Source organism: Legionella nautarum, from assembly GCF_001467895.1.
GTDB lineage: Bacteria > Pseudomonadota > Gammaproteobacteria > Legionellales > Legionellaceae > Tatlockia > Tatlockia nautarum.
The window spans coordinates 651,787-708,601 of record NZ_LNYO01000024.1 but is presented as its reverse complement, the minus strand read 5'-3'; the positions used below and the strand labels follow the sequence as shown (position 1 = coordinate 708,601).

Below are 56,815 nucleotides of genomic sequence, written 5' to 3'. Positions count from 1 at the left end.
ACAAAGAACGAGTTATAACAGCGCGCAACACCCTTTACCTCCACCGGAAGCACTGGCATCTCCTTCAGCAAAGTTGCCACAATTAACTAAGCGTCAATCAGCGCCTGCTACTAAGAGCTCAGCAGGATCAATCAAGGTTGCTACCGCTAAAACCCCAACTATGGCTCCCTCAAAAGAGGCCAAACCGCAGGTTAGTACTGCAACAAAAGCAACTGAAGTTAAACTCCAGCCTGCACCTATTGCTGTAACTACTCACGCTACAGTACAGGAAAATGAACTAAAAACGATTAAAACTCGACCAGGAGATTCACTTGCTGCCGTATTTAGCCGTTTAGGCATATCCTCTCAAACCTTACATACCATTATGCGTGAAAATCCTAGCACTGAAGGGTTAACAAGATTAAAACCTAATCAACAATTGCAATTCTTGATTAAAAATCATACTCTGGAAAAAATGATTGCTCCTTTGTCGAGCACTCAATTTATTGTCGTCAATCGAGAAGGTCGACATTATCACAGTAAAATTAATTCCTACAAAGTAACCCATCATAATCACTACGTTACAGCGACGGTACAGGGTTCTTTGTATGGCACAGCAAAAAACCACAATATCCCTTATAAATTGATACAGCAAATGACGGAAATATTTGCTTGGGATATCAATTTTGCGAAGGATGTCCGTGCCGGCGACCAGTTCACTATTATCTACAAAGCCCTTTTTGTTGAAGACAAGTTTGTAGGGACTGGCGATATTGTGGCAGTGAGCTACAAGAATCGTGGTAAAACCTTCCACGCTGTCTTGCATACTAGCCGCGGGGGACATTCTAATTACTACAGCCCTCAAGGCAACAGTTTAAAGAATGCTTTCACTCGCTACCCACTTCGATTTAGCCATATTAGCTCTACATTTAGCTTATCTCGATATCATCCTATCCTTCGTTACAGAAGACCACATAAAGGGGTGGATCTTGCTGCACCGATCGGTACTCCCATTGTAGCGACAGGCGACGGTCGCATTGAAATTATTGGGCGCCAAAGTGGTTATGGCAATATGATTAAAATAAAGCATAATAACACCTATAGCTCTATTTATGGACATATGCTGAGATTCCAGAAAGGCTTATATAAAGGTAGCTTTGTTAAGCGAGGCCAGGTAATCGGTTATGTTGGCCAATCGGGTCTAGCTTCAGGACCGCATTGCCATTATGAATTCCACATCAATAATCAGCCTAAAAATCCAACTACGGTTAATCTGCCTAGAAGTGATTCTGTACCATCAAGAGAACTCGCTCATTTTAAAGCGAACACCAATACCCTGCTCGCACAACTGAAGTTGTATGAAACTGGCCGCTTTATCAATTCAAACAAGAAAAATCCTAAAGTCGGTTAGAAAACCAATCCCTGATTGTAAAAAAAAAAATTAAATCACATGTTAAAATATTGACCAAAAATAACGAGATTTTCCTGAGGTTAGCAAAGAAACTTAGTAGACGTAGATATTGAACTATATGCAACCCCTTAAACCCTTAAAGCCTAAGACTTAACTAGTGTAAATACTGTCTTTATAGCAAGCAAAAAAAGTAGGGTCAGGCCCTACTCTTAACCTTGGCTTAAGTTTTCCATGCTACTATCCTAAATTGTTATTGTGTATTTGCTGGGGGAATATAATGAGCCTTCTCGGTCCTTTTTGGTGTCAACGTGATAGAGCTTGGGTACGCTTTAATATTGATCAGGGCAAAGCTAGTGCCGAAATTTTTCAACCTCAAACAAACTCCACCTGGCAACCAGTTGACCAGGGAAGTTGGCCCATCAGTTATGTCCATGGTGAAGAAGAGGTTACGGAGGTTTTCTATTCTCTACAAGGGGATGTACTTTACCGTACTGAGGGAAAACCCAACAGATGGGAGCCAGAAGTGTTCCAAGCCAGCCAGTACCAAGTAAATGACTGGGCTCCCTATAATATTTCAGCAGAGAGAAGAAAAACTGGTTTTTATCCATTCGTCGAATATCAAAAGGATGCCGCGCCCTTAACTCCTTATCATAAGTTACCTCTAACCCCAGAAGCAGAGCAACTGAAATGGGAAGAGTGTAGAAAAAGTGACCTGCGTGCTCTTTTAGTTGATGAAGCTAGTCGAAACACTTTATTCGCTGGCAACGAAGTTGCTTTTGATCGATTACTTAATGCACTTAACCAGGTTTTATTTGAGTATCCTCCCAGCGAATTTAACAGTTGTGATGAATACTTACAATTCTTAAAGGCTGTCATTGATGATTATGATAATCAACTCCATAGAAAAATTATTGATAAAGCTAGTGAAACCGATATAGATCGAGATTTGGGATATGCAGGTAGTGAAAAACAGATAAGAGAAATGAGGGAACTTAAGAAAACTTTTTTTTTCAACTTATTACGAAAAGAAACGGTTTATCTTTGTCAAGAATTTAACAAAGAATGTCCTATTTTAGCCGAAGAAGAACCTGTTCCTATAGATCAAGAACTGATAGCTGTGCAAAGACAGCCTCAGCCTGCACAAGCTTCTCCATCGTTTCTCCATGATTTTTTAATAAATCTTATGAATTTTTTTGTAAATCATCAAGACGTACTGGATAGACCCAATCTGCCTATTAATAATGCTGAACACCTCGCTGCCGCATTAGAAGGAAGCCGGTATGAAGCTATGCAAGAAATTGATGAGGATCTCACCTTGCTTGAGCAAATTAAAATTGCTGTAAGCTACGCCCAAACTAAGTACAAAGAATGGTATGATGACAAGGCCGGCGCTAAAGAAATTCGAGGACGTGATGGTTTCTTTAGCAGGTATTCTTTCAGACATGGTGATTCGGGGCAAACGCGAGCCAGTGACTTTAAGGATAGTATTTTCAGAAGAGAGGTTGATGAACCTGAAGCGATCATTCTGGTAAATAGTTTATTGCAAGACAGTAAGACTGCTTATAACCGTCATTCTTTCGCTTCCTTCCTACTTGATGAGTTGAAATTAATTAACAATGGTCCTTGGTCTGCGATAGCTGCAAACAGCGAATCAAATCTTTATGATCAAGCTACCGTCCTTACTGTGTTGGAAGCTTATGAATATCCTGGATATACCGCGACAGCAGAGTTTTAAGTAATAACTTTTAGGCAAAAAGGATACGACAAATAACAACACTCGCCACGACTCCAGCAAGATCAGCTAACAGCCCTGCTGGAATCGCATGCCTGGTTCGTTTTATTCCAACTGCGCCAAAATAAACGGCGATCACATAAAAAGTGGTTTCAGTACTTCCCATCATTGTTGCGGCAGTTTTACCGATAAAAGAGTCCCCACCATATTGATGGATTAGTTCAGCCATAACTCCGGTAGAGGCGCTGCCTGAAAAAGGCCGTATCAAAGCGAGGGGTAGTAATTCAGAAGGCATTCCTAAAGTAGACAAGATAGGCGCAAGCATAGACTGCATTAGTTCAAAAAACCCGGAGGCACGTAGCATTCCAATGGCAACTAGCATTGCGATTAAGTAAGGAATAATACTCACGCTCGTTTCAAATCCCTGTTTTGCGCCACTGACAAAAGCATCAAAAACATTGATTTTTTTCAATGCGCCATATAAAGGGATGCCAACAATAAAAGCGAGAAAGATCCAATTGGATAATTGATTGGCAAAATTACTCATTGGTTTCAGCCCCTCTAAGGCGATAGGCAGGCAACTTGGCTAATTGTTTAACTGCCAGGATAGCGACGATAGTAGAAATACTGGTAGCCACTAAAGAACTAAAAATGACAGAACTAGGATGTAAACTGCCATTGGCTGCAAGAAAAGCAATAGCAGTCGCGGGAATAAGTTGAACACTCGAGGTATTAATAGCCAAAAAGGTACACATTGCATTCGTGGCTTCCTGAGTATGAGGATTAAGCCGCTGCAGCTCTTTCATAGCTTGCAAACCAAAGGGCGTTGCTGCGTTAGCCAAGCCTAGCATATTAGCCGCAATATTTAACACAATCGCTCCCATCGCAGGATGATCTACTGGCACCTCTGGAAATAGAGGACGAAGTATTGGCCGTAACATTCTTGCTAAGTGATTAATCAACCCTGATTCTGAGGCAATTGCCATAATCCCTAGCCACAGAGCCATGATCCCGGCTAAGCCTAATGCAACTTCAAATCCGAATTTTGCTGACTCAGTGACCGCCTGCACAACCTGATCAAGACGTCCTTGGACTAGGCCAACAATCAGCGAGAGAAAAATCATTCCTAGCCATATGGCATTAAGCATTCTGTACCTCAGTTGCGAAATAGGTTAAAATATGAACTTTTTGTATGCTAACAGGAGAAAGCTATGCGCTCAGTCTACTGTATGACAGATATCAAAAGCATTGTTTTTGCAACTTTTCTCATTTTTTTATCCTGGCAGTCTACGGCAGCCGTCCATCCAAAACAACAAGAAGCAAATCAAATTATTACAGCACTATATCATAGCCTTGAGCACTCACAGAATCCTGAAATGGCCGATCGGCTTGATACTATTAGCGCCCAATTTATAGGTAAGGTTTATATACTCGGCGCATTAGGAGAGGGCTCTAAAGCGCGTTTTGATCAAGAACCTCGATATCGTATCGATGGTTTCGATTGCGATACTTATGTCACAACTGTATTGGCCTTGGCTCTGGCTAAAGACACACAGGGCTTTAAACAGTGCATGTCTAAAGTACGCTATAAAGATGGCCAGGTTAGCTTTACGGCACGCAATCATTTTACTTCTATTGATTGGAATTTTAATAACCAGAAACAAGGCTTTATTAAAGACATCACGGGAACCATAAAAGATCAAAATAATAAAGCGGTTGTAGAAATGGCTACCGCGTTGATTGATAAACCTTCCTGGTATCAGCATTTTACCGATAAAAATGTGCGTTTAAGCCCATCGAATGAAGAGGAACGGAGCAAACGATTAGCTGAGCTTAAAATAAGAGGCGCTAAATTACCGGTACAACTATCGCAACTACCTTATCTACCCCTGACTACCTTATTCGATGCCCAAGGCAAGCCTAATCAATATCTATTTGCTCAAATTCCTAATGCATCAATTGTAGAAATAGTACGACCTAACTGGAATTTACAGGAGCAAATCGGTACCAATCTCAATATTTCTCATCTAGGTTTTGCTTTTTGGAAAAAAGGAACACTCTACTTTAGACAGGCTTCATCACAATATGGCCATGTTGTCGAAGTGCCTTTGATAGATTATTTACATGAGGCTCTCAGTAGCCCAACGATTAAAGGAATTCATATCGAAGTGGTCGTCCCCGAAAAACCCTTGCTCGATGGCTGCAACGTGGATTCGAACGGATCGCTTATCCATAACTAACGTTAAATTATGCAATAAGTTCCGATCGCGATGGTCCGGTTGTGAGGTAATTTATAAAACTCGATATTTAAATTGGCAGAATAATTGCGCATTAAAAAGGCAAACAATTTTTCCTGCCAATGAAAGGCCAGTGTTTTCCTTTTCTTCGATGCCACCACATTAGGGATTTCGACTAAGTAAGTCGCTGAATCTACTTTAAACTCGAAGGGAAGCAACTCATACTCAACAGCCTTGGTTAAGGCTTTTGGCACGGAAATATTATCCATAAAACCATAGTGCAAAGTTAATTCACATACGCGTTTATCGATTTGATTAATCTCAAAACGTTTGGAAGGATCAATATGGGGTTTATTTTCAACGACATAACTGACAATCAAAATATTCTCTGGAACTGCATAGCTTAACTTTAAAAAATGGAGAAAACTTCCGCCGCTGCGGTCATAAGTATCGGTGAGGAAAATGGCGGTTATTCCTTTCAAATGTTGCAGTGATTTGTAGTTTAGTTGTTTAATAATTTTGCTAATATCTTCTTTTTGCATATAAACATTGTTTTTTAAATATTGTAAGCCTAGATTCCAAGTGTACATAATTAAACCAATAATCAAAGCAAAGCAAACAGGTACCCATCCGCCGGTAACAAATTTATGCGCGTTAGCACCTAGAAAAATAAGATCGATCAGCAGAAAAGGAGTAAACACCACAAGCACTCGCAACCAAGACCATTGCCAAATATGCCTAGCAGCATAAGTGACCATTGTGGTGACCAGTAACATGACTAGATTCACAGCAATTCCATAAGCGTGAGTCATATTGCTTGAATTTCTGAATGTAAAAATAAGCACCATCGTACCGATGAATAATAGGAAATTCATTTGGGGAATATAAATTTGGCCGACATGCTTCTTGGAAGTTTGAATCACAGGAATACGCGGGCATAATCCTAGCAATATAGCTTGCTTAGTTAATGAGAAAGTTGCCGTAATCACAGCCTGGGAAGCAATCACTGTGGCAATTGTCGCAATAATTAATAGAGGAATAGAAAACCAATTCGGAGCAATCATAAAAAAGGGATTTACGATCGCTTCTGGATAGCGAATTAAATGACCACCCTGACCAAAATAGTTGAGCACTAAACTAGGTAAGGCCACAAAGTACCAGCTATAACGAATGGGGTTTTTGCCAAAATGACCAATATCGGCATACAAAGCTTCTCCCCCCGTTACTACCAAAAATACACCACCCAATAAGTAGTAGCCTTTTAAACCATTATTATATAAATAATCAAAAGCATAGTAGGGATGAAGAGCGTGTAAGACCACCGGATGCCTGAAAATTTCCACGGCCCCTAAAATAGCGATGGTAATAAACCAAATTAATAATAAGGGACCAAAAGCAGCGCCAATTTTTGAAGTACCATGTGACTGCATAATAAACAAAAGAATGAGAATGCCACAGGAAAATGGCAGAATAAAATCATCAAACTTAGGAGAAATTGTCTTTAAACCTTCAATAGCACTTGTTACCGAAATTGCTGGAGTCAGCATCCCGTCACCCAGCAATAACCCAGCGCTAAAGATGGCTAATAAGTAAAAAAGATGCTCATATTTGGTTTGTTTTTGTTTAAGAAGCGCTAATAAAGCCAAGCCACCGCCTTCGCCCTCATTATCAGCACGAAAAACAATGACCAAGTATTTAATAGAAATAACTACAATTAATGACCAAAAAATTAACGATAGAACCCCTAGAATATCCACTTCAGTGAGCGGTAAATCGCCCAGTGTCTCACGTAAGGCATAGAGCGGACTAGTACCAATATCCCCAAAAACCACACCCAAAGCCCCTAGGGACAAAGCCCAGGGAAATTTTTTGTTTGTCGTGGCCAAAATACAATATCCGTTTAATTGATTATCTAGAACTATAAACCAATAACTCAGCCCTTGCTTAGAATTCTTGAAATTTATTTTCAATAAAACCGACAGGCTAGGTGAACTCTGATTGCGAAATCATAGTGGATGCTTAATAATGGAAAAATTCATGTATAGAAGGAGTGGGAATGTCACACAAGAGCTTGATTGGGCGCTTGGCCTTAGTTTGCCTATTATCTTTAGCTTTTAGTGGCTGTTTCCATCCACCTTACAATCATTTCAAACCTTATCGGCGGGCTTATGTAACCACCCCCCCCGCTGCCATCGTTGGGGCTGCTGCGGTGGCCGTTTCAGGAGGGGCACCTGTAGTTGCGGGAGCAGCGATTGGTACCGCAGTGGGTGCTGCGGTAGGCCTTTATAAAGACACCAGACCTATGCTCATCAAGCAATTGCAAAAATTGGATATCATGTATATTGAGTACGGCGATACCGTGACCATTATTGTTCCAACTGATCGTTACTACATCTTTAACAGCGCTCGACTGAATGATCTTTGTTTTGCCGGTTTAAATACGCTGATTAAATTGCTGGCAACCTTTCATAAATGTTGTCCAATTTATGTGGGTGGTTTTACTGACAATGTAGGTTCTCGCCACAGTAAAAACCTCATGTCACAGGCCCGAGCTGAAACTATGGTTGCTTTTCTTTGGGCGAATGGTTTTGCTGCACGACGCTTGATCGCCGAGGGATATGGTGATAAAAACCCAGTTGGTGACAATAAACTCATCCATGGTAGTGCGTATAATCGTCGCATTGAAATTCAAATATTCAAAGATTGTTCAACCCCACAAGTTGAGCCAGTCCCAATAGGCGCTACAAAGTAGTCTTTTTGCTCTCTTGAGCGCCTAGGGAGTAGTAGGTGTTATAAATGAAATCCAGATTTATTGGCGGTATTCTCCTGATAGTAGGTACATCAATTGGCGGTGGCATGCTAGCCTTACCTGTAGCAAATGCCGCAACAGGATTTTGGCAATCTTCCCTGTTTCTTTTGCTTTGTTGGGCAATAATGACGCTTGGTGCGCTCTTTATTCTCGAAGCGAATCTTTATTTGCCGCAAGGTAAGCACATGGTTTCCATGGCCGCAGCCACGCTTGGCTCACCAGGTCTTTTGGCTGCTTGGCTCAGTTATCTGTTTTTACTTTATACCCTACTTTCAGCCTATATTTCGGGCGGGGCTGATGTGTTTGGGAATTTGTTTTCCCAAATAGGCATTTCTATTAATGAATGGCAGGCGAGCACTTTATTCACCCTTGTTTTTGGTCTTATCGTTTACGGCGGCATCCGTCAAGTCGATTTGTTTAATCGCGGGCTGATGTTTGGAAAATTAGCGATTTATTTTATCCTCGTTTTGCTTATCGCGCCTCATATTCAACTGAATTACCTTCAGGGGGGAAATTATCAATATATTACCGGAACCGTAATGATTTTAATCACTTCTTTTGGTTTTGCGATTATTGTTCCCAATTTACGTGATTATTTTGATGATGATATCGTCTTACTGCGAAAAGTTGTTTTAATTGGTTCTCTCATCCCTTTATTATGTTATTTGGCCTGGGATGCGGTCATTATTGGTAGCCTACCGACAACCGGAGATACGGGGCTTGCTGCATTGATGCATGATGAACATACCACTTCTGCCCTTGCTACCACGCTTTCCAACACAGTACAAAGCACAGTAATTAGCTCCTTATTTAATTTCTTTACTTCCATCTGCATGCTAACGGCTTTTCTTGGTGTTTCACTTTGCCTTATTAGCTTTTTAGCAGATGGATTAAATCTAGAGCAACGCGGCAAACAGGGCTTGGGATTATTTCTACTCACCTTTGTACCGCCGCTTTTAGTAGTCATTTATTATCCCGGAGCCTATATCCAAGCCTTGAGTTATGCGGGAATTTTTTGTGTGATCTTACTGCTTTTACTGCCTGCACTGATGACAGTTTATGGAAGGAAGAAATTTATCCCTCGTTATACAGTTCCTGGGGGCAAAATCTCTCAATGGGCGGTCATTGCTTTTTCTATTCTGCTTCTTGCGAATTCAATATGGGCACTGATTCCTCCAAAGGGTTAAACAGGCAAAGATCATTGACAGCGAGCCGGTTTATCACGTAGTATATTGTTTTAAATTTGTACAAATGGATTTTATCGTGGCTGATTCCAAGTTTATTGGCGGTATCTTATTAATCGTTGGTACTTCCATTGGTGGAGGTATGTTAGCCCTACCTGTTTCAACGGCTGAGGTAGGCTTTACTAACTCCATTTTTTTCTTAATCCTCTGTTGGTTGGTTATGACCGTGGGGGCCTTGCTCATTCTCGAGGTCAATCTTCGCTTACCTGCAGGGTCTAATATGGTTTCCATGGCTAGGAAAACTTTGGGCCTCCCCGGACAAATTATTGCTTGGATAACCTACCTTTTACTGCTTTATACTTTATTAGCAGCCTATATTTCCGGTGGTTCGGATGTTTTAAATAGTTTACTGCAAAAAGCCCATCTTAATTTCCCTAGTTGGTTTACTTCTCTTCTTTTCACAGTAATCTTTAGTTTGGTTGTTTATGGAGGGATTCGCTCTGTTGATTATGTTAATCGCGGCCTCATGTTTGGTAAATTAGGGGTCTATCTTCTTTTAGTGGTGATCATTAGCCCGCATATTAACCCTAGTTCACTAAGTGGCGGCTCAATGGAAGCAATCTCTGGCAGTCTGATGGTGTTAATTACTTCGTTTGGTTTTGCTTCTATAGTACCTAGTTTACGTGAGTATTTTCATGATGATGTCCACAGCTTACGAAAAGTGATTCTTCTCGGCTCGTTAATCCCTCTCAGTTGCTACATTCTTTGGATGGCAGTGATTATGGGTGTTGTTCAACGTGATGGAACCGACGGATTAATCTCCTTAATGACTAATGAGCATGCTATTAGTGGTTTAACCAATTCCCTCTCAACAGCCGTCAATAGCCAATGGATCACAGGTTTTTTTAACTTTTTCACATCCATTTGCATGGTGACCGCTTTTCTTGGTGTTTCAATTGGCTTATTTGATTTTTTAGCCGATGGTTTAACTTTGAAAAAAACAGGGCTTCAAGGAAAATCTACTTTAGCCTTAACCTTTGCTCCACCTCTCGCAGTTGTCCTCTTTAATCCAGGAATTTATTTACATGCATTCAAGTATGCAGGTCTTTGCTGTGTGGTTTTATTGCTGCTTTTACCTGCTTTAATGACTTGGCGTGCTCGTCAGGTTGATCCAGAAGGAGGAATTTGGATTGTGCCGGGTGGCAATTTAAGTCTTAGTTTGGTCGCTCTATCTGCTGTATTTTTATTGACTATTGCGATGTAGAGATTCAATGTTGGGCCAAGGTTGCTACCCAGGTTCCTTCTCTAAACACCTTGGCTCAACCTTACAACAACGCCACTTAAGCTTAATTGTGCAGGATTCTCAAACTCTCTGTAGACATCTTTTAGATTGGTATCCTCTAACTTTATTGTCCTGTCATTTTTAAATGCTTGAGTAAATATCCTGTTAGACAAGCGGTTACATAAAAGTTCAATAAATAATCAATACGCCTGTATTTAACTATACTCTGTGTATGCTTATTCTTTCCTTAGATTAGCTATGCCCTTTCCAATTCTATTATCTGTAAATGATTGGCGCAGTAAAACTAAAAGTCATCCTGATAAAGAGGTTGAGCAGCTGCTTGGCTCTGTCTATGATGCCAAAACCATCTACACAAGACTCGACCGCCTTATAGATCTGCTGGCTTATATTGAAGCCAAACCTCACAGTCAAATTTATACTGATCTTTCCTCATCAATTTTATCTGTTTTAGGTCATATGCTTAATGAAAAGCACGAGGATAAAATACGAGAAAAAATCGCTGCTAGAGAGCGATTAAAAGACCTAGATCCTTATTATATGCCATGGGCTAGACCTGACATAACTGATAGTAATAACGATCCCTTAGCCTTCTATGAAACAATTCAATTCAAAACAAAAAATGAGCAGATGGTTGAATTTTCAAAATTTAAGAAAAGATTGAAGGGAAGTAAAACTCTACTCGAACTTGGTGGTCGCGATAGTGATTCGGCCAATTTATTTTGGGCCTACCGCCAAGAAAAAGATGTTGAAGAGAAATCTTACAACGAGGAAGAACTAGAGCAATTTCGCGCCATACCTCATCAAGGAAAGCTTGTTAAATTGATTACTTCTGGCTCTAAAGATAACAGGCGCCTTAGTTTTGAATATCTTAATACTAATAAATTAAGCGTGAAAGCTTTTGATACTATGACTTATACTCCAAAAGATTATTCTAAACGGGGTATTTATACTATTCATATCAATGGGAGTATTTTTGTTGGTCAAAGTGTTGCTCCACAAAGAACAAGAACATGGTTTATCTTTGACCCCTACGCTATTCTTCACCCTTCTTATGCAGATTCTTATTCGAACAACCGCCTTTTTATGGCTGGGCAAATAGAGGTTTTTGCGGATGGTGAAGTAAGCATGCTAGATAGCGGCAGCGGGCACTATGTGCCTGATTATGAACAAACGCAACAAGCTATTACTTTTTTAAGAGAAGAATTGAGTATAGTCAATAATCACACTAGGGTATCTTATTTTAGGCCTGTAGGAGGTAAAAGAGTTTTTGATGACAGTGATGCAAATTATAACGAACTTAAGGCTATCATCAAAGACTATGTAGTTATGAATGATCTGGATCCAAGACTTGTTACTGGAGAATACTTGCAAAATAATGCTCCAAATTTACACACCTATTTCATTATGCAAAATAAAATAAATAGCGAGCTTGCTCAATGGAAAAAAGAAAAGCAAGGTTTTTATTCCTTAAGATTAGAGCAAGCGGTTGAAAAATTTTCAAAGTTTGCAAGATACCAAGAGCCATCTAAGACTATTGGGCTACTTTTAGAAATACAACAGGCTATTGACGACTGGCGAGAGAAGTCCAAGGGGTCTACTTTCAACGCAAAAAGGCTACAAGCCGTTGACAATCTGGAAAACCGAGTACAAAAACAGATACTTTATTATCAAAGCAAACTGTTACTTAATAATCTAAAACCAATTCCTGCAGCTTATAAAAAGATAATTAAGGATTTTTTAAATGGGGTAACTGATTTAAGTAAGACAATTGAAAATATTGAGGGTATACCTCTATCTCAGGATCAAAATAAATCTCATTTCTTTTCTCGGAGCATCCCAGAAAAAGATAACTCAACAATAAGCCCTATATTGGAACTTTTATGCGCTAGCAAAAATGCGTCTACTGAAAAACTCAAGCAAATTAATCATGAATTTTTAGATTTTAGAGCACCAGGTCATCAACTTGATTACGGATGAGGTAATTTGATGAAATCTATCATCACGATAAAACTGACAACCTCAAATAAAGTTTGTGTTTGCATTTTTCCTTAAAGCAGCTCCATTAGGGCCAGGCTCCGTCCTTAAACTCAAACCAATTCAGCACGACTTGCCAACGATGTTTCTTTTTTTAGCCAAAACATCATATTGAACATCTCTTCAAGATCGAGAAAATCAAGCCAATAAGTTTGCAATAACATTAGAAATTCATAGCCTAAATCAATATTAGTCGAGATCATTTGATCAAGAAATTTTGCAAAAGAAAGGCTAGGGGGTATAGTTTTTACAGGTTCTGCTGCTCTCTCAAGCATTTTTGCAAAACAACGCTGAAAATAGCCGTCGAACATTTTGGGGATGGGAAGATTACCATCAAAAATTCTATGATCGGCAGTGACTGAGATGGGTAATAGATCTTGAGGCTCGAACTCTTTGGTTTCATTATTCCATACCGGTTTTTTTTCTACCGCAAACAGGGTCACTTTAACCATTTCATTTGGACGCAACGGCGATTTACCTTGGGAATATCCACAATGGCCAATATTAGATAACGTGACAATAGAATTGTTTATCATCGGATAACCATAAAAATCGTTTGCCAAATCAGCAAGGATGTTATCCATGATATTCTTTAGGCGGGGATTCTCTTTTTCAAGTTGCTCACGTTTTTTATAGCAAAGAACCATCATCTTCACTTTGCTTCTAATTTTTGTTGCCAATTCTTGGGAGGTTAATTCATGGCAGTTTTCAAAAACGATTGTAGCGATTTGTTCCCCACAATCAGGTAGCTTAACTGCTATACCAACATAACTTCCTTCAGTTTTCAGTATTTTTGGATAAGAGATATAGCTTCGCCAAGATTCATTTTCATGCAAACTCAAGCTCATCGTCTGCAATATCAAAGTCGTTAAGGTCTCGGGAGGATATTTTTTATTAAATAAATCGATACAACTCACATTAAGGTTAAACTCGCCAACCATAGTTGGGTCGCGTGGCCTATCCCATTGTGTCATGAGTAATTTACGCAGAGGGCTCATTTCAATTTCAGAAACTGTTTCCATATAACGAAACACTTTAGGTGAAAAATTTTCGGAAACCCGCATAAGAAATTGCCAGTTCCCGCTGGGTTTTAGATTGATTTTATTGAGTTGCTCTTTATGTCGTCTGTCTAAGCGCTGTAAAAACTCTACCATACCATCAAATCCAAAGAGCGATGAAAAAGCAAACATATATTTGTATTGTAAAAAAACATTAGTAATTAATTGGTTCTCTAAGAATTGAATTTTTTCTTTTATCACCTCACTATCAGGTAAGCCTATCTCACGGTATAAATCGGCTTCGCAAACATGGCGTTGTTCATCTTGGAGAACAGTTTCGAATACTTTTGGCGCGATACCATGAAGCGCACAGCTTTTAAAAATTTCTTCTATCCAACCTTCCGCAAGTAAATTCAATAATACGACGGCAACTTTCGGACATTCTTGTTCGCGAATAAAATTACATAGTATTTCGACGTTTGCACTATAAGCCGGCGGTTGAGAATGCGGAGTACAAAGTTGATAGACGATTTTAGTAAAAATTAAACCGTGGAAAATTTCATCAAGTAATTGGGCATGCATGAGTTTTTTATGCTCAGGATCCGTCATTTGGGACTCAAATTTTAGAGGAATTTGGATAGCCAATACTTCTAATTGTGCTAATAGGGAAAAAGCATAAATATAGAATAATTTTTCATGTTTTATTTCGACGGGCAATCCATGCTCAAATAATTTTGCTAGCCTCGTTTTGATAGTCTCTTTTTCTTCCTGAGAAATTTGGCTCCAGCCTTCTAAAATCCATTTCTCAGAGCCCCAAGAGGGTTTTAGCAGTTCCGTTAGCTCATCCATTTTACATCCTTTTAAATCCAAGTGCTGCATGATAACTAGTTAGGTGAGAGAGCGTCAACCATCCTCAAATATATAAAATCCGTTTTAAATTTTGGGGGAACCACTAGTTATTTTTTTAATATTGAGTAATACTTCACCCAATTAATCCGTTTTTATGCCATGACTAGAATAAGACCATTCCTGAAATGGGCAGGTAGTAAAATTCACTGCTTAGAAACTATTTTAAACTCTCTACCTCCAGCGAATCGGCTTATTGAGCCCTTTACAGGTTCAGGCGCAATCTTTATTAATTCAAATTATTCCAATTATTTGTTAGCTGAAGGAAATAAGGATTTAATTAGTTTATTTCGTTGCTTACAGGACGGAGGAGAGGACTTTATTAATTATTGTGCGGGATTTTTTTGCAGAGAGAATAATTCTGCAGGTCAGTATTATCAGTTTAGGAAACAATTTAACCAATGTACTGATTTAAAATATAAATCCGCTCTGTTTCTCTATTTAAATCGCCATGGATACAATGGATTATGCCGTTATAATCAAAGTGGCATCTATAATGTGCCCTTTGGTCGCTACTTGAATCCTTATTTTCCACGTAAGGAGATGACCCATTTTTATCAGAAATCCAAGCTAGCTCAATTTTTGCAAGGTGATTTTCGCCAAACCTTTCAACAAGCACAACCTGGCGATCTCATTTATTGTGATCCCCCTTACGTTCCTTTGTCCTCAAGTGCACATTTTTCTTCGTATACAAGTAAAAAGTTTAGCGAGAAGGATCAGATGGATTTAGCGACTTTAGCTTTAGAAAGCGCTCAAAGAGGAGTAACTGTCGTGATTTCCAATCATGATACTAGCTTCACACGTCATCAATATCGTCATGGCAGAATCCATTCTTTTCCCGTAAAACGATTGATTAGCTGTCAATCGAATACTCGCTCTGCTGTGCAAGAATTAGTGGCGGTCTTTTGCCACAAATCCTTAATGGGCAAGTGAGCGATAATCCTTCATAAAAAATGCAAGAATAGTTACCAGTAGTAGAGAAATAGGTAAAATGGAAAGTGCAATTTGATAATCGACTAGTGTATAGATATGCTCTCCGCCAACAATACCACTATCACCAAAAGTATCCAGTAACTTTCCTACTAAGGGTTGGAAGATTACTCCACCTAAGGTTACTATCATATTGGTGGCAGCAAAAACAGTCCCAGATAATTCCGCTCCAGAATTCTCTTTAGCCATGATAAAAACAATAATTTCTGTTGCGCTGAATACTCCATAGAGGAACAACAACACATTTAATGAAACATAAGATAGACCAGGATAATAAAGTACTAAGGAGATACAAATAAAGGCCATTATCGCACCGATAACTAAGGGTAAAACGCGACGACCTGAGCTATCTGATAAAAAGCCGGCTATGGGGGCACCAACAGCCCACCCCAAAAACATGGCCGAAATGGTTCGAGCTGCTTCAGCTTTAGTCAAATGATGGGCTTGCTCAAGATAGGTTTTACCCCATAGTTCACCGAAAACCGAAAGAGAGGTATATAAGCAAGCACCCACAAAACCAATTAACCAAACTTGGGGTGAAGATAAAACACGCCAGACATTATAAAAGAATTCTGGTAAGGGATGACTATGTGGTGAATAGCCCTCTGGCCCATCTCTCACCACGAAGAAAATCATAACACTAAGTACCGCACCTATGGTCACCATCATGCTTAATACATGATGCCATCCCATAGAAATCGCTATATCAGTAATTTTTACTTCCCCATAGACCAGCCCCAACATACCTAGAGTGGTGATCAGTCCTGCAACCAGAGAAAAATAGCGTCGTGGCAGCCAATGCAAAGCAAGAGATAAGACACCGACAAACGCGAAGGAAGAACCAAATCCCACTAAAAACCGACCGCTGCCAGCAATCAAAATCGATGAGGTATCAGTAAACATCCAAGATCCAAGCGTACAACAGAGGCAAGCAAAGGTTAGTAAGCGTCTAGGACCAAAGCGATCCATTAACATACCCACCGGCATTTGCATGGGTGAATAAGCAAAATAGTAAAAAGCTGACAGTTGACCAAAGGTAGTTGCTGAAATATGGCCAAATGCTGTACTTAATTCACTTTGCAAGGCGCCAGGGATAATTCGTAATACGAATTCATAACAGTAAAAAAAAGCGCCTACCGCACAAACTAAACTACCAAATAGTGCTTGTTTTCTAGTGATCGTCATCGTCATTGTCTTAGTTATCTGCATTAGCATAAGTTTCCTTCAGAAAGAAGGTCAATATGGCAGCAATAATGATACCGATAGGAATAATTGACAGAGCAAACTGATAATCATCCGCAGTATATAATTGCTGGAGTTTATCTACAGGTACCGCCTGTAGAGGTACGTTTGCCAGGTGGGTTGACAAACTTAGATCCAGTAATCGTCCTACTAAGGGCTGTAAAAACATAGCGCCCAACATCACGATCATGTTTGTCATTGCCATTGCTGTACCCGCCGCTTCATTAGGGCTTAGCTCGCGACCTACTGCAAAAACAATACATTGAGCACTATATAAAAGTCCCAGAAGAAACAGGAGTGCATTGATGTAGGACGCTGTTAAACCGGGTAAATAGAGCACAACCATCATCACAATCCCAGCCCCTGTTGCTCCAAAAAGCATAGGAAGTTTGCGACGTTTTAATCTATCAGAGATATAGCCCATCAAAGGAGCACCTACAGTAAAACCTAGGAACAGTAAAGAGTTCGCAAAATCGGCGTCAGGTTGTGATAAATTATGAGCATGTTTTAGATAAGGAATACCCCATAATTCGGCAAACACGGTTGTTGGTAAATACACCAAACAGCCGAACATACCGTTTATCCAAATCTGCTTATTACTTGCAATGATTCCTAAGTCGATCATGCTTTTCTTGAAATTAGCCACTGTCCCGCTTCGACGTTGATGGCTTTTCTTATCACGGATACCAAACCACAGTAAAATCGTTAAACCAAGTCCGAAATAAGCAGTGAGGTTTACTGTTTGACGCCAACCAATGCTCACTACTAAGCTACCGAGCAGATTGTCACCAATCATAGCCCCGATAGTTCCTAATGCTGCTGCCAAACCAGCGACCATAGCCAATTTATTTTCGGGAAGCCAAATCGTTGCAAGCTTTAAAACGCCGACGAAAGCAAAAGCAGAACCAAAACCAACTAAAAAACGTCCAACCGCAGCAATCCAAAATACAGTGGTACCCGCAAAAATAAAGGTTCCAATCACGCAAATTAAACAAGCTAAAGTGATCAGTAATCTTGGACCATAGCGATCTAATAAGACTCCGACAGGTATTTGCAAGGGAACATAAGCATAATAATAAAATGCCGATAACAATCCAAAACTTGTTGCTGATAAATTAAAATGCTCGCGAAGTGCAGGCTCCATAACACTAGGAGATATACGCAGAAAATATTCATAGCTGTAATACAGTGCGCCGAGCCCGCAGATTAACCAGGCCATTAGCAGGTATTTTCGATTAGTCTCAGTATACAAAACACACTCCTTCACTTAATCAATTTAAGTACGAGAATCAATTAAGGTATCAGTAACCAGTTCTGCTCACACCACTTGCTCTGGCTGCTTTCGCCACGGCAAGTGCTACCCGCTCTTTTAATCGCGGATCAATGGGTTTGGGAATAAAATAGTCCGGACCGAAATCCCAATTAGTCATTCCTGGATAGTTATTCTTAACAACTTGCGGAACTGGCTCAAGCACCAGCTGGCGAATCGCTTCAACAGCAGCGATCTGCATTGATTCATTAATACATGTTGCACGTACATCAAGTGCCCCACGAAAAATGTAGGGGAAGCAGAGGACATTATTCACCTGATTAGGATAATCACTACGCCCTGTTGCAATAATCAGATCATCACGGACTTTATGGGCAACTTCTGGTCTTATTTCAGGATCAGGATTAGATAAAGCAAAAATAATAGGCTTTGATGCCATCAATTGTAAAAGCTCGGCATTGAGTAAATTGGGTTTTGCAACGCCAATAAACACATCAGCATCGACCAAAGCATCTGCTAGCGTGCGCTTGTCAGTATGGCGTGCGAAAGCAAACTTATACGGATTTAAATCCTCTCGACCCGTGTGAATCACTCCTTTTGTATCTAGAAGCAGCATTTTATTTTTGTCTGCACCGAGAGCAACTAATAATCTCATGGATGCAATACCTGCAGCTCCTGCACCGATACAAACGATATTCACATCAGAAAGTTTTTTATCCTGTAAATCAAGCGCATTCAATAAACCAGCAGCTACTACTATCGCAGTACCATGTTGATCATCGTGAAACACCGGAATATTTAACTGTTCAATCAAAGCTTGCTCGATCTCGAAGCACTCTGGCGCTTTAATATCCTCTAAATTGATGCCCCCAAATGTTGGTGCAATCCGCTTCGCAGTCGCTACGAAAGCTTGTGGATCATCAGCATCTATTTCTATATCAAATACATCAATGTCAGCAAAACGCTTAAATAATACCGCTTTTCCTTCCATGACAGGTTTACTGGCTAAAGGACCCACATCGCCTAAGCCAAGAACCGCTGTGCCATTGGTCATTACTGCGACCAAATTGGCCTTTGCCGTGTAACGGAAAACATCATCTGGGTTTTCAGCAATAGCGAGCACTGGCTCCGCAACGCCTGGTGTATACGCAAGTGATAAATCATCCTGCGAATTAGTTGGTTTAGTAATTTGCACTGCAAGCTTTCCTGGAGCAGGATACTCGTGATAATACAGTGCACGTTGCTTTAATACATCTTTGTCCAAAGTGCTTACTCTCTTTTCAAACAACCCAGCGGAAAATCATATAGAAAAACGCCAGATATGAATAGTGATTTTTAAAAAAACAGGCGCATCTTTCTTGCGCCCACTGTTTTTTCTTGGCATAACAGCTTAGTTTTTACAAGCTGACTCAAATCGACCATCTGGCGAAACTTGATTGAGCAGCCAAGCGATTAGTTTAAGCTTAACACGCTAGCTTATTCGCCGCGTTTTTTGTAACGATCACGGAAGCGTTGGACACGGCCGCCCGTGTCAACCAGTTTTTGCTTTCCTGTGTAAAAGGGATGGCATTGAGAACAAACTTCAATGCTCAAATCTTTACTCAGAGTTGAACCAGTTTCAAAGGAATGACCACAACTGCAAGTTACGTTTATTGTTTTATACTCTGGATGGATTGAAGCTTTCATAACACTACTCTCTCTTTGCAAACGAGTATCGCCACCTGGGCTCGTATCGCCAAGCACCATACTCTTCTAATAAATGAACGCGCAACATTAGCAGAAATCTTATTATAGATCAATTTTTTCCCGTTTGCTGGACATTTATACAGGATTGAATTAATGGGGCCAAGGTGCAAGCTACGCTGACCAGCATCAGGTCCATGGCTCGCAGACAGAAGGAATTTTTATCCTAAGGCCGCTCCATTAGCTCTAAGTCCAATTCAACCCAAACGGGTGCATGGTCTGAAGGTCGCTCCCATTTTCTTGGCTCTTTATCAATTTGCGATTGCTTGCATACTTCAATTAACTCTTTACTTAGCAGCAAATGATCAATGCGTAAGCCCATATTGCGTCTGAATGCGCCGGCACGGTAATCCCACCAACTGAATAGCTTTTCTTCTTGAGGAAAATGGCGAAAACTGTCGACCAATCCCATTGTTATTAATCCATTAAATTCTTGACGTTCGGGCGGACTTACAAACAAACCGTCTTGCCATAGTACTGGATCGTGAACATCGCGATCATCGGGTGCGATGTTAAAATCGCCAACAACAGCTACTTTAGGATACAGTGCTAGCTGTTGCTTGATATAAGCTGAAATATTTTCTAACCATTTTAGTTTGTAGAAATATTTTTCAGAATTTAATTCAGAGCCGTTTGGAACATACAGATTAATTAAACGAATTCCTGCGATCGTTGCAACCAAAATTCGGCGCTGCGGATCATGAAAACCTGGAATATCAGTGAGTACATCTTCGATTGGATAGCGACTTATAATGGCCATACCGTTATAGGATTTTTGTCCAGCATAAACCATGTGATACCCTAGTTCTGCAAAAACCTCTTTGGGGAAATTTTCATCAATGAGTTTCGTTTCCTGCATCGCCAAGATATCAATTGCTGAGGACGCTAGCCATGTCAAAACATGCTCTAAACGAATTTTTAATGAATTTACGTTCCAGCTAGCTAATCTAAGCACACCAATCCCCTTCATAGTCAATAATTAGGGGGGCATGATCAGACCAGCGTTTTTCACGCGAAACGCTGACATTTTTTACACTGTCAATCAACCCTGGCGTAATGACTTGATAATCGATTCTCCAACCAACATTTTTATCCCATGCGCTAGGACTACGGTAACTCCACCAAGTGTATTGTTCTTCTTCTTGATTACGTACACGAAAAGCATCAATAAACCCCATATCACCAAAGAGCTTATCCATCCAAGCACGCTCTTCGGGTAAAAATCCAGAATTTTTTTGATTGCCGCGCCAATTTTTTAAATCAATTTTTTTATGGGCGATATTATAATCACCGCAAAGAATTAACTCGCGGCCTTCGTTTTTTAATTTCATCAAATGTTCTGCAAAACGATCTAGAAAATCATATTTCACTTGCTGACGCACCTCCCCACTGGTACCTGAGGGAAGGTAAAGCGAAATAACACTCAATTTGGGATAATCAAATTGAATATATCGGCCTTCATTATCACAATAATCAAATCCCAAACCTCTTAGGATACGTTGGGGTTGTTTACGAGCATAAATTGCCACACCGCTATAGCCTTTCTTTTGGGCATTATAATACTCACAAAAATATCCTGCAGGGTAAAAGAGTTCACCCAAAGTGGCTTCAGATGCTTGCACTTTCGTTTCCTGAAGACAGACAAAATCTGGGTTTTGTGCTGTTAGCCATTCGTAAAACCCATTCCGAGCAGCCGCCCTTATTCCATTTGCATTAAAACTAATTATTTTCACTGAAGTTCTCGTTTGAATAAAAAATCATGACCATACCTCAGTCCTTTAGCTGTTTACAAGAGCTACTTCATTTTGGAACAGGCTAAAGTAACAGCAAACTCCCCTAAGCGTTTACCTAGATATTTTGCTAAATTAATTTCATCTAAACTTAGAGGGTTATCATTACTAGCTCCTGAAACATGAGTAACTCCGTAAGGTGTTCCACCGCTTTGGGTGCTTGTTAATAAGGGTTCTGTGTAAGGCAACCCCATTAAGAGCATGCCGTGATGAAATAAAGGCAGCATCATACTAATCAGAGTGGTTTCCTGCCCTCCATGCATCGAAGCAGAAGAAGAAAACACACAGGCCGGTTTATTGACTAGATCACCAGCAAGCCACAAGGATGTTGTATTGTCTAAAAAATATTTCAGCGGAGAAGCCATATTGCCAAACCGTGTTGGACTGCCGAGCGCAAGCCCCGAGCAGTGACGCAAATCATCCAAAGTTGCATAAGGAGCCCCGCTCTCCGGAATAGATTGATCGACGGCTTCACACGTTGTCGACACGGGCGGAACCGTTCTCAGGCGTGCTTCAATCCCTTCAATTGATTCGACTCCGCGAGCAAGGTATTGTGCTAATTGCGCTGTTTTTCCATTGCGAGAATAATAGAGAACTAGCACATAAAGTTTATTAGCCATTAATCAACTCCATCACTTTTTCTGGTGGCCGAGCAACGAGCATTCGCTCACCTGAAACCACAATGGGTCTTTGTAACAGTTGAGGATGGCTAATTATTGCTTGTAATAGTGTTTCATCATCTGCATTTGCTAACTGTAACTCTTTATAAATCGCCTCATTATCGCGAATGATCGCTTTCATGCCTAAATCCTTGGCAAAAAGACGTAGACGGTCAATTGATAGAGGCTGTTGCAGATAATTAATTACTTCTACCTCATCTACCGTCTGTTCTAATAATTGCAAACAAGCTCGAGATTTTGAACAACGCGGATTATGATAGATAGTTATCATGGGCTAATCCTTATAAAATTTAGGGCCTTTGACCATTGAAATCGCTAGTATAGCAAAGTTGCTAGCTACTGAGTTACTTCAGTGCTAGAGAGTGGGAAATTAACTTGCAGTCAAGCGGTTAGCTGCCTATGCTTGATACAGAACTGGATTAAATATCAACAACAACTAGGATCATTGCACTTTCATGGACTTGAAAGAAAAAATAATAAACAAGCTGTATGAAGGAGCTCGATTTATACGCTTTGTTATTGTGCATTTTATCAATGATGACTGCACCTACCGTGCCTCTGCACTTGCTTTCACCAGTTTATTAGCAGTCATTCCCCTGATGACCGTTGGATTGGCGATCTTGTCGTCTTATCCTGTATTCCAACACTTATCTGAGACTGTTCAAGATTTTATTTTTGAAAATTTTGTTCCTGCAACAGGAAAAGCCGTACAAAATTATTTGCATCAATTTACGACACAGGTATCGAATCTTTCCGTCTGGGGTGTAGCGATTTTATTTTTTACCGCCCTACTGGTCATGGTTACTATCGAGCGGGCTATGAACCGAATTTGGCGCGCGCCTTCATCCAGGCAGGGAGTAACAGCCTTTTTACTCTACTGGGCTATTTTATCTTTAGGTCCTGTATTTCTTGGTCTAAGCCTGGCTGCAAGTTCTTATGTATTCTCTATGCCATTTATCAAAAATTACCCGCCGCCCTCGATTTTAATCAGTTGCATCCCTTTTATTTTATCTTTAATTGGCTTCACTTTTTTATATGTTGTAGTTCCCAATTGTCCAGTCAAAATAAGCCATGGAATTTGGGGTGGTTTAGTAGCAGCCGTTCTCTTTGAATCGGCAAAACAAGCTTTTGTCTATTATTTAACTCAATACAATACCTATCGCTTACTCTATGGTGCATTCGCCACAGTACCGCTATTTTTTATCTGGGTTTATTGGTTATGGATCATCACGCTTTTGGGCGCTGAGATCAGTTATGCTTTTTCAGTTCACCATCAACGACGTGTGGGCAAACCTTTGGATGGATTTTCTCATGCCTTACTTTGGCTACAGCAGCTTTGGCAAAGTCAAAAAGAAGGAAAAGGTTTGTCCTTGGATCAACTAATTAGTTCAACTACCCATCCTTTTGCTATTGATATCCATGACATGATCAACACACTTCGACATTTGGACTTTATTCATAGCACTAGCGATGGAGTATTCATGTTAAGTAAAGATCTACGAGAAGTGAGTCTTTATTCGCTAAGCCAGCAATTACCTTATCATCTTCCCACTCATGCAGATCTTGAACAGCTTAATTGCCCACCTTTGGATCATTGGCGAGCTGTATTTAAGCGAAATGACCAAGAATTGCAAAAAAATTTGGCTATTGATTTGAATCAGTTGTTTAGTGTGAACGGTTTATAATTAAGTGGCCCCACGGACAAGCCGTGGGAAATGGAGGGTAAAGGTTTATCCCATTGACGATTGTTGAGTATAGAATGCTAGCGCCTGAGAAAGCTCTGCAAAAACATTCTCTTTTCCTACTAATTGAATAATACCTGCTTTCTCTAGTTTCGCTTTAACTCGGCTATTTGCCCCAGTCAACATCACACGCACCTGCTGTTTTTGGCGATTAATGATCAATTCTTCTAAAGTTTGCAGCCCGGTAATATCAATAAAAGGAACCCAGCCTAATTTAATAATGAGCAATCGTGGCTCCTTAGCCGCATTAGCAAGGGCTTGCTCAAAATTTTCAACCGCGCCAAAGAAAAATGGGCCTTCCATTGAGAAAACCTGAACATCCTTCGGTATCGTATTTATTCCTAAATTAGTCAATTCGCGGTGTAAGTCTTGCTCTTTGATTTGTTGAATTTCAACACTAGAAGCCATACGTCGTAAAAAATGAAGGGTTGCTAAAATAACTCCCACGTTCACAGCAACCACCAAATCAAAGAAAACAGTTAAAGCAAAGGTCGTCAATAACACAACAACATCAGCACGTGGAGCACGTTTGAGCATTTTTACAAAATGACGCGCCTCACTCATATTCCAAGCGACTACAAACAGGATGGCTGCGAGTGCAGCTAAGGGGACATAAACGGCAAGTGGCGCTAGAAAAATAATGATCACAATCAGGGTGATAGCATGTACCATCCCTGCAAGTGGGCTAGTGCCTCCATTGCGAATATTTGTCGCAGTACGTGCGATCGCACCAGTCGCAGCAAAACCACCAAAAAATGGCGTGGCAATATTGGCTAGACCTTGACCAATTAATTCCTGGTTGGAATTATGTTGGGTACCTGCCATCCCATCAGCAACCACCGCAGAGAGCAGCGATTCAATGGCTCCTAACAGGGCAATAGCGAACGCAGGGCCAAGTAACTCAAGCAGGCGCGCTACACTTAATTCAGGCAATTGAAATGAGGGTAATCCTTGGGGAATGCCACCAAAGGTACTACCAATTGTCGCTACGCCATCAAACTGAAAAATTGCCTCTAAACTCGTTGCTACAACCAAGGCAATGAGAGGGCCTGGAACCCGTTTCAAACCTGGAAATTTATGAGAAAAAATCACTAGAAACAAGGATAAAAGAGCTAAAGAAGTCGTTGTAGTGTTTAATTGAGGAAGTACTTGTAAGATAGCCCATAATTTTTGATGGAAATGTTCGCCTGAGATTGCAGGCAAACCAAAAAAGTCCTTCCATTGTCCAACCCAGATAATGAGGGCTATGCCTGAGGTAAAACCAATAATGACAGGGGCAGGAATAAATTTAATAATGGTACCGAAGCGTGCTAAACCTAAGATAAATAGAATAACTCCCGCCATTAGCGTCGCTATTTGTAAACCATCTATCCCATATTTTGCAGTCACTCCTGACAGCAATACGATGAAAGCACCAGTCGGTCCAGCGATTTGCAACCGACTGCCACCGAAAGCAGAAACTAAAAAACCAGCGATTATTGCGGTATAAATACCCTGTTCTGGTTTAGCACCAGATGCAATAGCAAAAGCCATGGCGAGAGGTAAAGCGACTACCCCTACAATAATTCCAGAAACAATATTAGGTAGCCAGTTTTGTCGTTGTAATAAACCAGCTCGATAGGCTTCGCGCAAAGCAATCATGCTCTCTACTCATTTGGGATAGGAAGCGCCTATTATATCGCGATTTATTTGCCAATAAATATGCCACATTAACTATTTATAGCTAGCTACAATCCCGCGTGCCAGGAGATCCCCACGAAATTAAATGGACTATTTAGTTGATTGTCTATTTTTTGTTTATACCTTTCGCACTGAGGAAGCGCGCAGCGCTGTCTCGAAGTGTCGCGAAAGGTCCCTTCGAGAACCTCAGGACAAGCCCTTCGCCTCAGAACAGGCCCTTCGAGACGCACGCAATGCGGCTCCTCAGGCTGAACTGGATTTAATTAATACAAATTTCTTAGCTACTCATTTTCGTGGGGATATATCAGCTCGGGATTGATTGAGGTGTCTACTCATCCTGCTTATTATTTTGAGTAACGTATAACCTCTGGAAGATGAAGGCTCAAACCCACCATGACGATGTGAGCATGAGGTTGATAATGACCTCTTAAAAACTCGCCCGATACAGGTTCTGCATTAGTCCAAGAAGCATTTTGGTACTGTGTAAACTGATAGGTGAATAAAAGATCTAAATTTTCAGTGAAACTAGCTGCCGCTCCCGCTTTCAAGCCGCCTCCGACTAACCATTTGCTAAAATGCCCACTAACCCCTTCATTACCAGCCGTATCATTGGAATTAATAATAAAGCGACTTGTTGAAACGCCTGGACCAGCAAACACTTTCACATAAGGATTCATCTGATAAGTGGGTAAAAGAAAAATTGAAAAACCATTTTCGAGTTTTTCTTTTGCATTGACATTCGCTAAAAACGACCAGTTATTAATCCTATATAGCGCTCTTCCAGTAAATAAATCAGCATTTCCTTCAACAGCGACGCTTATTTGCTCTTTAAAATCAAAATCATAGCCAGCAAATAATTGTCCATGAAAACCGCTATAGCCGCTATGGTAATTAGCAGAAGTCAGGGCAGTGCCCGCTAAAGGATAATCTAAATTCTTTTTAATATTGGTTGAGTTGATCCCCAGATTTACTCCGCCATACCAGCTAGCATGCGCATCGATCGTTAATAAACATGCAGCAATTATTAAAAAACGCTTGTTCATATTGTGCCTCATTTATAAAATACTCGGAATGGTAATTGCGTTTGACGTTTGGCTAAATCCGCCCCGAACAACTGTAATCGATACAACCTGTTGCTGGGGTAAAAAAAGATTAGAAATGACAAAACGTCCATGTGCTCTATCTAAAGCAGCTATCGCACCTGGTACACCATTGACAAGATAAACATCATTATTAAAAACAGCACTATCCAGCCCTGCGTAATAAATAAATGCCACGGTGGGATTCAAGCGATTCCGATCTGCTCTGAGTAGTACCGGTGCTGTTGGTGAACTCAGACCGATTGAGAAATTATTTGCGGAAGTCGTAAAAAACGTCCCATTTGCGGATCTAACCATAATGCGTGCACTCGCTGTATTGATTGCAGGCACAGTGACCATCGCTGTTCCATTATTAGGAACAGCGGATAAAAGAGCGAAGGGATAAGACAGTCCTCCATCGATTGATAATAAAATATCAACAACTGTCGCATTCACTGGAGGCACATCGGTGTTCGCCACATTCCAAGTCACCGGTAATTGCGCCCCACTTAACCAGACAATGTTAGGTGCGGTAGGATAGGTTAATATAAAGGGACCCGATGACGCATCCGTGGTCAGGGTTACATCCACATAACTGTTGCAGGAACCACCGGGAGTATTCGCGCGAACTGTCGTTCTAAAATTCATAGTTCGTGTTACCGAAGGCACAACCTCCCAGGTAAAGGGCCCGTTATTCGCTATTGCCGCTAAATTGGGGAAAAATCGTGTCGGCGAGACTGAAGGTGAGATACTGCGGAAGTTAGGTCCATCAGGAGAGTCACTTAATGGGGGCTGAATAGAGATTTGATTATCCATCTGCTCCCAAGTATAAGTTAATACATTATTGCCACCATTATTCGTAGCAATGGTGGTTAAGGCAAAAGGCGTATTCGCTGGTACAACCGCAAAACCATTGGTAGAAAGAATAGTCGGCGCTTGAGGAATGGGAGTTTCAACAGGACAGGTGCCTCCTTGACCTGATACAAAGTCCCCCATTTCTTGTAAAGAAATACCATGAAAATAAGGGCTAGAATTCATTTGAACATTGGGAGGACAAATGCCTGCATAACCCATAATTGTACTACCACTTCCAGGTTCTACAGCGGTAGCAGGATTTCTTTTGCAATCATTATCTTGCGTATGATTCGCACCAAATTGATGCCCTATTTCATGAGCGAGAAAATCCACATCAAACGGATCGCCAATGGGCTGTTCCCCTCCCGTTACACCCTCTGCTTTTTCACTGGAGTTACAGACACACCCCAGAGTAGCCAGGCCACTTCCTGCCGCATCAACCACATGGCCTATGTCATAATTTGCCGCCCCAATCACTGCTGTTACATTCGCTTGGTTTTCAACTAAAAGGATTGGTGGTCTTCCACTTGTATAGGGCTGAGTAAGCGGATCCGTATAAATAATTTGGTCATTGTTAGGGATAATTTGCAGGGTAATCGCCATATCAGTTTCATAGACTGCGTTCACCCTATTCACGGTGGTTACTTCCGCTGCGAGCGCTAAAGGAACTGTTCCCCCGTGAAATGCAGTGTATTGCGCTGTGGCCGCCATAGCTAAGCGATAGGTTTTAAGGTTGCAGGCATTGAAATTTGCAGAGGGTCTTAACTGACGAAGATGTTTTATCGGTTTAGATTGCCCCGTTACTCCGCACTTCATGTTCTTTTTACTAACAAAATCCTTTTGTTTATAAACCATATAATACTGCGTATTGTCCTTTTCCAAGGGATCAATAAACACTGTATTTTTACCTGGACTCAAAATCATTGCATGAAATCCATGCGGGGTAATATCAAATTTCACCAATTCAGCGGACTTCCCCACACCATAACCATCATAGGTTTTGATTTCGGGAAATTTGGCCGCCAATTGCGGATGCATGGTGGTATTTTCTACAACCCTGTATTTTCTCATCGAGCCATCGGGTAGAGGAAGTTCGATAAGAACTGGCACCCCCGCCCTTAATCCCCCTCGAAGAGGCACCTTTTCTAAGGCGCTGTAAAGGCGATTGATATTAATTTCGACCGTACGATAATGCTTAGCTTGAATAAGCCGCTTGCCATCGAGAGGTATAGACGCAGGTTTAACATCTTTGATGATATTATTGATAACTTTATAATTCTGCGCTGAAACTAAGGAAGAAAAAGCCAATAAAAATACAGCAATAAACATCCTTGTCATGGGGTGATCTCGAAAAAACGAAGGGCTTAATTTAACAGTAAACTTGGGGAATTTACAATCCAAATAACTGACGAAAAAACAGCCGCTATACTCCCTACCATAATATTTTCTTCATAATTGATTGATATAATAATCATATAAAATTCATGCAAATTGGAGAATAAAATGCCTGGAGTTGCAGAGCAATTAGACTATTTAGCTGGATTACAAGAGTCAATGGAACACGCTTCGACAATTATTCGGAAGCAATTAGCCGAAGGGGCACTAATAAAATTACAGGGTGAGGTTGGTGATTCTTTTATGTTATCTATTAATAACAGGGATGCAATACGTGAATTACGTTGGCGGAATTATCAACAACTTCAAAACGATTCAGATGCTTCCAGTGAGGATACTTCATCCACAAAATTAACGTTATTTATATTGATTGGTAACCGTTTCGTTGCTAAAGAAAAAGTCACCGAACAGCGTCCTAAAGAAGAAGAACTTAAAAAATTAATCCAGCAACAAAAAGAACTTATTTTTAGTCAATATCTAGCAGGAGCAACACGTGAGTATCTTGAAGCATTTAAGCATAATCCAAATCAACAGTTTTCACGACAAACAATTTTAGATAAGGCAATCGAACTGTACAAAGAACAAATTTATAAGATTGCATTGTTAGAATATGAAGTTGTTAACTTAGTTGGATATTATGCTCGTCTTAGAGGTAACTCAGCCAGATCTCCAGACGAAGGAAAAATAGAAAAGCTTCTTGCTATAGAAAAAACATTCGACAGTTACTCCTCCTCGCAAAGTAGTTATAACTTCGACCTTTTTAAATTTAATAACATTGAGTCTCTTTATTATGAACTGCAATTGGCGGAAAATCTTTCTGCTGAAAACCTAGAGGAAAACTTAAAAAGTTCTCTTAATCTAGGCAAACCAAAAACCCTTCAAGATAGCCTGCATAACCAAATTTTAAGCAATATTTTTGCTGAAAATTTGATAACCTTAGCCCCTCAAAAAGCTTTAAGCACCCTACTTAAAGAAACAGAACAAATGATGGCAACAATTACTACCCCCGAAGAGGTTGGTGAGACAGCCCCAATCGGACTCCCAGATGAAAGTATTATAAAACTAAGAACTATTGTAGCTGAGTATGAGGCCTATCTTAATGGAATTATAGTTCAAGAAAGTGTTGACTATCCAAACAGAAAGGATGGGGCAGTAGACAACAGAAAAAAAGCCCTAGAAAGAATTATTCTCGATGTGAATAATGCAACTAAGCTTACCCCCCATCTAAAAAGCGTGGTAAAGGACGCAGTGGATGAGATCATAGCAAATGAGCCTACATGGTTTGAAAAATCCTTACTTGATCAAATTTTAGATATTATTTTCGCTAGACCTCTATTTAGGTGGATGTTTGGCTCCAAACCACAAGCTCAAAGCGATTTACACCAACAATCAGAAACTTTAGCTCCGGAAAACCCTCAAGATAAAAAGGATGATAGTAAAGACGAGGACAAGGCACCGCAAAACCACACCCAAACCCCTTAGGAGAGGAGGCATTGTAGCGGGTTAAATTCGGGCGCAAACTTTGTAGGTTGGGCCAGGGCGCAACCTACAATTCAACTATCAGTTAGCGGAATTGAAATTTACATATTTAAAAATATTCCAATAATTACGCCAAGAAAAATTAAACCTCTTAGATAGGGAGCTGAACGTCTATTTGTATACAAAATATAGAGATAGGAAAAAGGGTGCCGATAGATCAGGCTACGAATAATTTTTTTACTTACCGGTACCGTATCTCCCTCTAGCGGATACTCGTGTATTCTTATACTCGGCCCGTCATTTGCCTCGATGATTACTCCTCGAGATTGTCCAATAGGTACATTGATATCCGTACACTGTACATCAAATCCAACGAGCTTTAAATTTAACTCTGTGGCAGCACGAATGAGCAGCTGGCTATTTTCTCGATTTATCTTCTTTGCCAAGGATTTATAAGTTCCTCCTCGGGTTGCATTACAAGCATAACAGAGGCCCACCACTTCATCTTTCTTAGGTACATAATTTAGATCCATGCCAAGTTCAGCCAGTTTAAATTGGCACTCTTCGTCGATCACAATGGGGCCTAAACTGTCACTTAGTTTTATGCGTTGCGAATTACTCAAATCGATGAGCGCTTGCAAATTGTGGTCGCCATCGCCGATAACCTGTGCCGGATAACGCTGGATCACACCGAGTATACGGTTGTTAAAAATTAACACGCGATAAGCGTTCAAATTAGCGTGGAATTCCTCAATAGAAATATATTCACTGTCGACAATATTTTTAGCAATATAGTTTTTTAATTGCTCTAACGTTTGAATATTGCATAATACATTTTGACCCAACTTGCCGGTTTGCGGCTTTGCGACAAGGGGAAAGGATAAGCCTGCTATTTTTTCTTCAAGCATACCATATTCATATTCAGAAATATGAATAAAGGTTGCTTTGGGTACTGGAAATCCGGCTCTTCCCAGCACTTTATTCATCGTATGTTTATTCCTGGCTAGATGGATGGAGCAGCTATCGTTGAATGGTGTTCCGCTGCCACAGAAATAAAAATTACGCTTCCAAAGTTTTAATTTAAATCCCTCAATTTCAGGTACCTCTTCAACCGGGAAGAGCAATTTCTTAGCACTTTCATAATAACAGCGTGCATTTTTATTCATGGGTTTACTCAAAGATACAGCTCCTTGTAATCTCTGATTAGCTCATCACAGTTTAATTTGCTTCATTAACCATAGATAGAGTAGTTGCTTTTTCTTGCAATAATAAATCGATGCGCTTTGCAGTATCTGCAATTCGGGGATCAGATAAAATTGCGCAGACAGGCAATTCTATCGCAAATTTGTCCCGCAACTTTGAAATAACATGCATTGCTAAAAGTGAATTACCCCCTATTGACGCAAAACTATTATTAACCCCGATAGGCAAATTAAAGATAGCTTCCATTATTTCGATCACCTCTTTCTCTGTGGAAGTATGGGGCTTTTCTATTTTATTGACTGAGCAGGAAACAGGTTTGTTATAATGCTCTAATCGTTTTCTATCTATCTTCCCACTATCCGTTAAGGGCATCTTTTCAATAATATTAAAGACAGAAGGCACCATCTGCGGAGGAACTCTTTCTTGGAGGAATGAGTAAATAAGATTAATCATTTTGTCATCTTTTTTCCCTTCTACTACAATAAAAGCCTCCAAATGCTTCTCTGAAGCAGCGTCTTTTTTAGCAATAACTACCGCTTCCTTAATCTCAGGGTATTTAATTAAATGGGATTCAATTTCTTTAGGCTCAATTCTAAATCCGCGAATCTTTAGCTGCGCATCCTTGCGTCCGAGGAAAACAAGATTACCGTCAGGAAGAGCTTTTCCCAAATCCCCCGTTTTATATAACTGTGAATTGGGTTCCTTGCTCCAAAGATCTTCAACAAACTTCTCTTGCGTTAATTCATCGCGATTAATATATCCTTTAGCGAGTGAGGCTCCGCCTATATAGATTTCACCTGTTTCCCCAGCCTGAACAGGCTGCATTTTATTATTTAATATCATTATGTTGGTATTGAAAATAGGTTTGCCAATCGGCGGATAATCGGGCCACTCTGTCACTTTCTCAGGAAAAGTGTAGGAAGTAACCACATGAGTTTCGGAAGGCCCGTAATAATTCAATAATCGACAGGAAGGAAGTTGGGTAAAAAAAGATAAAATTGCAGGGCTTACAATAAGCTGCTCACCGGCAATAATAATTTCTTTTAGAGAAAAGAAATATTTTTTTTCTACGGGTGCGGAAGCCAAGGTTTTTAAAAAGGGCACGGGCAATACTAATTGCTCAATCTGATGATCTTTTACAAGCTTAGAAAATTGCCAAGGATCCATCCTATCATGTTCTGAAATAAGTACTAAAGTCCCACCAGAAATGAGTGCAGAAAATATTTCTAGAAAACTCATATCAAAACTAAGTGCCGTGAACTGTAGAACATTTCGTTTTTCGGGATTTTTTCTTTGCTGCCAATGCATTAAATTCGTCAGGGCTTGATGAGGTAACATGACGCCTTTGGGTTTACCTGTTGACCCAGAGGTATAAATTAAATAGCCAAGATTAGCTAAATTGATCTCTACTTGAGGATTTTCAGCGTCCAAATCTTTTGATGCAAAGTCAATAATATCTTCTATAAAAAAGGTTTTCTTCGCATGAAAGGGAAGGTCTTTTGCTAATTTTTTATGAGATAAAATAAAGTCGGACTTCGAATCTTCAAACATGAATTGCAAACTTTTGGTAGGATAATTACTGTCTAAAGGTAGATAAGCCCCACCTGCTTTTAAAATTCCGAGCAATCCGACAATCATTTCGATGGAGCGTTCAATATAAATTGCAACAACCTTATTCGCTGTAATCCCTTCCTTAATTAAGAAATGAGCAACTCGGTTCGCCTTGGCATTTAATTGTGCATAAGTTATTTCCTCACCCTGATAACTTAAAGCAACTGCATCTGCATTTAGCAAGGCTTGTCGTTCAAATAGCTGATGCGTGTAGAGGCAAGGAATAGTCTCTTTTTCGACGACATTAGATTTTTTAAAGGTTTTTTGGAACCCGGCTTCGGTTGCCTCTAAATGTTGATAGTCTTCGATTTGTAGTATTTCATGTAAAGAAAGTCCTTGCTCGGCACCCAAGATCTCATCTTGTTTTTTTAATAAATGATCAATAGCAACCCCTTCTCGAGTTTTGGTTTGCTCAACATTACCTATCTGGGCAGAGTAATTGTTAACAATCTCGTGGAGTTCTGAACGTTGCGCTAAAACCTTCTCACCTACAGAAAGCTTCTGTGATTTATCAACCGCTTCATGATATTTATTTCGTGCCCAAAGCAAAGCTCTGTGCAATTTTTCAGAATTATTTTTTTGATAGCAATGATCAGTGAGAGCCAAGAGGAGGCCATAAGCAATGACTTCTCCGACCAAAGCTTGAGACCAATATTGCCCCGTGAAGGATTTTCCGAAGAGTTTATGTTCCGAATCATTTATTTTTTCTACAACACGCTCTAGATCTTTAAAAAGCGCTTTTTGCTCTAAAAAATTAGAGAAAAAACGTTCGAGACCTAGGTTTTTTCCTTGCATTCGCGAGCCAAGGTACATGTTTAATGCTTCTGTTGGGCCCTCAAAAATCCTAAAGACACGCGCATCCCGAAAAAGCTGTGAAGCACCATTCCCCTCTTCATAGCCTCTAGCCCCTAGCGTTTGTACTAGAAGATCGGCAACCTTACCCAAAAATTCTGAGCCCAAGATTTTAGAAACAACAAAGGCCTCCTCAGGCACAAGCGCAATATCGCTGTCATAGGCAGTTGCAATGGTATAAACGAAATTCTCTAAAGCCTCTATTAGGGCGGTTATTTCACTTAAACGAACCAAAGTAACAGGGTTATCGATAAGAAAACCAGTCACAATGGAGCGTCTTTCTGCATAACGATGCATCAACTGAACACAGCGTTTCATAGCACCTATACTTGCTGCAGCCAGACATAGCCTGATAAACATCATATTGTCTTGAGCGATTTCCATGCCTTGGCCGGGTTGACCTAGCATGTTTTCGGCAGAAACTTCTATGTCATCTAAGTAAATGGTATGTTTAGAGAATCCGCGTAAGCCCATGGTTGGCGCCGCTGCGCCGATATGCAGACCTTCGGTTCCTCTTGGCACTAAAAAGCCACTCATTCCAAGCCAATTATTGTTTGCATCGACTTGTTGGACATAAATGGCAATAAGCTCTGCTGAAGCAGCCATACCTACCCAACGTTTACTGCCTCTCAATAACCATTTGTCGTTCTGATGAGGGCTTGCGACCGATTTCATTGCCCTTGGGTTAGAACCAGCGGCAGATTCAGTCATTGCACCTGACATAAACATCTGACCTTTAGCCAGTTTATTTAGATACTGCTTTTTCATCGTTGCCGAAGCATAGTTCTCTAGAGTATGAGCGCCTTGAATTGTTTCGATGATAATAGTAGTGAGGGTTAAATCAATTGCAGCGAGTTGCTCAATCACCCGCAGCATATCAACTAATTTTAATTCTAATCCTCCATGCTTTCTCGAAATATGCATACCAAAAAATCCTTGATTCGCGAGATCCATGAAAACATGAGGCGGGAAAGCACCTTGTTTATCGGCTAAATAGGAATCAAGATGAGTAGAAGAATAGTGTCTAAGCCAATGAATTAGTGAGTCAGCGCTCTTTTTGCTATGTTCTGAGTGATTCATGTCATTACTCCCTTAACAACCAGATTATAGCAATTGTAAATAGTGAACTACTGCGTGACTAATCATCTCTTAGTCTGGTTGTGGTAGAATAGAATAAAAATTAAAAAACAATTTTATCTTAGGCTATATTCAATACAAAGACTCACTTAATAGTAACGTCATAAATTGTAATGGCACAAAGTGCCTTTATAATACATGGTTATGCAAAAATTGTAAAATATGTTGAAAATACAGATAGTAACGGTGAATATTAATCAATATGGACTACAAAACGCTTTTATCACTATGCTTAAACCATTCGGACAATTTAATTTTAATCTTGTCTAGTCAACTACATATTGAAGAAATTAATCCTACTGCAATTCAAATCTTAGGATGGAAAAAAGAAGAGGTGTGTAATAAACCCATTGATAGCGTATTTAAACACTATGCAATGAAGCCTTTCATTAAATCAACACAAGCCCTAAAAAAAGAACAACAACTTAGCTTAACTCATCGCGGCTTCAAAATTGATTGGCGAATTACTCCTGTTTATGACAAGGAAAGTAAGCAAAATTTAATTTTTGCCCTAGGAAAATACACCAAAGAATTAACAGCTAAACAAGTTGAATACTTACAATTAAAAAATGTGGTCAAATATGCCCCAGGACTTTTCTATTGGAAAGATAAAAATAGTGTTTATTTGGGTTGTAATGAAGGATTTGCCAATTTAGCAGGTTTGGAATCCAGTGCAGAGGTGGTCGGAAAAACTGATTTTGATCTCATCTGGAAAGACAGAGCCCAGCTCTATGTAGATGTTGACCAAGAGGTAATTAGAACAGGAAAAGCGCGCTTAAACCATGAGGAGAACATTGCTGTTTCACAAGGCCAGACCATTACCGCCATCACCAATAAAGTACCAATGTATGATAATCAACATAATGTCATTGGTATCTTAGGCATTACGACCAATATCACAGAGCAAAAACGATTATTAGAAGACCTCAAACGCGCCAAAGAAAATGCTGAATCGGCTAACCAAGTTAAAACAGAATTCATTGCTAATATGAGTCATGATATTCGCACCCCTTTAAGCGGTATTATTGGCATGTCTCGCTTCTTAGAAGAAAAAGCCAGCAATGAGGAAGAAAAACAATATGCACGCTGGGTAAATGAAAGTGGGGAACAACTACTCAAACTTCTGAACGGAGTGCTTGATGTGGTTTCCGCGGCTCATCTTTCTGAACACGACATTCAAGCAGAGTGCTTTAACCTTCGTCAGAGTATTAATGACATTGTTCAGCTTGAAAAACCAACTATTTTTCAGAAAAACCTTAAATTTAAGGTAGATATCGATGAGGAAATTCCACAATTTATTGTCTGTGACCGCTTTAAATTAAACCGTATTTTGCTTAACTTAGTCGGAAATGCCATTAAATTTACCGAGCATGGCTATATTGGGCTTAGTGTCAAACAAATTAGTAAACAGCAAGATATCGTCAACCTTAAATTTAGCGTTAGCGACACAGGCCCGGGGATTCCTAAAACCTTACAATCCAAAGTCTTTGAGCGCTTTTATCGGATTAGTCCTTCTTATAAAGGTGACCATCAAGGGCATGGTGTAGGACTGCATATTGCTGAAAAATATGTAGCACTAATGGGCGGGGAAATTGAGTTAGAGAGTGTTGAAGGGAAAGGAACGACCTTTTATTTCACCATTTCCCTAGCAATCGGTGAAGAAAAAAATGCGAATATTCCAATTGAATCAAAAACTGTCCTTTCAACCTCTGAGTCTTCACTAGAACAGAACACCCCTTCTCAAATCTCTCTTTTATTGGTCGAAGATAATGATATTGCTTTACGTATGATCGAATTAATCGCAGAAAAAGCCGGTTGTCGTTATATTTCCGTCACTGACGGTGAGCAAGCTCTGGCTTTAGCTAAATCGAAAGAGTTTGATCTAATTATTACTGATATTGGCCTACCGGGCCTATCAGGCAATGAATTAACTAGTCGCATTCGTGATTGGGAAAAAGAATTGCATAAGGCACCTATTCCGATTGTGGGTTTGACTGCGCATGGTCTAGTCGAGGCGAAAAATGAGTCCATTCAAGCAGGCATGAATCAAGTACTTTCTAAACCTATTACCTTACCTGTACTGAAGACGGTTCTTAGCCAATTGCTACCTAGACAGTTTTCCAAAAATGAAATAAAGGGTGATACGAAAGAACAATCACTCAATTTTGCCAATACTGAAGAAGAGAAGTTATTTTTCCTGAATAATCATCCTAACTTGGACATCGAGCTTGGACTTTATAACTTCGGAAATGAGGCTGTTTTGCGAGACTTATTGACCTCAATGCATGCAGAAGAAATTCCTCATACCTTAACCAAGTTAGAACAGGCTTACTCTGAATTAAATTGGAAAAAGATTGAAGCCCTGGCTCATAAATTGAAAAGTAGCGCCTTGTATTGTGGTACCGAAAAACTGAAATTCGCATGCCAATATTTAGAGTGCTATCATAAGTCAGGACAGACTCAATTCCTGGAGCCGTTGTATCAGCAATTAATTACAGTTCTCAATGAAACAGAGCAGTTCATCAAAAATTGGTTAGAGGGTCACTGACCTAGCGTTTCTGAAGGTTTCTTCTTTAAAAATCGTATCACTCTTTCTCAGAAAGACTTTAAAAAAATTGAGTGATAATTGTGAAAATTTAACCATGGATTTGTCGAGTTAAGCAGATAATTAAGAATCGCCCCTTTCAATACCCTGATTCCTGAACCACTTATTTTTGAGACTATTCCATTCCTACAAATTTGCCTTTTAAATAAAGCCAACCTAATCTTAGGCTAGGGATTGTATTTGAATCATTCAAGGAGATTGTCATGTCGCATAATAAAAAACGCGAAAAATTCAAAAATGAATCACAAGATGCACGTCGCCGTGACGAACATAAGGTCGTGCATCCAGATGATAAATCAGGCAAAAATGCACACCATCAAAACGAAAAAAGATTAAGTAAATAACAAAATTTCCTGACTTATAAAGATCATCGGGGAATTTTTAAGACCGTCTAAATCCGTAGTAATTGCCATCCTTGCGAAGGCAGGGATGACAATAACTTTGGGGGAGTTACAAGCGATTGACCTCAATGCTTGGAGGAAACTATAGAATTTACAAGATATAACGTGCTAAATCTTCATCAGCAACTAATTTTCCTAAATGTGCATCAACATAAGCTGCATTGATATGTACTTCCTCACCTGATTTTTCTGTAGCCTCAAAAGAAACTACTTCCAGCAAACGCTCCATGACGGTGTATAAACGGCGAGCACCTATATTTTCAGTACGTTCGTTAACCTTCCAAGCAACCTCAGCGATTCGTCGAATTCCAGTATTGTCAAAGGTCAAACTCAAACCCTCCGTTTCCATCAAAGCGGTATACTGTTCCGTCAATGAAGCACTAGGCTCAGTTAAGATACGGACAAAATCGTCGACGCTAAGTGCTGACAATTCGACACGAATGGGTAAGCGGCCTTGTAATTCCGCAATTAAATCAGAAGGCTTGGCAACATGGAAAGCACCCGAAGCAATAAATAAAATGTGATCGGATTTGATCATACCGTATTTCGTTGAAACCGTAGTACCCTCGACTAAAGGCAAAAGATCACGCTGTACTCCTTCGCGTGAAACGTCACCGCCGCTGCCATTCTCGGCACGCTTGGCCACTTTATCCAATTCGTCGATGAAAACTATTCCATTTTGCTCAATATTTTCGATCGCGCGAATTTTAATGTCTTCTTCATTGATTAACTTGGCAGCTTCTTCTTCACGCAAAATCTTCATCGCCTTTGCAATGGTCAGTTTACGTGTTTTGGTGCGGTTAGAACCCATTTGTTGGAACATCGACTGCAATTGGCTAGTCATTTCCTCCATGCCAGGAGGGGCCATGATCTCAACACCAACCGCACTTGCAGACACCTCAATTTCAATCTCATTGTCATTCAAAAGACCTTCGCGCAATTGCTTACGGAAAATTTGGCGTGTTGAATTTTCTTTTTCACTTGGCGTTAAACTACCTCTTGCAGGCGGTAATAGGACATCTAAGATCCGATCTTCTGCAGCATCTTCAGCCAAATTTTCAACTTTTTTCATTGCCCATTCGCGCTCTTGCTTAACAGCAATATCCCCTAGATCTCGAATAATCGAATCGACATCTCGCCCCACATACCCTACTTCGGTAAATTTAGTGGCTTCTACCTTGATAAAAGGAGCTTGAGCAAGCTTGGCTAGCCGTCTGGCAATTTCAGTTTTACCAACCCCTGTTGGCCCAATCATTAGAATGTTTTTAGGCATAATTTCGTTACGCAGCACCGGATCTTTAATTTGCATACGTCGCCAACGGTTACGTAAAGCAATAGCAACTGCGCGTTTAGCATCATCCTGACCAATAATGTGCTTATCCAATTCCTGCACAATTTCTCTAGGAGTCATCATTACGTTATTCACTATCGGTATCCAATTCTTCAATGGTTAAATTGTGGTTGGTATAAATACAAATATCTGCAGCAATATTTAAACTTTTGCGCACGATATCAAGCGCTGATAATTTTGTGTTTTCAATCAAAGCACGGGCAGCGGACTGCGCAAAAGGCCCGCCGGAACCAATAGCAATTAATCCCTCTTCCGGTTCAATGACATCCCCATTACCCGTAATAATGAGCGAAGCATTTTTATCGGCTACTGCTAAAAGTGCTTCTAAACGTCGTAACGCTTTGTCGGTACGCCAATCTTTGGCCAACTCAACGGCGGCACGAACTAAGTGGCCTTGATGCATTTCCAATTTTCTTTCAAAACGCTCAAACAGTGTAAACGCATCGGCAGTTCCACCCGCAAAACCAGCGATTACATTATCTTTATAAAGGCGTCTTACTTTACGTGCATTGCCTTTCATGACGGTGTTACCCATGCTAACTTGCCCATCACCGCCAATAACCACTTTTTTTCCCCGTCTTACCGACAGGATGGTCGTACCTCGATATTGTTCCAAAATACATCCCCATTACAGACTAAACTCCTAAAATGGGGATCAGAAAAGAAAAATCAATGGCTGAGAAAAATTATTTTAGTTTTTTAGAGTAGGTTGGCATTTATCGCAGAAGCCTTTCAATTCAATAGCGCCTTGGCCAAGATGAAAATGATTAGCCTGCGATAATTTCTGAACAAGCTCATGCATTGCTTTATCGTATAACTCATTGACTTGATGGCAATTATTGCAAACCATCAGCACCTCAGAAGCCTGATGTTCGGCAGGCTCGTGGCAAAGCGTGTATGATTGAATCGATTCAATTTTATGCACTACACCATAATCCGCAAAATAATCGAGTACGCGATAAACGGTTGGCGGTTGAGCGTTTAGCTTAATCTGCTGCAATTTATCTAAAATCTCATAGGCTTTAAGCGGTTTTTTTGTGCTCCATAAGATAAATAAAATACTCTTACGTAAAGAGGTTAGCTTAAGTCCGATTTCCGCACAATAATTCCGGAATAAGGTGGGATAGTTCATTTTATTTGCTGTAATAAATAGGATCTAAGTATAACAATACTTCATAATGCTATTTATGAGTATCTTCGCCCATAAATGACACGCCATGCAATAAAGGAGCAAGGTTTAGATGCTCTGCTAAACTTTGACCAACATCAGCAAAGCTATCGCGACGACCTATAAAACGACTACTAAGCTTCTCCCCATAAACTAAGACAGGAATATGCTCCCTCGTATGGTCAGAACCTGGAAAGGTGGGATCGCAACCATGGTCTGCAGCAAGAACAACTAGATCATCCGCCTTAAGCAGCTTGAATAACTCAGGAAGACGTTGATCAAATTGCTCCAGTGCATGAGCATAGCCTGCAACATCACGTCGATGGCCATAAGAGGAGTCAAAATCAACAAAATTAGTGAACACCAAACTTCCAGGAGGAGCCGTTTCCATTGCTGTTAAGGTAGCATCAAATAGCGCTTTATTGCCGTCAGCTTTGATTTCCTGAGTAATACCTTGGTGCGCAAAAATATCGGCAATTTTCCCGATAGCGATCACTTCTCGGCCAGCCTCTTTCAAAAAATCTAATAAGGTAGGCGCGGGAGGTAAGGTCGCATAATCTCGACGATTACCAGTACGCGAAAAACTGCCTGGTTTACCAATAAATGGCCTCGCTATCACTCGACCAATTTGATAATCATCCACTAAATCACGAGCGATTTCGCAAATTTCTAATAATCGACTTAAACCAAAAGACTCTTCGTGTGCCGCAATCTGAAAAACAGAGTCTGCTGAAGTGTAAACAATGGGTTTACCCGAACGAATATGCTCTTCACCTAACTCATCGATGATTTTGGTTCCTGAAGCATGTTTTTCACCCAAAACACCCGGTAAATTCGCTTTCTTGATCAACTCATCAATTAATTTTTTGGGGAAACAGTTTTCTTGATCAGGAAAATAACCCCAGTCAAAAGTCACAGGAACACCAGCTAACTCCCAATGACCGCTCGGCGTATCTTTCCCAAGACTTTGCTCGACAGCATAGCCGTAATAACCTCGTGGTGGAGTCACAGTAGAGAGATCAATTAACCGAATCCCTGAGCTCGCCAGCGCCGCCTGATAAAGACCTAGGCTGGTTAAATAAGGAATATTTAACGGCCCTTTTCGTAAACCGTCTTTATCAGCACGGCCCTCATTACAGGCTTGATGAATATGGGCAAAGGTATTTGCCCCTGCATCTCCATAACGGTCGGCATCGAGACTAGCACCAATTCCCATCGAATCCATTAATAAAATACAAACACGCCCAAGCATATTTATTCCTCTATTTGGCGACAATGCGTTTCTTTTAAACCAAATAACACTGCTAAGGCAATAATTAATCCAATTGGAAAAATTAAACCAGCGTATTGGTAATCACCTAAAGAATAGACTGGAACACCATCTGCCATTTGCATTTCACCGTGTTGCATTAGCAAGAAGCTAAATAAAATTTGGTAGATGACGCAGCCGCCTTGGGTCAAAATAGAAACAACGCTCACTGCAGAAGCAGTCATCGATGGAGAACTGCTTTCAGCCACTAGAGCATAGCTAATGACTTGTGCTGCAGTAAAAAATCCTAGAAGCAGAAATAAAATTTTCATCACTGGCAAAGAAACAGGAACGAATAAGATAGCAAGCATTGTCAGCAAAGAAGCGATTACACCTGCTTTCATTGGCAGAATACGTAAACCCAATTTATCCGAACACCAACCGATCAGTGGGCCGCCAATAATCGCGCCTAAAAATAACATGGAGTTAACTACTGCAGCATCTGCTTTCGATATGCCCATTTTCTGGACCAAATAAAGAGAGCCCATCATCGCACCATAGACAGCAATGGCCATGTTCATCAAACTCGTATAAAGTGCTGCTCTCAGGTTTTGAGAATTAAGATAAGCTTTTTTTGCCGTCGCTAGCAAACCCAGCTTTCGTTTATTTTGACTCGTCGTTTGAGCTTTATCAATGATGCCAAAATACATCACAACGAGCATAATCATTCCCAGCCAACCCACTTGCATTAAAGCTTCACGCCAGCCAATTTGCGCAACTAATTGGGTGAGGGGGTACTGAGCTAACATACCGCCAGTCATTGCGATAGTTACAATAACGCCGGTAATAAGGGCCATTCGCTTCGGTGGAAACCAACGAGATGCAAGGCGAATAGGACCAAGAAAGCAAAAAGCACTACCGATACCCGTTACAAAACGACAAAATAAAGCCAAATAAAACGATTGCGCATGCGCTAAAATAAAAGTGCTCAGTACACAAAGTAACATAGCCACGAGGATGGTTTTTTTGGTAGAAAATCGATCTAGAACAAAACCGGCGACAAAAAGAAAAATAACATTCGACACATAGTAAATGCTTGACAAATAAGCCATCTTGTCAGCTTGTACATGGAAATCCTGCATAATATTATCGGCAATTGATGCAAACATATTGCCTTGAATAAACTCATAAAAGAAAAATAAGGACGCACTGATACATACCACCCATGGTAATAAAGAACTTCCTAGCTGTTCATTGGTTGTGTATTCTTCTACCATCCGCATACAAGCCCTCTCATTACATTCGTTTACAGTAAGTTTCACGAGTTAGTAAAACAGCTAACAATGCAGCTACCGCAGTTAAAGGGAAAATCCACATTGCATATTGAAAATCAGCTACCACATAGTTTTGAGAGGTAGCCCCCGCATGTTGCTGCATTAACAAACCGAAGAGCACCTGACCTATACCCCCTCCTCCCATAATGAGGACTGAGGCGATCCCTGTAGCAGCCCCTGTATTTTCTGAAGAATTAGATTCAGCAATTAAAGGATAGCTAACCACTTGCGCGCTGGTAAAAAACCCAAGAGCAAAGAAAAGAATGCTCAGCTGGGTCTGTGATAAATCAAGATCCATAAATAAAGGAATAACCGTCACTAAAGTTGCAAGAGCCCCTAAAATCATTAGGGGCTTACGACGGCCTTGAGTGTCTGAAAGCCAACCCACCAAAGGACAACCAATGATGCTACCGATAAAGATAAGACTAACTACGTTAGAGGCCGCCATTTCTGGCAAATGATGGACAACTTGTAAGTAACTTGCACCCCACAAGGCACAAAGGACCATAATCGGCAGATTTAACAAGGAGGTATAAAGCCCAGCAAGCCAATTTTGTGGATTGGTGAGCGATTGCAAAAAGCTTGAACCAATAGCTGTTTGATTGGAAATTTTAGTTACTATTTTCTGATTAGGCTTATCTTGAACAACAAGATAAATCCATACTAATAAAAAAGCACCCACCGCACCATCAATAAGCAAAGAATCCCGCCAGCCATAATATTCATTGAGGTGTGCAAAAGGAGTGTGTGCCATCATGCCGCCTAAGAATGCCATCGTGACGAGTAACCCAATGACAAAGGCTTGGCGACGCGGAGGAAACCAATGAGAAACCAAGACAACGCAGGAAAGAAAACAAAACGCGTTACCAATCCCCGAAAGAAAATGGAAAAAACAAGCTAATGCAAAAGAACCTGTCAGTGCAAATCCTACCGTACCAATCACACAAATTAACATCGCAATAAGAATCACTCTGCGCGTTGAGAAGCGATCCAAAATAATTCCTGCAGGAAGAAGGAAAAGAATATCAGCCCATAAATAGGTGCTCGACATCCAACTAAGTTGAGTGGCATCTAGATGAAAATCATCGCGTAGCGGCTGATTAATCACATCAAAAATATTGAGTTGAAAAAACTCATAAAAGAAAAATAACCCGGCCGATAAGCATACTAACCATGCCATTAGATCGCTTCGAGGCAATATTGTGCTCGAATCCACTGCGAGAGAATCGGACAAGGTAACTCCTTAGCAAAGGTTGTAAAAATTGCGGCGCATTGTACCAAAATTTGCATCTAAATGGTATCTAAATTGGGCAATTCTTTCACATATAATCTTAATTTATTAAATAACAGCTTATTTCCAGTCTTTTTAGCGGGACCTTAAGTTAAGGGCCTACAACATTTCACGATGGCAAGCTGAACAGGTACTCCACTCTAGCGCTTTAAAATCCAGTCTTAATTTTATGTTGCAAAACAATCTATTAAAGATACTATTGGAACTTTTAAAAAACCGACTCCAACAAATAAGGATAATATAATGATTCCGGTAAAAGGTTATGCCGCCCTAACTGTAAAATCGCCCTTAGAGCCCTTTTCTTTTGAACGACGCGATGTCAGTGATAACGATCTGCTAATAGACATTAAATATTGTGGCATCTGCCATTCTGATATCCACCAAGCTCGTGATGAGTGGGGTGGAGCCCTTTTCCCTATGGTTCCGGGTCATGAAATTGTCGGATTTGTTAGCCAAGTAGGTAAAAAGGTATCGAAATTTAAAGTGGGTGACAAGGTTGGGGTCGGTTGCTTTGTTGATTCCTGCCGCCGTTGCGAAAACTGTCAAGAAGACCTGCAACAATATTGCGATGAAGGAATGACACTCACCTACAATTGTATAGAGCGTGATGGTAGCACTTTAACCCAAGGGGGATATTCAACAAAGATTGTCGTTGATGAAAACTATGTGCTTCGTCTCCCAGAAAATTTACCTCTTGATGCCACAGCGCCTTTATTGTGTGCAGGAATTACCTTGTATTCGCCACTCAAACATTGGCACGCAGGCCCAGGTAAAAAGATTGCCATCGTTGGTTTAGGAGGCTTAGGTCACATGGGTGTGAAAATTGCCCATGCTCTAAAAGCCGATGTAACAGTGCTCAGTCATTCTTTAAACAAAGAAACTGACGCAAAGCGCATGGGTGCTAATCATTTTTATGCGACGTCGGATGTTAGCACTTTTACTAAATTAGCGAAAACCTTTGATCTTATTATTTGTACAGTCTCATCAGGTATTGACTGGAATCAACTGCTTACCTTACTAAAACGCGATGGCACTATGGTGGTAGTCGGTGTACCTGAAAATAATGTACCTTTACATGCCTTTTCATTGGTAAAAAATCGCCTCACTTTAGGTGGTTCGATGATTGGTGGGATAAAAGAAACTCAGGAAATGCTCGATTTTTGTGGTAAGCATAATATTATTTCTGATATCGAACTTATTCCTATCCAGAAAGTCAATGAAGCCTATGAACGCATTTTAAAAAGTGATGTTCGTTATCGTTTTGTTATTGATATAGCTTCTTTGGCCTAGAAAGTTGGGTCTTAACCTAATGGCGCTGCCTTAAGGATAAAAATCACTTCCGCCTACCTCTCGCAACTTGTTCGCGAGCTCCAGAGATCTGGGTATCGAATAAGATTGCGGCACGTAAGCGTGAATTAAACCTAGTCAAAAAATCCTTAAGACAACGCCATTGGGCCCAAACCCCGCTCATATAAAACCGAAACTTAATAGGAAGATAAAGGATGATCTATCGTTCAGATGTGGATGGATTAAGAGCGATTGCGATTCTATTTGTTTTATTTTTTCATAGCGGCCTGAAGCTTTTTCCTTCTGGGTTTATCGGCGTTGACCTTTTTTTCGTGATTTCTGGTTTTTTGATCACCAGCATCATCCATCACTCTATTCAGAATCAAAATTTTTCTTTCCTTGAATTTTATAGCCGTCGACTATGGCGTCTACAACCGGTGTTTATTTGCTTGCTTGTGGTAGTTACTCTTTGCGCCTTCGTTTTTTATTTGCCGGATGATTTAGTGCAATACGCCAAAAGTGCTCGAAAAACCTCCATTTTTACCTCAAACAGCTATTTCTCTCAGGTCACTACCGGCTATTTTGCAACTGCCTCTAATCAATTACCCCTCTTGCATACCTGGTCTTTATCAATTGAATGGCAATGCTATTTAGTGTTACCCATTGCTATCTATTTACTGAATCAATGGATTCCTAGACAACATATTAGCAAGCTTATTTATCTGCTCACCCTACTTTTTTTCGCTTTAGCCCTGTACTTTTCGGCTAACTTTGCAGAAAAAACTTATTATCAATTTTTAAGTCGTATTTTTGAATTTTTGATTGGTTCTTGTGTGGCAGTTTCTCCACGACGCTTTTCTGTGCCTAATCTTGTTTTAGATCTCATTGGTACACTGGCCTTTTTAACCTTAATTTATATCGCCACTCGCAGCAATATCAGTCTAGGTTTTCCCAATCATTACGCGTTTATTTTATGCGTCGCGACCGGCTTGCTGATTGCAATTGGGGAACATGAACCTAAACCATTTATCAGCCAATTACTGTCAGCAAAACCGATTGTTTTCATTGGGTTAATCTCTTATTCACTTTATATTTGGCATTGGCCTATTTTTGCGTTTATTCATTATGAAGGTCTTAAAGAAACGGCTTTTCTTACCTTATTCGCTTTTATTTTTTCTTTTGTTTTTGCCTATCTCTCTTGGCGATTTATCGAAAAACCAGCACGTAGATTAAAGCAGCTTCGGTTTAGCTATAGTCTTATCTATTTACTTATTTTACCCGTTGCAATAATGCATTTGAGCGCCTATATCATCAAAAAAAATGCGGGGCTGCCTTATCGTTTTAATGAAGAAGTAGTCAGAATTTATAAACAATTAAATCGCTATAATAGTTCGCAAAGACCTTTATGCATTGGTAAAAGAAATATTGATATCAATGCTGAATGTACACTTGGCGCAAAAAATTCACCTAGCAAAAAGGGGTTCATGATTGGCGACTCTTATTCAAATCATTATTGGGGCTTTATGGATACTTTGGCTAAAGATGCCAATCTTTCCATTCTTGCTCAAGCGACCTCATCCTGCCTTACTTTACCTGGTATATTTCTCTATGATTGGTGGTCATTTAAAAATGATATCTATCAGGAATGTTATGAACAAACAACCCGTTATTTTGATATGATAAAATCGAATCATTACGATTTTGTCATCATAGGCCAAACCTGGAAAAATTATTTAGGGCATAGCATTATTAATCAATTGCATGATCAATGCTCGGCTGAATTGACGCAAAAGCGAATTAAAGCAGCCTTAGATAAAGCCTTAGAAATTATTACTGCTTCGGGAGCAAAACCTGTTTTAATAAAAGCAACGGCCTCAACCCCTGAAAATCTTCACGATTGTTTTTTCCAACATATAAAACAAAGAACAAGTTATAGTCCAGAGCAATGTGATTTCAATTTGCAAACTAGTGCTGAGTTCTGGCTAAACAATTTATTTAAAGAGATGCAGAAAAAATACCCGCAACTTATTGTTATCGACCCTAAAAAGGTGCAGTGTTTAAATAATCGATGTAAAGCAGATATCGACGGGGTCCCTGTGTTTCGCGATATAGGTCATATAACGGATTATGCTTCTTATCAATTCGCAAAACTTTATTTACAACAATATAAAAATCCACTTATCAATTAAAAAGCCAGTTGGATAAATCAAACTGGCTTTTTAATATCGTGTTTAATGATTAACCTTCTTCATGGCATGATTTAAATTTTTCAGACCATTTCTCTTCTGCTTCTTGCATTTTCTTATGCAGTTGAGCTTTTTGTTGATCATTGAGTATATTCATAATTTGATTGGTTGCTGCAAGTTTTGCTTTCATGATATCGCCAAGCAATTGAGTTTTTTGATCAACTAAACCATTGACTGTCGATTGATCCATACTAGCAGATTGAACTTGCTGGCTAATTTGTTTTCTCAGATCACCCATTTGGCTAGCTTTATCAGCAATTGTTGATTTTAACTGCTCTAAGATTGGTTTTATTTTTGCTTTTTGAGAATCATCAAGATTTAATGATTCAACCATCTTTTTAACACCCTCTCCACAATGCTCAGAATCAGCAAAAACTGCTTGGCCTAATACGAGAGAAAAAGCGAACACCATTATCCCTAATAGTTTTTTATACATGATACTTTCCTTAGTTTATTGTTAGATACCGTTGCTAAGTATAGACAGTAAAATTGTTTAGATCTGCAATTTATTAAAAAAAATTAACGAGGGCTGACTATCTAGTCATTAGAAATAGTACGAGAACCGCCGCCGCAAGACGGATTTAGTCAACTTTTAATTGTTGTCTGTCCTCTGCATTTTCTTGTTCCGCTCCCCTTGGATTACCGTAACTTTGCTCTGTTTGAAGCCTATTACTATTTGCTATTACCTTTTTTTCGTTTTAATTCTTCTTTTGCCTCGTTTAAAATATTCTTTTGCTCCTGAGATAGTTTTTTTCCAGCTCTATTAATATAAAAATTAAGCATTGACATCGCTGATTGATAAACAGTACCTTTCCGGCACGTGCTTTTTTCAGCTGAATTAATTAATGAAGTAGCAATTTTTTTTGGATCATCCCAAGTGAAAACTCCTTCCTCTAAATCTAAAGCATGAGAAAGTTGGGTAACTTTTTGAGACCACTGATTATTCTTAGACATAGAAACCTTCGCGAGAATTTTTATCTCGAAATTGATTAACTTTCTTTCTTCTCATGAATTTTTCTCCTTTTTTCCAAGCTTTTGATAAACCAACAGCAATAGTTTGCTTTCGACTTATAGCCTTACCATCCCTGCCGCTGATAAAGGGATTTTTTGAAAACCAGAACGGCCAGGGCTTGCCCGCCCTGGATAGGAAACAATTATTAAAAGAGCTTAATGATGCGTGCTGCTTGATTGCAATGATGAAGTAGTACAGTCAATTTTAGCTAATTCAATGTAAAAAATTGAGGCTTATTTGACCACTGGATATCATGTTTTACTGAAACATCGTCTCCTATCTTTAATTCAAAAATTATAGCCTTTACTATAATCTTATTTATATTATGAAACAAAACAACACAACCACATATGAAATTTAATAGTGAAGAAGAAAAACTTGCTACTGTTATGTTTCAAGTTCTTGATAAATTACTGAGCCCCAATTTGGTCTGTAATGAGAGCGGTGTAATATTATTCGCAAATAAATCATATAAACAATTAGCAGCTGAAAACCCAGAGAATAAACTTTTTTGGAAAGTGTATCCATTACAAAATACAGTGCCAGATTTTTTTAAAAAAACTGTTGAACATCGAGTTGAATCTCGTACAGAAATAGAGGTTAATAAGAGAACATTCATTGTTCGCGTTATTCCAGTAAGTAATATTTTAACTAGTCAATTAATTTATATGATATATTTTGAAGATATCACATCACAAATTGAGCTTAATGAACAATTAGAAACCGATAAGAGATTACTGCAACAATCTTTTTTAAATACCATTTTATCTTTTTCTGACTTTGTAGAGTCTAGGGACGCTTATACTGCTGGACATCAAAAACGAGTGGCATTGCTTTCATTGAACATTGCTGCTAGAGCAAATATTACTAATCAAAAATGTTTAATCACGATTTATTACGGGGCTCTCATACATGATATTGGCAAGATCGCAATTCCGATGGAATATTTAGTTACGCCAAGAAAATTGACTATGAATGAATATGAAATAATGAAAACTCATGTCTCAATTGGTAATAAAATAATTGAACATATGCATTTTCCTTGCGATATTAAATCCGTAGTGTATCAACATCACGAGCGTATGGATGGTTCTGGCTACCCCAATGGTCTAAAAGATGAGGAAATTACTATACCAGCACGCATTGTGGCTATTGCTGATGTATATGAAGCAATGTCAACTAATAGACCATATCGAAAAGCGATACCACAAAAAGCTATACTCGAATATTTTGAGGAAAAGAAAGGAATACTGTTTGATGCTAACTACCTTGACTGTTTGTTCCAATGTCTTACTGAACTAGAAGATGTTTATGAAATGAATCCCAATTTTAAACCTTTTTGATCCTTTTATTAGCTAATATTGTTTTTAACACCAATAGTCCAGGCTTTGATAAAACAACCTGAATATCAAAAAGCCAGAAAATATTGGAACAAACTGAAAGAATGATTAAACAAAGAAGGAAGTGAAGTGCTGACAAATTGTCACCGGTTGAAAATGAAAGCTGAAGACAACAAATTGAGGCTTACAGATGCAGCAATCGCTGAAACATTATTACGCCTCATTCACAATCAGCATATGAACATCAATAATGAATTGAATTCTCCAACAATAGATCAATAATCCCACAAATTATATCTTTTCAGAAACCGGCCGTTGCCTGCTTTTCTTTCGCAGCAAAACTTCAACTTCATCATAATTATCCTGGGTGTTCAAGCTCTATAATTTACTGACTATAATTTATTAGAAAATGACATGAGATCGATAGCATGGCAAGACCAACAATAGGACTAGTATTAGGTAGCGGGTCCGCACGTGGCTGGGCGCACATAGGAGTCATTCGTGAATTGGCCAACTTGGGTATAGAACCGGATCTAGTTACAGGTTCGTCCATAGGCGCGGTAGTTGGTGCTGCTTATGCATCAGTTAACCTCGATAAATTTGAAGAATGGGTTTACACCCTAAGGCGTATGGACATCCTAAAATTATTAGATGTCCGCATGACTGGTGGGGGCTTTATTCAGGGACAACCCCTCATGATTGCAATAGAGAAACGTATTGGAAATCTTAATATCGAGGATTTGAATCTGCCTTTTGCTTGTGTTGCTACATCTCTATTTAATGGTAAAGAGCATTGGTTGCGCGAAGGTTCCTTGCTCGAAGCGGTGCGAGCCTCCATCTCTTTGCCTGGTATCTTTGCACCTTTTGTTCTAAAACACGATTTTATGCTAGATGGCGGCCTAGTCAATCCTGTACCTATTTCAATAGCACGCGCAATGGGTGCAGATTATATCATCGCTGTAAACCTGAATGGGGATCTCGTTGGCAGACATTTCTCCCAACACCACAGTGAAAAATCGTTAACTCATAATAAAGACAACAACAAGAAACTGGAATACGTTGAAAGCAATGATCCAACTCTTTCTAAGTGGGCATCTAAGCTGAAAGCTGACTTTGATATTAGGTTGGATTCTTTTATTTCCTCACTACGGAAGAAAAAAATCCCCGAACCTGGTCTCTTCGATGTGATCGCTGGCTCCATTAATATTATGCAGGAGCGCATCACCCACTCGCGAATCGCAGAGGATCCGCCTGACATTCTCATCGAGCCGAAGCTTGGCTATATTGGGCTTATGGAATTCGACCGTGCGAAAGAAACAATACAAGAAGGCCATAAAGCCACTCAGCGCGTGAAAGACGATCTGGAAAAGCTTAAGAGCATTAGTACCCCCTGATTGGGAAAGAGCCGAGAATTTTTATTAAGGGGTTTAACTTAGAGTATACAACTTACTGATTTAAAGGGGATTTATTGGTCGGGACGGAAGGATTTGAACCTTCGACCACTAGCACCCCATGCTATCTATTAACTATTTCAAGAAATATCAAAGAGCTTCAAATGCCCCTCAATACCCTTGATATATATTGACTTTAACCATATCATCACATTCAACCACTTTCAACAAACTTCATGTAAGCACTAATTTAAGTGTACCCCGAAGTGTACCCCAACCTGATGAGGCTGTAATGGGCAATTTTACCGATACCTACATTAAAGGCATGAAACCTAAAGCAAGCCGTTATGAGGAATACGAAGGTGGTGGCTTTGGTATTCGAGTCACCCCCAACGGCATTAAATCGTGGATTTATCGTTATAAGATGGCTGACAAAACTGACAGAATAACACTAGGACATTATCCAGCAATGAGCTTGGCTAGTGCCAAAAAACGATTTATAGAACTCAGTGAATTACGCCGCGAAGGACACAACCCAAAGGAACTCATACAACAGGATAAAGAAAAAGAGAGTAATACCGTAAAAAAGCTGGTTCTGGCTTGGTACTCTGGTTATATTGAAAAAGAACGGAAACAACCACAACAAATTAAGCAGCTCATCGATGCTGACATATTGCCTTTACTAGGTGACATTGAATTAACCAAACTGTCTCATGCTTTAGTAACAAGTGCCCTTGATAAAATAGTAACAAGAGGCTCCCCAGTTCACGCCAATAAAGTACTAGCGGCATTAAAGCAAGCCTTTAGCTATGGGGTCAGACGTGGCGCAATGACAGAAAACCCAGCCATGCTGTTACAAGCTCGTGATATTGGGGGAATCGAAAAGCCAAGAGATCGATATTTAACCACGAACGAAATAAAGACTCTGTTATTGTTTTTAGATAGCAATAATAATCGCATGTCCTTACAAACCAAACTCGCCATAAAAATAATCTTACATACCGGAATACGATCCGGTGAACTCAGGCTAGCTACTTGGTCAGAAATTGATTATCAAAATTCACTTTGGACAATACCTAAAGAACATACCAAACAAGATGAAATCATGCGGATTCATTTAACGGAACCCGTAAAAACCATGTTTCAAGAGCTTCAATCTGTATCAGATTCGGAATTTATATTGTCTGCCAAAGAAAATGAACCGTTAAGCCCTAAAGCACTCTCCCGAGCCATTAATCGTATTCAAGAGCGTGTCGGCATCCCTCACTGGACAGCACACGATCTAAGACGAAGTTTTTGTACTCAGCTTGGTGAAACCCTTCACGTTGATCCAGTGGTCATTGAAAAATGCCTTGGCCATAAGATGCCCAAAATCATGGCGACTTATAACAGAAATGAAATGCTTCACCAACGTAAAGAAGCATTAACTAGATGGAGTGATTATCTTGAGTTCTTATTACAAGAGAATGTAATACCCATTACATTCAGTAAATGTTCATAAAGTGGATAGATATCGAACCCGTGACATATTGTCACAGATTAAATTTATACGTATTTAAAACTGGCCAAAAAGTAAAAGGGGGGGCAAATTGCCCTCCCCTTTTTGGATTACTAAAAAATTAATAATAAGGATGAAGTATGACTCAAGAAATCCAACCTACAGATACACAGTTCTTACTCTACCAAACAACAGAGGGTAATATTCGCATTGAAACTAGAATGCAAAATGAAACTGTGTGGTTAACCATCAACCAAATGGCCGAGTTATTTGGAGTTGATAAATCAGGTATTAGCCGCCATTTAAAAAATATTTATGAAACCAGTGAATTGGATAAAAATTCAACTGTTGCAAAATTTGCAACAGTTCAAAATGAAGGCAACAGGCCAATAGAACGAGTCATTGAATATTATAACCTCGATGCCATTATCTCTGTTGGTTATCGAGTAAATAGTATCCGTGGTACACAGTTTCGTATATGGGCAACCCAACGCTTACGTGAGTACATCGTTAAAGGCTTCTCTATGGATGATGAGCGGCTTAAAAACGTAGGTGGTGGTAATTATTTTGATGAATTACTTGCCCGTATTCGAGATATCCGTTCCTCAGAGAAAGTATTTTGGCGTAAGGTATTAGACATCTACGCAACCAGTATTGATTATGATGGAAGCGCAGAAACATCACGTGATTTTTTTAAAATCATCCAGAATAAAATGCATTGGGCAGCACATGGACACACCGCAGCAGAAATTATTCATCAGCGCGCTGATGCCACTAAACCCAATATGGGCATGACTAGCTGGATTGGCGCAACAATTCGTAAAAATGAAGCCGAGGTTGCCAAAAATTATCTGAATGAACAAGAGCTTGATATTCTCAATCGGATTGTGACCATGTATTTAGAGTTCGCAGAAATGCAAGCACTGAGCCACAAGCCTATGACGATGAATGATTGGATTAAAAAATTAGATGATTTCCTTAGAGTTTCTGATCGTGACCTGCTAACCCATTCAGGAAAAATAACCCATAACAAAGCATTAAAAAAAGCACATGAAGAATATGAAAAATTTCGCCAAAACGTCCTTACCCAGCCCACCAAAGTTGAAATAGACTTCATTGAAGCAGAAAAGGAATTGAAACAAATAGAATCCCTAAAGAAAAGACAAGAGAAAAAGAAGTAAAATCATTTTGTTGAGCTTAATCGCGGCTGTATAATGCTCACGCCAAGCTATCCTTCGCGAGGAGAACCAAGGGTTTCATCACCTCTTTTGCTTGGCACATTTCAGTGATGATATTGCTTTGATGGAGTAATAATGCAAATTCTTAACGAATTAACTCCCCTGTTTCATAAAAAAATAATTGCCTATCTTAAAGAATATGCTCCAGAGCCGAATAAAAGTTTTAAAATGGATGAGTTCGTCAAAAAGGAAAAAGCTACCACTCGCGACCTAGCATGGTTAAATGCGATTCTACAAAGAGGATGTCCATATGATAACATTCCTTGGGGCGATCAAAATCTATGCGAATATGTTGACGCAATAGACAATATTTTTCATAAAAAAATAGCCGATGAAATTCAAATGTGCCTCAATCTTTTTGAAATTAGCACTTTACCCACTAACTCCAAAACAGAAGCTATATATAAAAAGCTAGGAATCAGTTGGGAAATAGCTCACGATCATAAAGGTAACGGCATTAATACTTATTGGCTAGAGCCACAAGAAGACGCATGGGACTCCCTCAGCTTTCGTTTGGTAGATTCTGTAGGTAAGGATTTGCATTACAGACAAAAAACAGAGCTTCTCCAAGAGCGTGAAAATAGAGCGAATAAGCTATATCGCCATAACCTGGCAGCAATAAATTTATCTGCTGAATTACTCAGAAATCAAAGGATTGTTTGTAGTAATAATCCCGTAACGCTGCTCCCAAACCAATTACCAGAAAAAATATGGCTGAAATATATCGCTCATTATTTAGCCGTTTCATCTAGAAAATACCCTGATTATAGCGACATAGATTATAACGAGGAAAAACTTTTCAATAATGCTATAAGCATACATAAATTATTACGCGAAAAGCTTGAGGAAATATTGGGTGTAGAATTAAATGAGCGGGCTTTAATGCTACCCAATCATCGTAAAATTGCAGACAAAGAAGGTATCTTAGATATTGCCGTAGTAGCAATTTATCCTGAAAGAGAAATTCCTGATGACTGGAGTGTTGAAGTAACTAAAGAATTAGCATTACAAATTCTCCAACAGTTGCCAGAATTTAATTATTTGTTTGGTACTATGCCTAATTTAGCTAATAAGCAGCCTGCCCCCAATGATAATAAACAACTCCCACTAAAACTTAAAACATCAAAAGAAAAAACTTTAGTAAGAGCAGCATTAGAGGTTTGGGTCTCCCATCTTATAGAAACTAATATTTGTTCTTCTTTTATTAAATTTAAAACAATGATGACTAACACTTATTACAAAAAGAATCCAAAAGATGAAGGAGAAAAGTACGATGATGGACCAAAAGTAAAAGAAGTTTACTGTTTGTTAAATAAAGAAGGTAAACATAAGGTTTATTTCAAATTAGAAAATGAACTGGGCATGACCTCTTCCTCTAGCCTAAATCGTGCTTTGTCTTCTTTTAAGAATATTTTTGATACGGTCATAAATAGTCTTAAACAATCCGCTGCTTAACTTTATCAAACTACGCATCAAGGGTAATTGAAAGGTAATTTTAGGGTAATTTACCGCGAATTACCCTAAATGAGAACGGAATCCCCACTACTTTTAGCTCATATTTTATCCAAAAACAGCCCTTATTTCATACCATTAATTCCTATATGAGACCATTTTTACTCGGTTGAACTAAATAGGAAATCAATATGTCCCAAGAACTAAAACAGGCACTTCTCTATATCACGCATCTAGAGCAAATGACTGGCCGCAATCGATTAACGCTTAGACGCTGGTGGAATAAAGGTTTATTCCCCAGGCCATCCAAGATTAATTCGGTACTTGTGTGGCGCACTGAGGTTATTGAGCAATGGATTAATGAAAATGTATAAGGAAATGATTATGAGCAATGAAACTGGAACAAAAGCATATAAATGCCTTCAAGCCATGCTTAAGGGAGAAACTCTTCATAGAAAAAAACTGGGTGAAATGAGAATAGCGGACAATAACGATTCACTTCACTCCTATGCTTCGTATTTACGCAATCAACGATTTATTCCAATTGTTAGTACTAAAAACGCTGATGGGACTTGTGATTATTTTATGCTACCCAAGGAAATTGAACGGTT

The 56,815-nt window shown here is 39.6% G+C and carries 47 protein-coding genes (2 of these 47 running past the window's edge); 21 read left to right on the top strand and 26 right to left on the bottom strand.

Features of this window, described 5'->3' with window-relative positions; all coding sequences use genetic code 11:
• Positions 1–1,390, top strand: partial view of a peptidoglycan DD-metalloendopeptidase family protein gene (locus tag Lnau_RS14815; protein WP_058505897.1) — the 3' portion only. It extends 122 nt beyond the left edge of the window; only the last 1,390 of its 1,512 coding nucleotides appear in the window; its start codon lies beyond the left edge, outside the window; its stop codon occupies positions 1,388–1,390.
• A 277-nt stretch (positions 1,391–1,667) separates the two neighbouring features.
• Positions 1,668–3,125: a hypothetical protein gene (locus Lnau_RS14810; protein ID WP_058505896.1), complete on the top strand. Its 1,458-nt coding sequence runs from the start codon at positions 1,668–1,670 to the stop codon at positions 3,123–3,125.
• 10 nt (positions 3,126–3,135) lie between these two features.
• Here the strand turns inward: Lnau_RS14810 and Lnau_RS14805 are convergent, their stop codons facing one another.
• Together Lnau_RS14805 and Lnau_RS14800 are read right to left on the bottom strand one after the other, a co-directional pair.
• Positions 3,136–3,669, bottom strand: a complete 534-nt coding sequence (locus Lnau_RS14805; protein ID WP_058505895.1) for a spore maturation protein — start codon at positions 3,667–3,669, stop codon at positions 3,136–3,138.
• Positions 3,662–4,270 carry a nucleoside recognition domain-containing protein gene (locus Lnau_RS14800; RefSeq protein ID WP_058505894.1) on the bottom strand — a complete coding sequence of 203 codons (609 nt, stop codon included), beginning with the start codon at positions 4,268–4,270 and terminating at the stop codon, positions 3,662–3,664. The genes Lnau_RS14805 and Lnau_RS14800 overlap by 8 nt, the downstream gene beginning before the upstream one ends.
• 63 nt (positions 4,271–4,333) lie before the next feature.
• On the opposite strand from Lnau_RS14800, the gene Lnau_RS14795 reads away from it, so the two are divergent.
• Positions 4,334–5,362 (top strand): N-acetylmuramoyl-L-alanine amidase-like domain-containing protein, encoded by a 1,029-nt coding sequence (locus tag Lnau_RS14795; RefSeq protein ID WP_058505893.1) that lies wholly within the window; start codon positions 4,334–4,336, stop codon positions 5,360–5,362.
• Positions 5,363–5,364: 2 nt separating this feature from the next.
• On the opposite strand, the gene Lnau_RS14790 is transcribed toward Lnau_RS14795, so the two are convergent.
• A complete protein-coding gene (locus tag Lnau_RS14790) occupies positions 5,365–7,245 on the bottom strand; it encodes a potassium transporter Kup (RefSeq protein ID WP_058505892.1) in 1,881 nt (626 codons plus the stop codon).
• A 170-nt stretch (positions 7,246–7,415) separates the two neighbouring features.
• Here Lnau_RS14790 and cmpA point away from each other — a divergent pair, with 170 nt between their 5' ends.
• From cmpA to Lnau_RS14770, 4 genes are all read left to right on the top strand, one after another.
• Entirely contained in the window at positions 7,416–8,111 is a 696-nt protein-coding gene (cmpA, locus tag Lnau_RS14785) for a C-OmpA-like family protein CmpA (protein ID WP_058505891.1), read from the top strand.
• Positions 8,112–8,155: 44 nt separating this feature from the next.
• The gene (locus Lnau_RS14780; RefSeq protein ID WP_058505890.1) at positions 8,156–9,355 is read left to right on the top strand and encodes an amino acid permease; all 1,200 of its coding nucleotides are present in this window, start codon (positions 8,156–8,158) and stop codon (positions 9,353–9,355) included.
• Positions 9,356–9,431: 76 nt separating this feature from the next.
• A complete protein-coding gene (locus Lnau_RS14775; protein WP_083503851.1) occupies positions 9,432–10,616 on the top strand; it encodes an amino acid permease in 1,185 nt (394 codons plus the stop codon).
• A gap of 276 nt (positions 10,617–10,892) precedes the next feature.
• Positions 10,893–12,632, top strand: a complete 1,740-nt coding sequence (locus Lnau_RS14770) for a hypothetical protein (RefSeq protein ID WP_058505888.1) — start codon at positions 10,893–10,895, stop codon at positions 12,630–12,632.
• Positions 12,633–12,742: 110 nt separating this feature from the next.
• On the opposite strand, the gene Lnau_RS14765 is transcribed toward Lnau_RS14770, so the two are convergent.
• Positions 12,743–14,536 (bottom strand): 2-oxo acid dehydrogenase subunit E2, encoded by a 1,794-nt coding sequence (locus tag Lnau_RS14765; RefSeq protein WP_058505887.1) that lies wholly within the window; start codon positions 14,534–14,536, stop codon positions 12,743–12,745.
• Between the two features lie 159 nt (positions 14,537–14,695).
• Here Lnau_RS14765 and Lnau_RS14760 point away from each other — a divergent pair, with 159 nt between their 5' ends.
• Positions 14,696–15,526, top strand: a complete 831-nt coding sequence (locus Lnau_RS14760) for a Dam family site-specific DNA-(adenine-N6)-methyltransferase (protein WP_058505886.1) — start codon at positions 14,696–14,698, stop codon at positions 15,524–15,526.
• Here Lnau_RS14760 and Lnau_RS14755 read toward each other — a convergent pair.
• From Lnau_RS14755 to arsC, 8 genes are all read right to left on the bottom strand, one after another.
• The gene (locus Lnau_RS14755) at positions 15,512–16,798 is read right to left on the bottom strand and encodes an MFS transporter (protein WP_238585989.1); all 1,287 of its coding nucleotides are present in this window, start codon (positions 16,796–16,798) and stop codon (positions 15,512–15,514) included. The genes Lnau_RS14760 and Lnau_RS14755 overlap by 15 nt on opposite strands.
• Positions 16,779–18,044: an MFS transporter gene (locus tag Lnau_RS14750; RefSeq protein ID WP_420795486.1), complete on the bottom strand. Its 1,266-nt coding sequence runs from the start codon at positions 18,042–18,044 to the stop codon at positions 16,779–16,781. The genes Lnau_RS14755 and Lnau_RS14750 overlap by 20 nt, the downstream gene beginning before the upstream one ends.
• Positions 18,045–18,126: 82 nt before the next feature.
• Positions 18,127–19,359 carry a malic enzyme-like NAD(P)-binding protein gene (locus Lnau_RS14745; RefSeq protein ID WP_058505884.1) on the bottom strand — a complete coding sequence of 411 codons (1,233 nt, stop codon included), beginning with the start codon at positions 19,357–19,359 and terminating at the stop codon, positions 18,127–18,129.
• A gap of 212 nt (positions 19,360–19,571) precedes the next feature.
• Positions 19,572–19,781, bottom strand: coding sequence for a 50S ribosomal protein L31 (gene rpmE / locus Lnau_RS14740; protein ID WP_058506024.1), 210 nt, complete (start codon positions 19,779–19,781; stop codon positions 19,572–19,574).
• Between the two features lie 223 nt (positions 19,782–20,004).
• Entirely contained in the window at positions 20,005–20,793 is a 789-nt protein-coding gene (xth, locus tag Lnau_RS14735) for an exodeoxyribonuclease III (protein WP_058505883.1), read from the bottom strand.
• A complete protein-coding gene (locus Lnau_RS14730) occupies positions 20,786–21,571 on the bottom strand; it encodes an exodeoxyribonuclease III (RefSeq protein ID WP_058505882.1) in 786 nt (261 codons plus the stop codon). The genes xth and Lnau_RS14730 overlap by 8 nt, the downstream gene beginning before the upstream one ends.
• A gap of 62 nt (positions 21,572–21,633) precedes the next feature.
• Entirely contained in the window at positions 21,634–22,248 is a 615-nt protein-coding gene (wrbA, locus tag Lnau_RS14725) for an NAD(P)H:quinone oxidoreductase (protein WP_058505881.1), read from the bottom strand.
• On the bottom strand, positions 22,241–22,579 hold the full coding sequence (gene arsC / locus Lnau_RS14720) for an arsenate reductase (glutaredoxin) (RefSeq protein ID WP_058505880.1): 339 nt from the start codon (positions 22,577–22,579) through the stop codon (positions 22,241–22,243). Before arsC ends, wrbA begins: the two co-directional genes overlap by 8 nt.
• 184 nt (positions 22,580–22,763) lie before the next feature.
• On the opposite strand from arsC, the gene Lnau_RS14715 reads away from it, so the two are divergent.
• Positions 22,764–23,993, top strand: coding sequence for a YihY family inner membrane protein (locus Lnau_RS14715; protein ID WP_058505879.1), 1,230 nt, complete (start codon positions 22,764–22,766; stop codon positions 23,991–23,993).
• 45 nt (positions 23,994–24,038) lie between these two features.
• On the opposite strand, the gene Lnau_RS14710 is transcribed toward Lnau_RS14715, so the two are convergent.
• From Lnau_RS14710 to Lnau_RS14695, 3 genes are all read right to left on the bottom strand, one after another.
• Positions 24,039–25,691 (bottom strand): SulP family inorganic anion transporter, encoded by a 1,653-nt coding sequence (locus Lnau_RS14710; protein ID WP_058505878.1) that lies wholly within the window; start codon positions 25,689–25,691, stop codon positions 24,039–24,041.
• Positions 25,692–26,074: 383 nt separating this feature from the next.
• Complete coding sequence (locus tag Lnau_RS14700) at positions 26,075–26,773, bottom strand: outer membrane protein (RefSeq protein WP_058505876.1); 699 nt, start codon at positions 26,771–26,773, stop codon at positions 26,075–26,077.
• 12 nt (positions 26,774–26,785) lie between these two features.
• Positions 26,786–29,002: a reprolysin-like metallopeptidase gene (locus Lnau_RS14695; protein ID WP_058505875.1), complete on the bottom strand. Its 2,217-nt coding sequence runs from the start codon at positions 29,000–29,002 to the stop codon at positions 26,786–26,788.
• A 165-nt stretch (positions 29,003–29,167) separates the two neighbouring features.
• On the opposite strand from Lnau_RS14695, the gene Lnau_RS14690 reads away from it, so the two are divergent.
• Positions 29,168–30,541, top strand: coding sequence for a hypothetical protein (locus Lnau_RS14690; protein WP_058505874.1), 1,374 nt, complete (start codon positions 29,168–29,170; stop codon positions 30,539–30,541).
• 98 nt (positions 30,542–30,639) lie between these two features.
• Here the strand turns inward: Lnau_RS14690 and Lnau_RS14685 are convergent, their stop codons facing one another.
• Together Lnau_RS14685 and Lnau_RS14680 are read right to left on the bottom strand one after the other, a co-directional pair.
• A complete protein-coding gene (locus Lnau_RS14685; RefSeq protein WP_238585988.1) occupies positions 30,640–31,716 on the bottom strand; it encodes a UDP-N-acetylmuramyl peptide synthase in 1,077 nt (358 codons plus the stop codon).
• 40 nt (positions 31,717–31,756) lie between these two features.
• Complete coding sequence (locus tag Lnau_RS14680; RefSeq protein ID WP_058505872.1) at positions 31,757–35,284, bottom strand: amino acid adenylation domain-containing protein; 3,528 nt, start codon at positions 35,282–35,284, stop codon at positions 31,757–31,759.
• 259 nt (positions 35,285–35,543) lie between these two features.
• On the opposite strand from Lnau_RS14680, the gene Lnau_RS14675 reads away from it, so the two are divergent.
• Positions 35,544–37,889, top strand: a complete 2,346-nt coding sequence (locus Lnau_RS14675; RefSeq protein ID WP_058505871.1) for an ATP-binding protein — start codon at positions 35,544–35,546, stop codon at positions 37,887–37,889.
• 260 nt (positions 37,890–38,149) lie between these two features.
• Positions 38,150–38,290: a hypothetical protein gene (locus Lnau_RS16620; RefSeq protein WP_165482920.1), complete on the top strand. Its 141-nt coding sequence runs from the start codon at positions 38,150–38,152 to the stop codon at positions 38,288–38,290.
• 148 nt (positions 38,291–38,438) lie between these two features.
• Here Lnau_RS16620 and hslU read toward each other — a convergent pair whose 3' ends face one another.
• From hslU to Lnau_RS14645, 6 genes are all read right to left on the bottom strand, one after another.
• A complete protein-coding gene (hslU, locus tag Lnau_RS14670; protein ID WP_058506023.1) occupies positions 38,439–39,758 on the bottom strand; it encodes an ATP-dependent protease ATPase subunit HslU in 1,320 nt (439 codons plus the stop codon).
• A 7-nt stretch (positions 39,759–39,765) separates the two neighbouring features.
• Entirely contained in the window at positions 39,766–40,314 is a 549-nt protein-coding gene (hslV, locus tag Lnau_RS14665) for an ATP-dependent protease subunit HslV (RefSeq protein ID WP_058505870.1), read from the bottom strand.
• Positions 40,315–40,389: 75 nt separating this feature from the next.
• Positions 40,390–40,830: a Fur family transcriptional regulator gene (locus Lnau_RS14660; RefSeq protein ID WP_058505869.1), complete on the bottom strand. Its 441-nt coding sequence runs from the start codon at positions 40,828–40,830 to the stop codon at positions 40,390–40,392.
• Positions 40,831–40,879: 49 nt separating this feature from the next.
• Positions 40,880–42,118, bottom strand: a complete 1,239-nt coding sequence (locus Lnau_RS14655) for a phosphopentomutase (protein WP_058505868.1) — start codon at positions 42,116–42,118, stop codon at positions 40,880–40,882.
• Positions 42,119–42,120: 2 nt separating this feature from the next.
• Positions 42,121–43,398: an MFS transporter gene (locus tag Lnau_RS14650; RefSeq protein ID WP_058505867.1), complete on the bottom strand. Its 1,278-nt coding sequence runs from the start codon at positions 43,396–43,398 to the stop codon at positions 42,121–42,123.
• A 13-nt stretch (positions 43,399–43,411) separates the two neighbouring features.
• Positions 43,412–44,683, bottom strand: a complete 1,272-nt coding sequence (locus tag Lnau_RS14645; protein ID WP_058505866.1) for an MFS transporter — start codon at positions 44,681–44,683, stop codon at positions 43,412–43,414.
• Positions 44,684–44,983: 300 nt separating this feature from the next.
• Here Lnau_RS14645 and Lnau_RS14640 point away from each other — a divergent pair, with 300 nt between their 5' ends.
• Entirely contained in the window at positions 44,984–46,030 is a 1,047-nt protein-coding gene (locus tag Lnau_RS14640; protein ID WP_058505865.1) for an NAD(P)-dependent alcohol dehydrogenase, read from the top strand.
• Between the two features lie 212 nt (positions 46,031–46,242).
• Positions 46,243–48,216 (top strand): acyltransferase family protein, encoded by a 1,974-nt coding sequence (locus tag Lnau_RS14635; protein ID WP_058505864.1) that lies wholly within the window; start codon positions 46,243–46,245, stop codon positions 48,214–48,216.
• 49 nt (positions 48,217–48,265) lie between these two features.
• Here the strand turns inward: Lnau_RS14635 and Lnau_RS14630 are convergent, their stop codons facing one another.
• The 3 genes from Lnau_RS14630 to Lnau_RS16830 form a co-directional block, all read right to left on the bottom strand.
• The gene (locus tag Lnau_RS14630; RefSeq protein ID WP_058505863.1) at positions 48,266–48,709 is read right to left on the bottom strand and encodes a Spy/CpxP family protein refolding chaperone; all 444 of its coding nucleotides are present in this window, start codon (positions 48,707–48,709) and stop codon (positions 48,266–48,268) included.
• A 236-nt stretch (positions 48,710–48,945) separates the two neighbouring features.
• A complete protein-coding gene (locus tag Lnau_RS14625; RefSeq protein WP_058505862.1) occupies positions 48,946–49,227 on the bottom strand; it encodes a DUF3175 domain-containing protein in 282 nt (93 codons plus the stop codon).
• The gene (locus Lnau_RS16830; protein WP_274520289.1) at positions 49,220–49,369 is read right to left on the bottom strand and encodes a DUF6496 domain-containing protein; all 150 of its coding nucleotides are present in this window, start codon (positions 49,367–49,369) and stop codon (positions 49,220–49,222) included. Before Lnau_RS16830 ends, Lnau_RS14625 begins: the two co-directional genes overlap by 8 nt.
• A 266-nt stretch (positions 49,370–49,635) precedes the next feature.
• Between Lnau_RS16830 and Lnau_RS14615 the strand changes: the two genes are divergently transcribed.
• From Lnau_RS14615 to Lnau_RS14585, 7 genes are all read left to right on the top strand, one after another.
• A complete protein-coding gene (locus Lnau_RS14615; RefSeq protein ID WP_058505860.1) occupies positions 49,636–50,628 on the top strand; it encodes an HD-GYP domain-containing protein in 993 nt (330 codons plus the stop codon).
• Between the two features lie 425 nt (positions 50,629–51,053).
• A complete protein-coding gene (locus Lnau_RS14610; protein ID WP_058505859.1) occupies positions 51,054–52,019 on the top strand; it encodes a patatin-like phospholipase family protein in 966 nt (321 codons plus the stop codon).
• A 289-nt stretch (positions 52,020–52,308) separates the two neighbouring features.
• Complete coding sequence (locus Lnau_RS14605; RefSeq protein ID WP_058505858.1) at positions 52,309–53,517, top strand: tyrosine-type recombinase/integrase; 1,209 nt, start codon at positions 52,309–52,311, stop codon at positions 53,515–53,517.
• Positions 53,518–53,654: 137 nt separating this feature from the next.
• On the top strand, positions 53,655–54,695 hold the full coding sequence (locus tag Lnau_RS14600; protein WP_058505857.1) for a virulence RhuM family protein: 1,041 nt from the start codon (positions 53,655–53,657) through the stop codon (positions 54,693–54,695).
• Positions 54,696–54,827: 132 nt separating this feature from the next.
• Positions 54,828–56,207 (top strand): hypothetical protein, encoded by a 1,380-nt coding sequence (locus Lnau_RS14595; protein WP_058505856.1) that lies wholly within the window; start codon positions 54,828–54,830, stop codon positions 56,205–56,207.
• Positions 56,208–56,395: 188 nt separating this feature from the next.
• Positions 56,396–56,578, top strand: coding sequence for a helix-turn-helix transcriptional regulator (locus Lnau_RS14590; protein ID WP_058505855.1), 183 nt, complete (start codon positions 56,396–56,398; stop codon positions 56,576–56,578).
• A 10-nt stretch (positions 56,579–56,588) separates the two neighbouring features.
• Positions 56,589–56,815: the 5' portion of a hypothetical protein gene (locus Lnau_RS14585; RefSeq protein ID WP_133134852.1), read on the top strand. The gene runs 211 nt beyond the window's last position; 227 of the gene's 438 nt are visible here — the first part of the coding sequence; it begins with the start codon at positions 56,589–56,591; its stop codon lies beyond the right edge, outside the window.

What these genes read in the sequence shown, in the direction of transcription:
- Lnau_RS14810 (WP_058505896.1), top strand. Translation starts at nt 1,668, where the DNA reads ATGAGCCTTCTCGGTCCTTTTTGGTGTCAACGTGATAGAGCTTGGGTA.
- Lnau_RS14805 (WP_058505895.1), bottom strand. Translation starts at nt 3,669, where the DNA reads ATGAGTAATTTTGCCAATCAATTATCCAATTGGATCTTTCTCGCTTTT.
- Lnau_RS14800 (WP_058505894.1), bottom strand. Translation starts at nt 4,270, where the DNA reads ATGCTTAATGCCATATGGCTAGGAATGATTTTTCTCTCGCTGATTGTT.
- Lnau_RS14795 (WP_058505893.1), top strand. Translation starts at nt 4,334, where the DNA reads ATGCGCTCAGTCTACTGTATGACAGATATCAAAAGCATTGTTTTTGCA.
- cmpA (WP_058505891.1), top strand. Translation starts at nt 7,416, where the DNA reads ATGTCACACAAGAGCTTGATTGGGCGCTTGGCCTTAGTTTGCCTATTA.
- Lnau_RS14780 (WP_058505890.1), top strand. Translation starts at nt 8,156, where the DNA reads ATGAAATCCAGATTTATTGGCGGTATTCTCCTGATAGTAGGTACATCA.
- Lnau_RS14770 (WP_058505888.1), top strand. Translation starts at nt 10,893, where the DNA reads ATGCCCTTTCCAATTCTATTATCTGTAAATGATTGGCGCAGTAAAACT.
- Lnau_RS14765 (WP_058505887.1), bottom strand. Translation starts at nt 14,536, where the DNA reads ATGGATGAGCTAACGGAACTGCTAAAACCCTCTTGGGGCTCTGAGAAA.
- Lnau_RS14760 (WP_058505886.1), top strand. Translation starts at nt 14,696, where the DNA reads ATGACTAGAATAAGACCATTCCTGAAATGGGCAGGTAGTAAAATTCAC.
- Lnau_RS14755 (WP_238585989.1), bottom strand. Translation starts at nt 16,798, where the DNA reads ATGCTAATGCAGATAACTAAGACAATGACGATGACGATCACTAGAAAA.
- Lnau_RS14750 (WP_420795486.1), bottom strand. Translation starts at nt 18,044, where the DNA reads ATGGCCTGGTTAATCTGCGGGCTCGGCGCACTGTATTACAGCTATGAA.
- rpmE (WP_058506024.1), bottom strand. Translation starts at nt 19,781, where the DNA reads ATGAAAGCTTCAATCCATCCAGAGTATAAAACAATAAACGTAACTTGC.
- wrbA (WP_058505881.1), bottom strand. Translation starts at nt 22,248, where the DNA reads ATGGCTAATAAACTTTATGTGCTAGTTCTCTATTATTCTCGCAATGGA.
- arsC (WP_058505880.1), bottom strand. Translation starts at nt 22,579, where the DNA reads ATGATAACTATCTATCATAATCCGCGTTGTTCAAAATCTCGAGCTTGT.
- Lnau_RS14715 (WP_058505879.1), top strand. Translation starts at nt 22,764, where the DNA reads ATGGACTTGAAAGAAAAAATAATAAACAAGCTGTATGAAGGAGCTCGA.
- Lnau_RS14710 (WP_058505878.1), bottom strand. Translation starts at nt 25,691, where the DNA reads ATGATTGCTTTGCGCGAAGCCTATCGAGCTGGTTTATTACAACGACAA.
- Lnau_RS14700 (WP_058505876.1), bottom strand. Translation starts at nt 26,773, where the DNA reads ATGAACAAGCGTTTTTTAATAATTGCTGCATGTTTATTAACGATCGAT.
- Lnau_RS14695 (WP_058505875.1), bottom strand. Translation starts at nt 29,002, where the DNA reads ATGACAAGGATGTTTATTGCTGTATTTTTATTGGCTTTTTCTTCCTTA.
- Lnau_RS14690 (WP_058505874.1), top strand. Translation starts at nt 29,168, where the DNA reads ATGCCTGGAGTTGCAGAGCAATTAGACTATTTAGCTGGATTACAAGAG.
- Lnau_RS14680 (WP_058505872.1), bottom strand. Translation starts at nt 35,284, where the DNA reads ATGAATCACTCAGAACATAGCAAAAAGAGCGCTGACTCACTAATTCAT.
- Lnau_RS14675 (WP_058505871.1), top strand. Translation starts at nt 35,544, where the DNA reads ATGGACTACAAAACGCTTTTATCACTATGCTTAAACCATTCGGACAAT.
- Lnau_RS16620 (WP_165482920.1), top strand. Translation starts at nt 38,150, where the DNA reads ATGTCGCATAATAAAAAACGCGAAAAATTCAAAAATGAATCACAAGAT.
- hslU (WP_058506023.1), bottom strand. Translation starts at nt 39,758, where the DNA reads ATGACTCCTAGAGAAATTGTGCAGGAATTGGATAAGCACATTATTGGT.
- Lnau_RS14660 (WP_058505869.1), bottom strand. Translation starts at nt 40,830, where the DNA reads ATGAACTATCCCACCTTATTCCGGAATTATTGTGCGGAAATCGGACTT.
- Lnau_RS14655 (WP_058505868.1), bottom strand. Translation starts at nt 42,118, where the DNA reads ATGCTTGGGCGTGTTTGTATTTTATTAATGGATTCGATGGGAATTGGT.
- Lnau_RS14650 (WP_058505867.1), bottom strand. Translation starts at nt 43,398, where the DNA reads ATGCGGATGGTAGAAGAATACACAACCAATGAACAGCTAGGAAGTTCT.
- Lnau_RS14640 (WP_058505865.1), top strand. Translation starts at nt 44,984, where the DNA reads ATGATTCCGGTAAAAGGTTATGCCGCCCTAACTGTAAAATCGCCCTTA.
- Lnau_RS14635 (WP_058505864.1), top strand. Translation starts at nt 46,243, where the DNA reads ATGATCTATCGTTCAGATGTGGATGGATTAAGAGCGATTGCGATTCTA.
- Lnau_RS14630 (WP_058505863.1), bottom strand. Translation starts at nt 48,709, where the DNA reads ATGTATAAAAAACTATTAGGGATAATGGTGTTCGCTTTTTCTCTCGTA.
- Lnau_RS14625 (WP_058505862.1), bottom strand. Translation starts at nt 49,227, where the DNA reads ATGTCTAAGAATAATCAGTGGTCTCAAAAAGTTACCCAACTTTCTCAT.
- Lnau_RS14615 (WP_058505860.1), top strand. Translation starts at nt 49,636, where the DNA reads ATGAAATTTAATAGTGAAGAAGAAAAACTTGCTACTGTTATGTTTCAA.
- Lnau_RS14610 (WP_058505859.1), top strand. Translation starts at nt 51,054, where the DNA reads ATGGCAAGACCAACAATAGGACTAGTATTAGGTAGCGGGTCCGCACGT.
- Lnau_RS14605 (WP_058505858.1), top strand. Translation starts at nt 52,309, where the DNA reads ATGGGCAATTTTACCGATACCTACATTAAAGGCATGAAACCTAAAGCA.
- Lnau_RS14600 (WP_058505857.1), top strand. Translation starts at nt 53,655, where the DNA reads ATGACTCAAGAAATCCAACCTACAGATACACAGTTCTTACTCTACCAA.
- Lnau_RS14595 (WP_058505856.1), top strand. Translation starts at nt 54,828, where the DNA reads ATGCAAATTCTTAACGAATTAACTCCCCTGTTTCATAAAAAAATAATT.
- Lnau_RS14590 (WP_058505855.1), top strand. Translation starts at nt 56,396, where the DNA reads ATGTCCCAAGAACTAAAACAGGCACTTCTCTATATCACGCATCTAGAG.